Genomic DNA, 48466 nt, shown 5'->3' on the forward strand with positions numbered 1-48466 from the left:
CGTTTCAACACCATCACTTTGAGGGACAGCCACCCCGCTCCGCTAGCTCGTGAGCGGCAGGCCCATTACGGCATCTAGAATGAAAGCTGCGATCAACCCCATGAGCATGAATGATACTTTGGTGAAGGTGGAAAAACTTGGGTCGGGTTGCTGACTGCCGGACTCCGCCTTCCCCTGATCTATCATGTCTGTCACTGAGTGCCCCCTGTCGGCTTAGACGCCGAGTAAGGAGGGTAAGATGGGCGCCGGTGTGATGCTGGCAAGTTGACGACTTAGACCTACTACGTACGGATATTCGCTTAGAAAGCTCTAGAGCATCGTGCGGAAAAGTGGACCCGGTTTTCCGTCTCGACGATGCTCTCAATCAAGGAAGAAGCATCGGATGGATCCCAAAAGTGCTAATCCACTTTTGGGCCGATGCCTTAGAGCAACGCAGAGAGCACGACACCGAACTCAGAGCAGAGGTCTTGCAGAGTTCGACGCTTGAACTCGTTAGCGGTTATAAAGCTTCGTTCCCTATTTGTTCTTGACAGTTCTCCCAAGCTGAGCCATACCGTCGATGTCCTGCCTCGCGAGGGACGCGCCCGAGGCGTCGGTTGTGGAGGCGGGATGCGGTTCTGGCCGCTGCGGAGCAAGACGCTGGTTCCGCATGCCAGGGCTCTGAGCGGAGGATGAGGTTCATGGCTGCTGTTCGGGCAGGGCCATGGGCCGGCCTTCCAAGCCTCGCCAGCCCGAGGATCGTGGCATTAAGGGCTGCGCTCCAGAAGCACCGTGAAGCGGGTCTGAGGGTTCGTCCCTGATCCCGCCGGAGCGCGAGGCTCAGGGTCGAAAAGCCGTGCGCGGGAGGCCAAGGTGCTTCCCGTCCGGGCGGAACCCCCGTCCCAACCCGATCCTTCGCCCGCTCCACCGGAGTGCAGCGAAGCCGCCTTGCCTCCCGCGCTTCCCTTGAGTGCCCGAGACAAGCCACGACAAAGCCCACAGCCGCCACCCCGTCAGGGGAGGGAGCGCCCCCGCGCAGGCTCGATTTCAGCCTTCCGCCTTGACTTCCCCGGCCTCCCATGGATGTTGCGCCTCAAACCGAACCAGCAGGCTTTTGTCCATGTCCGCCTCCATGCACCGTTACCGTTCCCACACCTGCGGCGCGCTCCGCGAATCCGATGTCGGCGGGGTCGCCCGCCTGTCCGGCTGGTGCCACCGCATCCGCGACCATGGCGGCGTGCTGTTCATCGACCTGCGCGACCATTACGGCATGACCCAGTGCGTGATCGATCCCGATTCCCCGGCCTTCAAGATGGCCGAGTCGGCCCGGTCCGAATGGGTGATCCGGGTGGACGGCAAGGTGCGTAAGCGCCCGGCCGGCACCGAGAACCCGGAGCTGCCCACCGGCATGATCGAGGTCTACATCACCGACATGGAAGTCTTAGGCCCGGCGGCCGAGCTGCCGATGCCGGTCTTCGGCGACCAGGAATACCCGGAGGAGACCCGTCTCACCTACCGGTATCTCGATCTTCGCCGCGAGAAGCTCCACAACAACATCATGAAGCGCGGCGCGATCATCAACTCGCTCCGCACCCGCATGCAGCAGAGCGGCTTCTTCGAGTTCACCACGCCGATCCTCACGGCCTCAAGCCCTGAGGGCGCGCGCGACTTCCTGGTGCCGTCGCGCATCCATCCCGGCAAGTTCTACGCCCTGCCGCAGGCGCCGCAGCAGTTCAAGCAGCTGATCATGATCTCCGGCTTCGACCGGTACTTTCAGCTCGCCCCCTGCTTCCGCGACGAGGACCCGCGCGCCGACCGCCTGCCGGGCGAGTTCTACCAGCTCGACGTGGAGATGAGCTTCGTCACCCAGGAAGACATCTTCCAGACCATGGAGCCGGTGATCCGCGACACTTTCAAGGAGTTCGCGGACGGCAAGCCGGTGACGGAGACGTTCCCGCGCATTCCGTATTTCGAGTCCATGCTGAAATACGGCAACGACAAGCCGGACCTGCGCAACCCGCTGATCATCGCCGACGTGTCGGAGGTCTTCACCCGCGAGGACGTGACCTTCAACGCGTTCAAGAACGTGATCAAGTCCGGCGGCGTGGTGCGGGCGATTCCCGCCACGGGTGCAGCCTCGCAGCCGCGCTCCTTCTTCGACAAACTCAACGACTGGGCTCGCACGGAAGGCGCGCCGGGCCTCGGCTACATCGTGTTCGAGGAAGAGGGCGGCCAGATCACGGGCAAAGGCCCCATCGCCAAGTTCATTCCTGAAGCCGCGCAAGCGGTGATCCGCGAGAAGGCCGGCATCAAGGCGGGCGACGCGGTGTTCTTCTCGGCCGGCGCCGAGGACAAGGCGGCGTCCCTTGCCGGCAAGGCGCGCACCCGCATCGGCGACGAGCTCGGCCTCATCGACAAGGACCGCTACGAGTTCTGCTGGATCGTCGACTTCCCGCAATACGAGTGGAACGAGGACGAGAAGAAGATCGACTTCTCCCACAACCCGTTCTCCATGGGCAACATGGACCATGACGAGTTCATGGCGCTCGATCCGTCGGACAAGGACAAGATCCTCAAGATGACGGCCTTCCAGTACGACATGGTGTGCAACGGCTACGAGATGGCCTCGGGCTCCATCCGCAACCACCGTCCCGACCGCATGGTGAAGGCCTTCGAGATCGCCGGCTACGGCGAGCAGGAGGTCATGGAGCGGTTCGGCGGCATGTACCGCGCGTTCCAGTACGGCGCGCCGCCCCACGGCGGCATGGCGGCCGGCGTCGACCGCATCGTGATGCTGCTCTGCGGCGCGCAGAACCTGCGCGAGATCACGCTCTTCCCCATGAACCAGAAGGCGGAAGACCTGCTGCTCGGCGCCCCCTCCGACGTGACGCCCAAGCAGCTGCGCGAGCTGCACATCCGGCTGAACCTGCCGGAGAAGTAAGGGTTCTCTTCGGAGCGTGTGGTTGACACTTTCTCCGTCATGGCCGGGCTCGTCCCGGCCATCCACGTCTTAAGGCGCTTTCGTTTCTCTCAACCCTCATCCTGAGGAGGCGCGTCAGCGCCGTCTCGAAGGAGCCTTCAGTGCTCTCTGGAACCTCCTTCGAGACGCAGCTTCGCTGCTCCTCAGGATGAGGCTGGAGAGGCGGAAAGGGAAAACGTGGATCCCCGGAACAAGTCCGGGGATGACGTGGGACAGGTGGTCCCAACGATCCGATCGAGCGAGGCGCGCCGGTTGAGAAGAACATTGACGCCGGAGGGCAGGGCGCTCACAAGGTCCTTGGATATTCAATAGTTGCTGGGAGCGTGGCGGATGGGAGACAACATCTCGCAGGATCTGAAATCGGGGGCGATGTTCTACCATCAGCATCCGCGCCCCGGTAAGCTCGAGATCCAGCCGACGAAGCCCCTCGGCAACCAGCGCGACCTGGCGCTCGCCTATTCGCCTGGCGTCGCCGCCCCCTGCGAGGCCATCGCGGCCGATCCGGCCCAGGCCGCCAACCTGACCTCCCGCCAGAACCTCGTGGCCGTGATCTCCAACGGCACGGCCGTGCTCGGCCTCGGCGATATCGGCCCGCTTGCCTCCAAGCCCGTGATGGAGGGCAAAGCGGTCCTGTTCAAGAAGTTCTCCGGCATCGACGTGTTCGACATCGAGGTGGCCGAGAACAACGTGGACAAGCTCGTCGAGGTGATCGCCGCGTTGGAGCCCACCTTCGGCGGCATCAATCTCGAGGACATCAAGGCGCCGGAATGCTTCGAGGTCGAGGAGCGGTTGAAGGCTCGCATGGGCATCCCGGTCTTCCACGACGACCAGCACGGCACCGCCATCATCGTGGGCGCCGCGGTGATGAACGCCCTGGAACTCGCCGGCAAGCGCATCGAGGAGGTGAAGATCGTCACTTCCGGGGCGGGCGCCGCCGCGCTCGCCTGCCTCAACCTTCTCGTATCGCTCGGCGCCAGGCGCGAGAACATCTGGGTCACGGACATCAAGGGCGTGGTCCATGAAGGCCGCAACGAGCTCATGGACCGCTGGAAGCAGGTCTATGCGCAAGTCACCGATGCCCGCACGCTGGCCGACGTGATCCCTGATGCGGACGTGTTCCTCGGGCTGTCGGCCGGCGGCGTGCTCAAGCCCGAACTGCTCGCTCAGATGGCCCCGCGCCCGCTCATCATGGCGCTGGCCAACCCATACCCTGAGATCATGCCGGAGGAGGCGGAGGCCGCGCGTCCCGATGCGATGATCTGCACCGGGCGCTCGGATTATCCGAACCAGGTCAACAACGTCCTGTGCTTTCCTTACATCTTCCGCGGCGCGCTGGACGTGGGCGCAACCACGATCAACGAGGAGATGAAGGCGGCTGCCGTGAAGGCCATCGCGGGCCTCGCCCGCGAGGCGCCGTCCGAGGTGGTGGCGCGGGCCTATGGCGGCGAGGCCCATCCCTTCGGGCGCAAGTCCCTGATCCCGAGCCCGTTCGATCCGCGTCTGATCCTGCGCATCGCGCCGGCCGTGGCGCAGGCCGCCATGGATTCGGGCGTCGCCACGCGGCCGCTCGAGGATATGGAGGCCTACACGGAGTCACTCGGCCGCTTTGTGTTCCGTTCCGGCTTCATCATGAAGCCGTTGTTCTCGCAGGCGAAGGCCAACCCGAAGCGGGTGATCTACGCCGAGGGCGAGGACGAGCGCGTGCTGCGCGCCGTGCAGGTCATCGTCGAGGAGGGCATCGCCAAGCCGATCCTGATCGGACGCCCCAGCGTGATCGAGACGCGCATGAAGCGCTTCGGCCTCTCCATGGAGATCGGCCGGCATTTCGAGCTGGTGAACCCGGAGGACGATCCGCGCTACCGCGATTATGTCGCCACCTACGTAGAGGCCGCGGGCCGCAAGGGCATTACGCCGGATGCCGCCCGAACCCTGGTGCGCACCAACTCCACGGTCATCGGTGCGCTCGCCGTAAGAAGAGGGGATGCGGATGCGCTGATCTGCGGTCTCGAAGGCCGCTTCCAGTCCCGCGTCAAGCACATCAAGGACATCATCGGTCTGGCTCCCGGCGTCAACGAGATGGCGGCCCTGTCGCTCGTCATCACGTCGAAGGGCGCCTACTTCCTGGCCGACACCCATGTGCAGTTCGACCCGAGTGCCGAGCAGATCGCCGACATGACGATCGCCTGCGCGAGCCACGTGCGCCGCTTCGGCATGGAGCCGAAGATCGCGCTCCTGTCGCATTCCGATTTCGGCGCCGCCGACAGCCGCTCTGCGCTCAAGATGCGCGAGGCGCTCGCCTGCATCACCGAGCGTGCGCCGGATCTCGAGGTCGATGGCGAGATGCAGGCGGATTCGGCCCTGTCCGAGATGCTCCGCGAGCGGGTGAATCCCCATTCGCGCCTGACAGGCGAGGCGAACGTGCTGATCATGCCGAACCTCGATGCGGCCAACATCGCGTTCCAGTTCACCAAGATCCTGGCGGATTCGCTCCCCGTCGGCCCGATCCTGATCGGCCCGGCCAAGCCCGCCCACATCCTGACGCCGTCCGTGACGGCCCGCGGCATCGTCAACCTCACGGCCATCGCGGTCGTCGAGGCGCAGGCCGCGGAGCAGGATCAGCCGATGCTGATTTGATATCGTTTGAGGTTATCTAAAGCCCTCATCCTGAGGAGCGGCCGCTAGGCTGCGTCTCGAAGGAGGATCCAGTGCTCTCTGGAACCTCCTTCGAGACGGTCGCTGCGCGACCTCCTCAGGATGACGTTGGTGTCAGGGCTGCGATGGACTACTCCACCGTCGCCGAGATGTTCAGCTTCGCCAGCGCTTCCTTCGGGTCGGAGGCCAGCATCGCGTCCATTACGCCGAAGCCGGACGGGTTCTTGGGCTGGGCATTGATCGTGAGCTTGCCGGGCTTGCCGATGAAGCGGCCGACCGCCTGACCTAGGGTTTTTGCCTGTTCCGAATTGCCCATGATGGATGACACGACGAACGGTGCGGCGCTGGCATAAATCGTCCGCAGCGCCTCGGGCGTGGTCTTCTGCTCCTTGGCCGCCTGGGCCAGGTAGCGTCCGAGCAGGCCCTTGTCCTCGACCACGATGTCGGCCGCTTTCGCCTTGGCGCCGATCAGCGCAGCCGCAGCCGTCGCCTCATCCGGGCTAAAGAGGTCCTTGGTGACGTTGCCGATGGTGCCGGTCAGCGAGAGGGCGCCCATGTCCTGCCCCTGCACGGACACTTCCTTGAGGGCGATCTCATTGGCGGCCTCATTCCAGGTGGCGGCGACAAGGAACGACGAGTCGAGGGTCTTGTAGCCCAGGGCTGCGAGCTGCTTGACGAGATCGTCCGTGCTGGTCGCGGGCAGCGCGATGACGAGGTTGCGCTGTTCGATCCGGATGTTCGTCGGGAGGCCGTTCACGGGCTTGTCCGCCGTCACCTCGAAGTCCTTGAGCGTGAAGTTCACCCGCTCGGTCGTCTTGTCGCCGGCCTTGTTCGGGACATCCACGTCGATGCCCGACAGGCGCAGGGTGCCGAGCGTCGGGATGAGTGAGCGAAGCGCCTCCTGGTCGAGGTCTTCGATCGGCTTGCCCTGGAGCGCCTTGAGGCCGTTCAGGCTCGGCGTCAGGGAGAAGCCGGTCAGGCTGATGGTGCCCACCTTCACGCGGCCCTCCTGATCGCCGATTTCCAGCCCCTCCAGGCGGGTGTCCGCCGGTTGCGAGCCCGTGCTGCCCGTATAGGCGAACCGGTCGATGCGGCCGATCACGGACGGCTTCCGGTCCTTGGCCTCGGCACCTTTTTTGGGCGTGGCTTTGATCCGGATGTCAGCGGCCTCCATGAAGCCGATATCGAAGGCGCCTGCGATGTCGACCATCGCGGTTCTGAGGCGGCTCTCTTCCTCGGTCGACAGGTTGTTCTTGCCGCCCATCTCCGTGAGGAACGCCAGGGTGCTGCCCCAGGAATCCTGGGTGGGCCGGGCCATGACGTCCCGAGCACTCACCCGGGCGATCTGCACCGACATGTTCTCGCCGCTGTCGACCATGTCGAGATTCTCCATGGTGACGGCGCCGTAGATCCGGGTCATCGGCGCGGAGGCGGAAGCGTCCTTCGTCTCGTAGAGCCGCACGAAAGCCGGGGTGTTCAGGTCGCTGAGGGTGGTCTGGCCGTAGCTGAACAGGACATTGCCTTTCGCGCCGGTCCTTTCGATCGCCATGGCTCCGATGACGGCCTTCGCGACCTGCCCCTGGACAACGTCGTTCAGGGAGACGTTCCTGTAGAAGATCGTCTGGGTTTGCTGGCCCAGCTTCTGCGTCACCTTGATTTCGGGAGCCGTGACCTGCCGGGCGCTGATCCGCATCAGGCGGTCGGCCAGGGGCTCGGACGCGGATGAGAAGAGCGATTCGACCTCGCTGCGGGAGACGGTCACGCCGGAAAAGTCGATCCGCTTCACCTCATAGGTGAGATCGCCCCAGGTGAAGCGCACATTGTCCAGGCTGAAGCTGTCGGCGGATTGCGCGAAAGCCGCGCTCCAGAGCGGAACCCGGATCGCCTCGACGGAGACGTGCCGATCGCCTTGGCCGGAAGCCAGGTTGCGAACCACGGCCGGCTCGAACTGCATGGCGGCCGAGCCTGCCATCAAGGCGAGCGCGCAGACGCCTGCGCGGTAACGAAGTCGCATGAGATCCCCCAAACCAGGCCCAATCCGGGCCGGCATCCTTTAGCCTATAAATGTCCGGCGGGGGAGAATACGCAGTTACGTTACGATTTTACAACGAGAACGAGGTGCCGCAGCCGCAGGCGGCCGTGGCATGGGGGTTCTCGATCTTGAAAGACTGGCCGATCAGGTCGTCCACGAAGTCGATCACCGAACCGTCCATGTACTGGATCGACACCTCGTCGACCACCACGGTGGCGCCGTCCTTCTCGATCACGAGATCGTCGTCCTGCCGGGTCCGGTCCACATCGAAGGCATATTGGAAGCCCGAGCAGCCGCCGCCATTGACGCTGATTCTCAGGTGCGAGCCGTCCGGCTCGGAGGCCATGATCTCGTTGATGCGGCGGGCGGCGCGCTCTGTCAGGGTGATACCGGTCATGGTTACTTCCAGTCCATCGAAGGACGCAATTCTTGCACTAGGTGTTAAGAGCAAGGTAAGTGCGCCCTGACAAGGCTTCAACCCGGGGATATGTGTGCGGCCCTTTGGCGAAAGATGGCGAGCCCCTTACGCCTGCGATCCGTGGGGAAGCCGCGGGCGGCTCTTCCCCGAGGCGGTTTCCCCGACCCGCAGCGATTTCCAGCGCGACCGGGACCGGATCATCCACTCCTCGGCCTTCCGCCGGCTCAAGCACAAGACGCAGGTGTTCGTCTATCATGAGGGCGACCATTTCCGGACGCGGCTGACCCACACCATCGAGGTGAGCCAGATCGCCCGCGCCTTGGCTCGCTCCCTCGGGCTCGATGAGGATCTGGCCGAGGCCCTGGCGCTCTCCCACGACCTCGGCCACACGCCCTTCGGGCATACGGGCGAGGATACGCTGGACGAGTGCATGGCGGGTTTCGGGGGCTTTGACCACAATGCCCAGGCCCTGCGTGTGGTGACCCGCCTGGAGCGCCGCTATGCGGAGTACGACGGGCTGAACCTCACCTGGGAGACCCTGGAGGGGCTGGTCAAGCACAACGGCCCGCTGCTCGACTCAGACGGCAAGCCGACCCTGCGCTATGCTGCCCGGGGCGTGCCGCTGGCGATCCTCGAATACAACACCCAGCAGGACCTGGAACTCGCCACCCATGCCGGCGGCGAAGCCCAGGCGGCGGCCATTGCCGACGACATTGCCTACGATGCCCATGACATCGACGATGGCTTAAGGGCAGGGCTGTTCCGGATCGAGGATTTGCGCGAGGTGCCGTTCCTCGCCGAACTCCTGGCCGAGATCGAGAGCCGCTATCCGGGGCTCGACCTCTCCCGCCGGATCCATGAGTTGACCCGGCGCGTGATCACACGCTTCGTCGAGGACGTGGTGGCGGAAGGGGAGCGCAGGATCACGGCCCTGGCGCCGCAGAGCGCAGGCGACATCCGGCAGGCGGGGAGCACGATGGTCTGCTTCTCGAAGGCCATGACCGAGGCCGACGCCTCTATCAAGCGGTTCCTCTATGCCCGCATGTATCGTCACCCGGACGTGATGCGGGTTCGGGCCCAGGCCGACGACGTGCTGCGGGACCTGTTCCGCCGCTTCAAGGCCGAGCCGGAGCTGATGCCGGAGGAGTGGCAGGCGGATCTCCCGAGAGACGACGAGCCGCGTCTTGCCCGCCGGGTGGCGGACTACATCGCCGGCATGACCGACCGATACGCAATCCTTGAGCACCGGCGCCTGTTTGACGTGACGCCGGACTTGCGTTAGGCGCGGCTCAGTCTTTTTAGAGTCTTGAAACGCAACCCTCATCCTGAGGAGCAGCTGCAAGCTGCGTCCCGAAGGATGGTCCAGAGAGCACTGGAGGCGCCCTCGTCCTTCGAGACGGCCTGACGGCCTCCTCAGGATGAGGGCTCAGGTAGCGTTTTCCGGCTGCGGTCGGGGCCTTGTCGCCCAATTGAGATGAGTACCATGAACATTTTCGGGCTGTTCGAGAAGCGGGTTGCGGATGCGCTTGGCCGGTTGGCCGAGGCGGGCAAAATTCCATCGGGGCTGGACGTCAGCCGCGTGGTGGTCGAGCCGCCGCGCGATCCCTCCCACGGCGATCTCGCCACGAATGCCGCCATGGTGCTGGCCAAGGAAGCGCGCATGAACCCGCGCGCCCTGGCCGAGCTGCTCGTCGCCGACCTCGGGGATGATCCGCGCGTCACCAAGGTCGAGATCGCCGGCCCCGGCTTCATCAACATCCGGCTGAACGCAGCAGTGCTGCACGAGGTGCTGCGCGCCGCCGTCGTCGACGCCAACGGCTTCGGCCGCAGCGACCAGGGGGCGGGCGCTCCGGTCAACGTGGAATACGTCTCGGCCAATCCCACCGGCCCGATGCATGTGGGCCATTGCCGTGGCGCGGTGTTCGGCGATGCGTTGGCGGGCTTGCTGGATTTCGCCGGCTACAAGGTCACCCGCGAATACTACATCAACGATGCCGGCGCACAGGTCGATGTCCTCGCCCGCTCAGCCTACCTCCGCTATAAGGAGGCCCTGGGCCAGGAGATCGGCGAGATCCCGGAGGGGCTCTATCCGGGCGATTACCTCAAGCCCGTCGGCGAATTGCTCGCCAAGGAGCATGGCCAGAGCCTGCTCGACAAGCCGGAGGCCGAGTGGCTGCCGCTGGTGCGCGAGGTATCCATCAACGCCATGATGGACATGATCCGCAACGACCTCGCGGTATTGAACATCCACCACGACGTGTTCTTCTCCGAGCGCTCTCTGCAGCTTGGCGCCAAGGACCAGGTGAAGGCGCTGATCGAGGACCTGCGCTCGCGCGACCTCGTCTATATGGGCCGCCTGCCGCCGCCCAAGGGGCAGAAGGATGAGGATTGGGAGGATCGCGAGCAGCTCCTGTTCCGCGCCACTGCCTTCGGCGACGAGGTCGACCGCCCGCTGCTGAAGTCGGACGGCTCCTACACCTATTTCGCCTCCGATATCGCTTATCACCGCTCCAAGTTCGAGCGCGGCTTTGCCTCCATGATCGACGTTTGGGGCGCCGACCACGGCGGCTACGTCAAGCGCATGCAGGCGGCCGTGAAGGCGGTCTCCGACAACAAGGCCGATCTCGACGTGAAGCTCTGCCAGCTGGTGAAGCTGCTCCGCGGCGGCGAGCCGGTGAAGATGTCGAAGCGCTCCGGCGACTTCGTCACCTTACGCGAGGTGGTCGACGAGGTGGGCCGCGATGCCACCCGCTTCATGATGATCTTCCGTAAGAACGACGCGACCCTGGATTTCGACCTCGCCAAGGTGGTCGAGCAGTCCAAGGACAACCCGGTCTTCTACGTGCAGTACGCCCATGCCCGTTGCGCCTCCGTGTTCCGACAGGCGGGGGAGGCGTTCCCGGGCGCTGACTTCTCGGCGGCTCAGCTTGAAAAGGCGGATCTCTCGATCCTGAGTGACGAAGCGGAAATGGATATCATCCATCGCATCGCCCAGTTCCCCAGGGTTATCGAGGCGGCGGCGGAAGCACATGAGCCCCACCGGGTCGCATTTTACCTCTACGATCTGGCGAGCGCCTTCCATAGTTTATGGAATAAGGGCAAAGACTTGCCGCAATTACGCTTTGTTAATCTAACTGATAAAGAGTCAACACAAGCGAGGCTCGCTCTCGTGCATGCCCTGAAAGGCGTGCTCGCATCTGGTCTCGCAATCCTGGGCGTCACGGCACCCGACGAAATGCGATAGTGTTTCCCAAGGCGGATCAACCGCTTAGGAGTTTTCGCGTCGGGTCCTGTCACGTCGTGCCGGCGGAGCAACAGGTGCTCCTGTCGCGTAACTGGAGATCCGGCGCATGAGCGAATCACCGAAGCCCCGTTTTGCCATCGACCTCAACGAGATCGAGCGGCAACTCGCCCAGGCGGGCGCCCCGCAGAACCATCAGGCTTCCGCCTCGCGGAACGATCCGCTGGCGGAATTGGCCCGGATCGTGGGGCAAGACGATCCATTTCAATCGATTCTGGCCAATGACGGCTCGTCCCGCCAGCGCCCACAGGGTGCGTCAGTGGACGATCTTTTCGCCGTCCGCGACACTATGACGCCCGCAGCCCGCGAGGTGCCGGTCCGTGCGTCTCACGCCGGTCAGGCCCAGCCCGTCTACGATCAGGACGGCTACCCTCATGCCCGCGCGGCCGAGCCGGCCTACGGCCATCAGGATCAGGCGTCCTACCAGCAGGATTCGTACGGCAACGAGGCCTATGCCCAGGACTATTACTCGGATCAGGCCGCCCAGTACCCCAACCAGGGTTATGACGCTGCTGACCGCCTCGACTACCCGCCGGTGGAGAAAACTCGCTCCCGCAAGGGGCCGGTTGCCATCGCGGCCGTTCTCGGCGCTCTCGTTCTCGGCGGCGGTGGGGCCTACATGGCGTCGGATTCGTCCTCGATCACGGGCGGCGAGCCGCCGTTGATCAAGGCGAACAACGAGCCGACCAAGGTGCAGCCGCAGAACCCGGGCGGGGTCGAGATCCCGAACCAGAACAAGCAGATCTACGAGCGCGCCAACCAGGACGGCGCCACCAAGGTGGTCAACCGCGAGGAGCAGCCCGTCGACGTACAGCAGGCCGTGCGCATGAACGGCAACGCCGTAGCGGACGCCACCGGCGGCACCCTCGGCGCGGCGGGCAAGCCCCAGCAGACCGCCAGCTTGAACCTCGGCGAGCCGAAGAAGGTCCGCACGGTCACGATCCGTCCGGATGGCACCATGGCCGGCGAGGCACCGGCGCCCCAGCCGGCAGCTCCCGCCGCCATGACCCTTCCGCCGCAGGCTCAACCCGCTCCGGTCCAGGTTGCGTCCGTCCAAGTCCCGGCGGCGCAGCCTAAGCCGGTCGCGAGCACGCCCGTAGCAGCTCCGGCCACGCCTGCTCCGACCCCGAAGCCCACCCCGGCCGCAGCAACACCCTCCAGCACCCCGGCGCCGCAGCAGGTGGCCTCGGTTCAGCCGGCGGCTCCCGCGGCCGCGGAGACGACCCCGACCGGCGGCTTTGCCGTGCAGTTGGGCGTTGCCACTTCCGAAGCATCGGCCCAGTCGGTCTTCGCTTCGTTCCAGCGCAAGTATTCCGATCTCGAAGGCCAGTCCTCGATGATCCGCAAGGCCGAGGTGAACGGCAATACCGTCTACCGCGTCCGCGTCGGACCGATGTCGAAGGAGGAGGCCTCCTCCCTCTGCTCCAAGCTCCAGGGGCAGGGCGGGCAGTGCTTCGTGGCCAAGAACTGACCTAACTTGGAACTGAGCAAGCTTAGCAGCCGAGAATTCTTGACCCTGCCGAGCAGGGGACGTAAGGCGCGGGTATGACCACCCGCGCCTTTATTGCTGGATGCTCCGGCTTTGAACTCACCCCCGACGAGGTTGCCTTCTTCCGGGAAGCGCAGCCTTGGGGCTTCATCCTGTTCCGCCGCAACGTGGATACGCCTGAGCGGGTGAGGGCGCTCTGCGCCTCCCTGAGGGACACGGTCGGACGAACCGACGCCCCGATCCTCATCGATCAGGAGGGTGGCCGGGTTCAGCGCATGGGGCCGCCGCACTGGCCGAAATACCCGCCCGGGCGCACCTACGGGCTCGTCCACGCCAACGATCCTCTCGTCCAGCGGGAGATCGCCCGCCTCGGGGCGCGGCTGATCGCCCACGACCTGCGGTCCGTCGGGATCACCGTGGATTGCCTGCCGGTCCTCGACGTGCCGTCGCCCGGAGCCCACGACATCATCGGCGACCGGGCCTACGGCAAGACCCCCGCCCAAGTGGCCGTGCTCGGACGGGCCGCCGCCGAGGGGCTGCTGGCCGGCGGTGTCCTGCCGGTGGTCAAGCACATGCCGGGCCACGGCCGGGCCGGGGCCGACAGCCACCTGGCGTTGCCTGTGGTCGAGGCCTCCCGCGAGGAGTTGGAGCGGCACGATTTTGCGACGTTCCGTATGCTCACCGACATGCCGCTCGCGATGACGGCTCACGTGGTCTACACGGCCCTCGACCCGGAGAATCCCGCCACCACCTCCCGCATCGTCATGGAGGAGATCATCCGCGGCCATATCGGCTATGACGGGCTGGTGATGACCGACGACCTGTCCATGCATGCCCTGTCGGGATCCTTCCGGAGCCGGTCCGAAGCGGCTTTTGCGGCCGGCTGCGACATGGCCCTCCACTGCAACGGCAGCATGGAGGAGATGAGCGCGGTGGCCGAGGCTGCCCCCATCCTGACTGGCGATGCCCTGCGCCGCGCTAACGCTGCGTTAGCGCGCATCACCCACGAGCCTGAGCCTCTGGATCCTGTGGATGCCCGGGCGCGGCTCGATTCCGCGCTTGCGATGATCGCCTAAAGCCCGTGAAGCTTCGCGCGGAGTGAGTTGAGTATCATCCATGGCAAAGCCCTTACCCTTTGACGAAGTCGAGCTGAACGAGCGTGCCGAGAGCGAGCCCGCTCTGCTCGTCGACGTGGACGGGTTCGAAGGACCGCTCGACCTGCTGCTTGAACTCGCCCGCCGCCAGAAGGTCGACCTCCACCGCATCTCGATCCTGGCGCTTGCCGAGCAGTACATCGCCTTCATCGAGGCGGCACGGCGCATGCGCCTGGAGCTGGCGGCCGACTACCTCGTGATGGCGGCTTGGCTCGCCTATCTCAAGTCCCGCCTCCTGCTGCCCGAGCCGCCGAAAGGCGAGGAGCCGAGCGCCGAGGATCTCGCCTCCGCCTTGGCCCTGCGCCTGCGTCGCCTGGAGGCGATCCGCGAGGCCGCCAAGCGGATGGGCGAGCGCGCCTGGCTCGGCCGCGACGTGTTCGCCCGCGGCGCTCCGGAGCCGGTGATCATCAACCGGGATTCCCATTACGAGGCCAGCCTCTACGACCTGCTCAAAGCCTATGCCCAGCAGCGACAGATGCGGTTCAACGCCAGGGTTTCGCTGCACAAGCGGAATGTCTGGTCCCTGGTCGAGGCCCGGGAGGCCCTGGAGCGCCTTGTCGGTCACCTGAGTGATTGGGTGACCCTCGACACCTATCTTGTGGAATACATGGTCGAGCCCGCCATGCGCCCGACCGTTCTGGCCTCGGCCCTCTCCGCCACCCTGGAGATGGTGCGTGAGGGCAAGCTCACGGTCCGGCAGGACGAGGCTTTCGCGCCGGTCTGGGTCAAGCCCGTGGCCGACCCGGCCGAGGCAGGAGTTTAGGATGCTGCCCGACATGCAGGACGAAGCCCCCGAAGCCATGGAAGACGAGACCCCTGAGGTCAGCCATGTGCCCGATCACAGCGAGGCCATGCGCATCGCCGAGGCGCTGCTATTCGCCTCCGCGGCGCCGTTGAGCGCCGAGGAACTGGCCGGCCGCCTGCCGGAAGGCGCGGACGTGGAGAAGATCCTGCAGGACTTGGCCGAGCTTTATGCGCTTCGGGGCGTCAACCTCGTACGTGTTGCCGGGAAATGGACCTTCCGCACGGCGAGCGACCTGTCCTTCGTGCTGGCCCGCGACGTGGTCGAGCAGCGCAAGCTCTCCCGCGCCGCCATGGAGACGCTCGCCATCATCGCCTATCACCAGCCGGTGACCCGGGCCGAGATCGAGGAGATCCGTGGCGTGGCCACCTCGAAGGGCACCATCGACACGCTCCTGGAGACGGGCTGGATCCGCCTGCGGGGACGCCGGAAGGCGCCCGGACGCCCCGTCACCTACGGCACGACGCCGGCCTTCCTGGAGCATTTCGGCCTCGATGCCATCGAGGACCTGCCGGGCCTTGAGGAGCTGAAGGGCGCGGGCTTCATCGAGGGCCGCGTTCCCTCCGACTTCTCGGTGCCGGTTCCGTCCGATGCCGATATCCTGCGCGAGGACGAGGATCCCCTCGAGGACGATCTCCTGCAGCCTCTGGACATGCACCAGACCGAGGCCGGCGAGGAATGACGGACAGGCCAGCGGGCTCCGCCCTGGACCGGTTCCGTCTGCCCCGATGGGGCCAGCGCGGCACGGCGGGCGCCTCAATTCCCGCGCAGCTGACCTTCGAGAGCATCGTCCAGGCCTATGGCAGCCAGCGCGCCCTCGACGGCGTCTCGCTCACCATCGAGCCGGGCGAGATCGTCTGCCTGCTCGGCCATTCCGGTTGCGGAAAGACGACCCTCCTGCGCATCGCAGCCGGCGTGGAGGCTCCCACCTCCGGCCGGGTGCTCATGGACGGCATGGAGGTGAGCGGGCCAAGGACTTTCCTGGAGCCGGAGAAGCGCGGCATCGGCCTGATGTTTCAAGATTATGCCCTGTTCCCGCATATGACGATCCTGCAGAACATCATGTTCGGCCTCAAAGACCTCTCGGCCTCCGAGGCCGGGGTCGCGGCTCGCCGGGCCCTGTCCCGCGTCGGCCTGGAGCATTACGCCAACGAGTACCCTCACACCCTGTCCGGCGGCGAGCAGCAGCGGGTGGCGCTGGCCCGCTCCATCGCGCCTCGTCCCGGCGTGCTGCTCATGGACGAGCCGTTCTCCAACCTCGACCGGCGCATGCGCGATGCGATTCGGGACGAGACTGTCGCAATTTTGAGAGAAACCGGCGCTACGACCATCGTGGTGACCCACGACCCGGAAGAGGCCATGCGGATCGCAGACCGGATCGTTCTGATGCGGGCCGGTGCGATCATCCAGCACGGGGAGGCCGAGGAGATCTACCGGAGGCCGGCGAACCTCTTCGCCGCCCGGTTCTTCTGCGACTTCAACGAACTCGAAGGCGCGGTCCGGAACGGCCAGGTCAGCTGCCCGGTCGGCGTCTTTCCGGCGCCGCATCTGCCGGACGGGCCCGCAATCGTCTGCGTGCGCCCGCAGGGCGTGAGGCTGAAGCCCGCCGGCTTCTGCCTGCCGGGCCGGGTGGTCTCGCGCCGCTTCCTCGGGGAGGTCGACCTTGTCCAGATCGACGTGCAGGGCGTCGACCGTCCGCTCCAGGCCCGCGTTCACGATCCCGTTGGCGTGAAGGAGGGACAGGATGTGGGCATCGAGGTCGATACGAAGGATGTCCTTGTTTTCGCCGCGTCCGACGCATAGGTTGGCGGCGAGTTCCTTATCTGAAATGCCGCGCCCCTCGAGGGCGCAGGAGGATTGCCATGGGTGGCACGAGTATTTGGCACTGGATCGTCGTGGGTCTGATCGTCGTCCTGCTGTTCGGACGCGGCAAGATCTCCGACATGATGGGCGACGTCGCGAAGGGCATCAAGGCCTTCAAGAAGGGCATGTCCGAGGACGACACCCCGGCCAAGCCGGTGCAGCCGTCCGAACCGGTCCGGACCATCGATCACCAGAACGGCACGACGACCACCACGACCACCGTCTCGACGGACCACAAGGTCGGCTAAGCGATGTACGCGCGCCGCAGGATGTGGCGCGTCGGTACGTGTGAGTATCTAAAGGGCAGGTTCGAGGCCACGTCATGTTGGACATGAGCTGGGGTGAGATCATGACGATCGGCGCCGTCGCGCTGATCGTGATCGGCCCGAAGGATCTGCCCAAAGCCCTGCGCACCGTGGGACAGATGACCAGCAAGCTCCGCCGCATGGCGTCGGAGTTCCAGGGCCAGTTCAACGAGGCCATGCGGGAAGCCGAACTCGACGAGGTCAAGAAGCAGCTCCAGAGCGTGAACGAGGCCGTTCCATCGCTCAACACGAGCTTCAACCCGATCCAGACGATCCGGGACGAGCTGAAGACCTCCATCGAGGCGCCCGTTGCAACCGCCGAAAAGGCGCCGGAGCCGGAGAGCAGCCCAGAGCCTGCCCAGGTGGAAGTTCAGGTGCCTTCCGATGCCTCGGTACAGGCGGCGGTGGAGGGACGGGCGCCGGCGCCCGCCGATCCGCTCGTCGACCTGCCGCTCCCACAGAGCGTGGATCCGGCAACGGAAATCGCCGAATCCCTGCGGCGGGAAGCCGAGTATGAAGCCCAGCAGGCTGCTCTTGCCCAGCAGTTCGCAGAGAAACCGGACGCGAAAGTCGGATGACCACTGCCGTCGAACAGGATGAGGTCGAGTCCTCGCGCGCGCCTCTGATCGAGCACCTGACCGAGCTGCGCTCGCGCCTCATCAAGGCGCTGGTCGCGTTCGTGGCGATGTTCTTCATCTGCTTTGCCGTCGCGAAGTACATCTACAACGCGCTGGTGTGGCCCTACGTCCTGGCGGTCGGCTCCCCCGAGGCGGCGCGTCTCGTCTACACCCATGGCCTGGAATACCTGTTCACCCAGATTCAGGTTGCGGCCTTCGGCGCGGGCTTCCTGGCCTTCCCGGTCATCGCCATGCAGGTCTACAAGTTCGTGGCGCCGGGCCTCTACAAGAACGAGCGCCGGGCCTTCGTGCCCTATCTCGTCGCCACGCCCGTTCTTTTCGCCGTCGGCGCGGCCTGCGTCTACTTCATCGCCATGCCGCTCCTCATGCGCTTCTCCGTGGGCATGCAGCAGCTGGCCGTGGAAGCCGGGCCGACCATCGAGTTCCTGCCCAAGGTCAGCGAGTACCTGTCGCTGATCATGACCCTGATCTTCGCCTTCGGCATCTGCTTCCAGCTGCCGGTGATCCTGACCCTGCTGGCGCGAGCCGGAATCATCGATTCGCAGTTCCTGAAGGACAAGCGGCGCTACGCCATCGTGATCGTGTTCGTGATCGCCGCGGTCCTGACCCCGCCGGATGTGATCAGCCAGTTCGCCCTTGCGATCCCCACCCTGCTTCTTTACGAGGCATCCATCTTCTCCGTCATCATGGTCGAGAAGAAGCGTGCGGAAGCCGAGGCCGCGCGCGCGGCAGAGGAATAGGGCCGACAGGCTCGACACACCGGCCGCCACCCTCGGCAGAAGATTGAAGGGGCGGCCGTGTCGAAGGGGCGGGGCCGTTCGACGAAGCAGGTCCTCATCCCATGCACGACATTCGTTCCATCCGCGAGAATCCCGCGGCTTTCGACCAAGGCCTCCGGAACCGGGGCATGGGGCCCTTGTCCGCGCAGCTGATCGCCCTCGACGACCGGCGCAAGAGCGCCATCTCGGCCCTGCAGGCCGCCACTGAGCGCCGCAATGCCATGTCCAAGGAGATCGGACAGGCCAAGGCCAAGAAGGACGAGGCGCGGGCGCAGGAGCTGATGGCCGAGGTGGCCCGGATCAAGGAGACGATGCCGGAGCTGGAGGAGGCCGAGCGCGTGGCCGAGAAGGCCTTGTTCGAGGCTCTTGCCGCGATCCCGAACATTCCCAAGGAGGGCGTGCCGGTCGGTGCCGACGAGCACGGCAACGTGGAGCGTCACCGCGTTGGTACGCCCCGCATGTCGAACAGCGCCAAGCAGCATTTCGAGATCGGCGAGGCCCTTGGCCTCATGGATTTCGAGACGGCCGCGAAGCTCTCCGGCTCGCGCTTCGTGGTGCTCAAAGCAGGACTCGCGCGTCTGGAGCGGGCGCTCGGCCAGTTCATGATTGACCTGCACACCAATGAGCACGGCTACACGGAAGTGAACCCGCCGCTGCTCGTTCGCGACGACGCCATGTTCGGCACCGCGCAGCTGCCGAAATTCGAGGACGATCAGTTCTGGGCCTTCCCGGGCAACTCCCTCGAGCAGGTTGTTGCCGCAGCCCTTGAGGGCCAGCCGCGCGATGCCGTCGCCAAGATGATCAAGGACACCCGCTACGGGATGATTCCGACGGCGGAGGTGACGCTCACCAATCTGGTGCGCGAGCAGATCCTGTCCGAGGAAGAACTGCCGCTGCGTTTCACCGCGCTGACCCCGAGCTTCCGCGCCGAGGCGGGCTCTGCCGGGCGCGACACGCGCGGCATGATCCGCCAGCACCAGTTCGTCAAATGCGAGCTCGTCTCGATCACCACGCCCGAGACTTCGGCCGACGAGCACGAGCGCATGCTCACCAGCGCCGAGAACGTGCTGAAGAAATTGGAGCTGCCGTTCCGCACCGTGACGCTCTGCACCGGCGACATGGGCTTCTCCTCGACCAAGACCTACGACATCGAAGTCTGGCTGCCGGGGCAGGGGGCCTATCGCGAGATTTCGAGCTGCTCGGTGTGCTCCGACTTTCAAGCGCGCCGCATGAATGCCCGCTACCGCGCCGCCGGCGAGAAGCAGCCGCGCTTCGTGCACACCCTCAACGGCTCAGGACTGGCTGTCGGCCGCACGCTGGTGGCGGTGCTGGAGAACTACCAGAACGAGGACGGCAGCGTCACGATCCCCTCAGTTCTGCAGCCCTATATGGGCGGTCTCACCCGCATCGAGCGTCAGGGCTGAACATGCGTATTCTCTGCACCAACGACGACGGCATCCACGCTCCGGGATTGAAGACCCTGGAGGCCATCGCCCGCGAGCTGTCGGACGATGTCTGGGTCGTCGCGCCCGAGACGGATCAGAGCGGCGTCGCCCATTCGCTCTCGCTCAACGATCCCCTGCGCCTGCGCGAGATCTCCAGCCGTCACTTTGCCGTCAGGGGCACGCCGACGGATTGCGTGATCATGGGCGTGCGCCACCTCATGCGGGATGCCAAGCCCGACCTCGTGCTCTCCGGCGTCAATCGCGGGCAGAACGTGGCCGAGGATGTGACCTATTCCGGCACGGTGGCGGGCGCCATCGAGGGCACGATTCTGGGCGTTCCTTCCATCGCGCTCTCCCAGGCCTACGGCCCGACCACGCGCGATGCGCCGCGCTGGCAATGCGCCGAGCATCACGGCCCAAAAGTGGTGCGCAGAATTCTCGAGGCCGGCATCGACAAGGGCATCCTCGTCAACGTGAACTTCCCGGATTGCGAGCCGGAGGAAGTTGAGGGGACGGCGCTCGTCAACCAGGGCCAGCGCACGCAGGAACTTCTGCGGCTTGATGAGCGTCGCGACGGGCGCGGTAACCCTTATTTCTGGATCGCTTTCGAGCGACGCCCCTTCACGCCCGGCAACGGCACGGATCTCTGGGCCATCGCCAACCGGCGCATCGCCGTCACGCCGTTGCGCATCGACATGACCGACGAGCCAACCCTGACCCGATACGCACAGGCCTTCGGCTGATGAGGATGCGGGCGCGATGAACCAGGATCTGCCATACCTGCCCGAGGCGGACGATGCCCGCGACGAGCAGGCGGCGATCGGGGCGGCGTCCTTCATCCTGTCGTTGCGGGCCAAAGGCATTCGCGACACGGCGCTCCTGCGGGCCATGGAGCTTGTGCCGCGCGAGGTCTTTGCCCCGCGCCGCTTCACCGATCTCGCCCGCACCGACGTCGCCCTGCCGTTGCCCTGCGGCCAGACGATGACCGGCCCCGCAACGGTGGCCGCCATGCTGCTGGCGCTTGGCGTTCAACCCGGCCAGCGTGTGTTGGAGGTCGGGACGGGGAGCGGATACGTGACGGCGCTCCTGGCGCGGCTCGGCGCGGAGGTGACGAGCGTCGAGCGCTTCAACACCCTGGCGGCGGCGGCAGCCCAGCATCTCAAGATCGTCGAAGCAGGCAAGGTCCGCCTGGAGGTGGGCGACGGGCTCGCCACGCGGGTGCGGGACCGGTTCGATCGCATTCTCCTGAACGGCGCACGCCCGGAGTTGCCGGAAGCGCTGATGCCACTGCTCGGACCCGGAGGGCGCCTCGTGGGTGCGCTGACCGTCGAGGGCATGCCCCGCCTCGTGAAGATCGAGCGCGACGCCGATGGAGAGCTCATGCAGAGCCTCGGCGTCCCTCTCCGGATTTCTCCGCTCGTCACCGGGATTGCGGCAACTCTCTGACGAAAACGAAATTTTTTCGACAAGGTTACGAGAAAGTGCGCACCATCAACCGTTGCTTAACCTGAACAGGCTTTTAATCGCTCCATCGAGTTGCGTTCGGTTGGGGTTGAGTGATGCGTTTGCGTGTGAGTTCTGGACATTGGGCTGCGGTGTCTCGGATCGCCCTGGTGGCTTTGATCGGCAGTGCCGCTGCGGCGTGCAGTACCGACAGCGCGCGGTTCGCGGAGAACCCCTTCTCCAATCCCTTCGCGGCCAGCGAGCGGATGGACACCGGCGCCTCGGCTCCGTCGCAATCCCAGGCTTCCCCGTCCTACGCGGCCGCCCCGATGCCGACCCCCTCGGTCCAGGCTCAGGCCCTGCCGCCGGTTCAGGCCCAGCCCCTGTCGCAGCCCGCCCGCATCGCCTCGGCTCCCGCTTCCGTCCAGCCGCGCCCGGCGCCGGCCGTTCAGACCGCTTCGGCCCAGCCCAAGTTCCGCCTCGTCGACACGTCCAAGGTGCCGGCCGCCACGACCCCCGTCGCCGCCGCCGAGCCCGCCCGGCGCGTTCGCCCCGGCATGACCGCGACGGCGCAGGCTCCCGCCCCTGCTGCTCCGGCTCCCGCCAAGTCGGCTCCGATGCAGGTCGCCTCGGCTGTCGATGAGCCCTTGGTTTCCGCTCCTAAGCCGCTCGTGTCCGCACCGAAGCCGGTCGTCGAGCAGCCCAAGGTCGCGGCCCTCACCCAGCCCGAGCCGGTGAAGACCGTCGCGCCGGCAGCACCTGCCCCGCAGTCGGAAGCCGCGAAGGCGCCCGCACCGGAGCCCGAGGCCACTGCCAGCGTTCCGGCAGGCGACTTCCGCTGGCCCGCTCGCGGCCGCGTCATCGCCGGGTTCGGCGCCAATGGCGGCAATGAGGGCATCAACATCGCCGTTCCTGAAGGCACGCCGGTCAAGGCGACCGAGGCCGGCACGGTGACCTACGCCGGCAGCGAGGTGAAGGGCTACGGCAACCTCGTCCTCATCAAGCACGAGAACGGCTACGTCTCCGCCTATGCCCATAACGGCTCGCTCAGCGTGAAACGCGGCGACCAGGTGAAGCGCGGCCAAGTGATCGCCACCTCCGGCCAGACCGGCAACGTGACCTCGCCGCAGCTCCACTTCGAGATCCGCAAGGGCGCGCAGCCCGTCGATCCGATGAAGTATCTCGGCGGCTGATCGTGAGAGAAGTTTAGGTCGGATTCGTAGTTCGAAGCCGATCAAATGAAGGGACGGTGGGCTCAGCCACCGTCCCTTTGTCGTTTGTGATGGCTGCGGTGTCATCCCCGGCGGCTCATCGGGCCGGGAAGGGGATCCATAGCGCTGAGCAGCTGAGTGGATTCCCTTCCCCTACGCTACGCTTCGGTCGGGAATGACACTAAAGGCGATGGTTCAGATAGATCTTCTCAGATCGCCTTGCCCAAGCGCCCAGCCAGATCCTGAATGAACTGCCAAGCGGTGCGGCCGGAGCGGGCCCCGCGGGTCGTCGCCCATTCGAGCGCCTCCGCACGGATCGCATCGCGGTCCCCCTCCAACCCGAGATGGTCCACATAGCCGAAGACCATGTCGAGATATTCGTCCTGGCTGCACTTGTGAAAGCCGAGCCAGAGGCCGAAACGGTCGGAGAGCGAGACCTTCTCCTCGATGGCCTCTCCCGGATTGATGGCCGTGGAGCGCTCGTTCTCCATCATGTCGCGGGGCAGGAGGTGGCGGCGGTTGGACGTGGCGTAGAAGATCACGTTGTCCGGCCGTCCCTCGATCCCGCCCTCCAGAACCGCCTTGAGCGACTTGTAGGAGGTGTCGTCCCCGTCGAAGGACAGGTCGTCGCAGAACACGATGAAGCGGTGCGGTTCGGCCCGCAGCAGGCCCATCAGGTCGGGCAGAGTCTCGATGTCCTCCCGATGGATCTCGATGAGCTTCAAGGGGCGTGCATCGGCAGGCCGCGTATGGTTGATCTCTGCATGGACTGCCTTGACCAGGGACGACTTGCCCATGCCCCGGGCGCCCCAGAGCAGGGCGTTGTTGGCCGGCAGGCCCCTGGCAAAGCGCCCAGTATTCTCCGCCAGCTGGTCCCGCACCCGGTCGATCCCCCTCAGGAGGCTCATCTCGACCCGGTTCACCTTCGGCACGGGGGAGAGCCTGCGCCCTGCTGCCTGCCAGACGAAGGCGTCGGCTGCCGTCACATCGGCGTGAGCCGTGCTGACGGGAGCAAGGCGCTCAAGGGCATCGGCGATGCGCGTCAAAAGCGCCAATGTTTGGGGAGAATTGAGGTCTGCGGACATCTCGGGCTCAAGCTTCAACGAGGCGGAAAGGCACTGCTTAGCGCAGAAAGCGTCAAAGGGTCCATGCAAGGAGCTCTGGAAATCCCAGCGACTTCATTGATTTCGCGGAGTCGATGGGTATAGTCCGCCACGCTTTGAATCCCGTCCGGCGCGGGTAGGCCCCAAAAGTGCCTGCCACGCGCCTTTATCCATGGAGAGCCGCTTGTTCATTTCACCTGCCTACGCACAAGGGGCCCCCGCGGCCGGCGGAATGGAGATGATCCTTCAATTCGTCCCGTTCATCCTCATATTCGTCATCATGTGGTTCCTGATCATCCGGCCCCAGCAGCGCCGGGTGAAGGCTCACCAGGAGATGATCAAGAACGTGCGCCGCGGCGACACCGTCGTCACCTCCGGCGGCATTATCGGCAAGGTGACCAAGGTGACCGAGGACGCGGCCGACATCGAGGTCGAGATCGCCGACGGCGTGAAGGTGAAGGTGGCCCGCGCCATGATCTCCGACGTCCGCTCCAAGAGCGAGCCGGTCAAGGCCTGAGTGAGACAAGGCCGGCCCGTCCCCTGCGCGGATGGGCCGGTTCGCCGCAGCCTGCTGCGGCAGAGAGTGTGAAAGGTTGAGCTGACGATGCTGCGCTTCTCAAAATCGAAGATCATCGCCACGGCGGCGGTTATCGTGATCGGCCTCCTCCTGGCGGTTCCGAGCATGATGTCCCGCGAGCAGCGTCAGGCCTATCTGAATGCGATTCCGGGCTGGGTGCCGTCCTGGCTCGTGCCGTCCCGCGCCATCGTGCTGGGCCTCGACCTGCAGGGCGGGTCTCACGTGCTCCTCGAGGTCGACAACCAGGACCTGCTGCGGGGCCAGATTACCCTTCTGCGCGACGACGTCCGCCGCATCCTGCGCGATACCCGTGTCTCGTCCCAGAACGGCATCCAGACCATCCAGCGCGGCGTGCAGATCCGCGTGCCGGACGCGGCCGACCGCGACCGGCTGCTGCCGCGCCTGCGGGAGCTGTCGCAGCCGACGGGCAACGCCATGCTGGGCCAGACCGGCGCCAACACCATCGACATCAACACCACGCCCGATGGCGCGATCACGCTGACCTACACGGAAGCCGGCATCAATGAGCGCGTGCGCCGCGCCGTCGACCAGTCCATCGAGGTCATCCGCCGCCGCGTCGACTCGACCGGCACGACGGAGCCGAGCATCCAGCGCCAGGGTGCCGACCGCGTCCTCGTCCAGGTGCCGGGTCTCCAGGATCCGCAGCAGCTGAAGGCGCTCCTCGGCGAGACCGGCAATCTCGAGTTCCGCCTGCTCGCCCAACAGGGCGCGACCGATGTCGACCTGCTGCCCATGGACGACCAAGGCGGCCAGCGGGTCCCGGTCGAGCGCCGGGTCATCGCCGAGGGCGGCGACCTGACCGACGCGCAGCCCGCCTTCGACACGCAGACCAACCAGCCCATCGTCAATTTCCGGTTCAACATCCGCGGCGCGCAGCGCTTCGGGCAGGCGACGACGGAGAATCTCGGGCGTCAGCTCGCCATCGTTCTCGACAATCGAGTGATCTCCGCGCCGACGATCCAATCGCCCATCACCGGCGGCTCCGGCCAGATCTCCGGCAGCTTCACGGTCGAGCAGGTGAACAACCTCGCCGTGCTGCTCCGCTCCGGCGCCTTGCCGGCCAAGCTCACCATCGTCGAAGAACGCACCGTCGGCCCGGGCCTCGGACGCGACTCCATCGAGGCCGGTAAGATGGCCACCTATGTGGCGGCGATCTTCGTGATCATCTTCATGTTCGCCACCTACGGCCTCTTCGGTCTGTTCGCGAACATCGCGCTTCTCGTTCACGTCGGCCTCATCTTCGGACTCATGTCGGTGCTGGAAGCTACCCTGACCCTGCCGGGCATCGCCGGCATCGTGCTCACCATCGGCACGGCGGTGGATTCCAACGTGCTGATCTACGAGCGCATCCGCGAGGAGGTTCGTGCCGGCCGCTCCATCGTGTCGGGCATTCAGGCCGGTTTCGATCGCGCGTTCGCGACCATCGTGGACTCGAACAGCACCATGGCCATCGCGGCCGTGATCCTGTTCTTCCTCGGCTCCGGCCCCGTGCGCGGCTTCGCGGTCGTGTTCATCCTCGGCATCCTGACGACGGTTCTCACCGCCGTGACCCTGACGCGCATGATGATCGCGCTCTGGTATCACTGGATGCGTCCCAAAGCTCTTCCGTTTTAAGGAGTGCGTATCGTGCGCCTCGTTCGCCTCTGGCCCGAAAACTCCCATTTCGACTTCATGCGCTTCCGGCGCGTCTCGTTCCCGCTGTCGGCCGTGATCTCGATTCTGACGGCGGTGATGCTCCTGACCGGCGGCCTCAACTTCGGCATCGACTTCCGGGGCGGCACGCTCATGGAAATCCAGTCTAAGTCCGGCCAGGCCGATGTCGCCGAGATCCGGCGCACCGCTGAAGGCTTCGGCTTCGGCGAGGTGGAGGTGCAGGAATTCGGCACCGCCGGAGAAGTCTCGCTCCGCTTTGCGATCCAGCCGGGTGGCGAGGCCGCGCAGGCGGGTGTCGTGCAGAAGGCACGTGATACGTTCAGCCCCAATTACGAGTTCCGCCGCGTCGAGACCGTGGGCCCGCGCGTCTCGGGCGAGCTTGTCCAGTCAGGCACCATCGGCGTGGTGCTCTCGGTCATCGCGGTGCTGTTCTACCTCTGGTTCCGCTTCGAGCGGGAGCTGGCGGTCGCCTCCATCATCGGCACGCTCCACGACATCGTGCTGACCATCGGCTTCTTCGTGATCACGCGTCACGAGTTCAACATGACATCCATCGCGGCGATCCTCACCATCGTCGGCTACTCGCTCAACGAGACGGTAGTGGTGTTCGACCGAACCCGCGAGCTGATGCGCCGCTACAAGACGATGCCGGCCGAAGAGCTGTTGAACCTGTCGATCAACCACACCATGTCCCGTACGATCATGACGGGCACCACGACCGCCCTGTCACTTCTGGCGCTGGTGCTGTTCGGTGGCCCGGCGATCCAGGGCTTCGCGCAGGTCATGCTCTACGGCGTGGTGATCTGCACCTATTCGGCCATCTGCATTTCGACCCCCATGCTGATCTATATCGGCCTGCGCGGTTCGGAGGCCGTGAAGGTTCCGGAGAGCAGGGCCGCCGCCGCGGAGTAAGCTCATGAATGCCGGTCGCCTCTACGACGGGTTCCTGCCGGGCCGCTACCAGTTCGATGCCTATGGCAACGGCGGGTTCCGCTTCGCCGACATGTCCCATCGAGGCTCTCTGCTCGCGCTGCCCTCGGGTGTCAGGGCATGGCCGGTCGCGTCCATGGCAGAGCTCACGGACGAGGTGCTCGATCCGATCTTCGCCGAGGGCGATGCGCTCGAGCTCCTGCTGTTCGGTACGGGCGCTGATATAGCGGCTCTTCCAGCCGCGTTCCGGACACGGTTCCGCGAAGCGGGGATTGGGCTCGACGTGATGCAGACCGGAGCGGCTGCACGGACTTACAACATCCTGCTCGCCGAGAACCGCAAGGTTGGCGCCGCCCTGATCGCCGTTCCTTGAGATGTCGGAAGCGATTTCCAACTTTGCTCATTGCGAGGCGCTCGTGCGCGAAGCCGATCCGGACCGCTACTGGGCAGGCCTCTTCGCGCCTGCCGATAAGCGCCCGCATCTCTACGCGCTCTACGCTTTCAACTTCGAGATCGCCCGCGTGCGCGAGGGGGTGCGCGAGGCGCTCGTCGGCGAGATCCGCCTGCAATGGTGGCGCGATGCCCTGCAGGGCGAGGCACGGGGCGATGTGCGCGCCAATCCGGTGGCCGCGGCGCTCGACGACACGATCGTTCAGTTCCGCCTGCCGCGCCAGTCGCTGGTCGACCTGATCGATGCCAGGATCTTCGATCTTTACGAGGATCCGATGCCGAGCCTCAACGACCTGGAGGGCTATTGCGGCGAGACGTCGTCGAGCCTGATCCAGCTTTCCAGCCTCATCCTCTCCGAGGGCTCAAATCCGGGCACCGCGGATGCAGCAGGACATGCCGGCGTCGCCTATGCCATCGCGGGCCTGCTTAGGGCCTTCCCGATCCATGCGCGGCAGGGGCAGGTCTATGTGCCGGCGGATATTCTCAACAAACAGGGCGTGGTGCGCGAGGACATCGTCACCGGTCGCGGCGGGCCCGGGCTGAAAGGCGCACTCGCCGATCTGCGCGCCGTCGCCCGTCGGCATCTCGAACAGGCGCATGCGCTGCGCACCACGATCCCGAATGCCGCCAAGCCTGCCTTCCAGTCGATCGCCCTGGTGGAGCCCTACCTCAGGGCCATGGAGCGTCCGGACTACGACCCGTTTCAAACCGTGGTGGACATACCGCAATGGCGGCGCATCTGGGCGCTCTGGCGTGGGCCGTTTTAGGACACGTGTGCCCTCTAAGGTCATCTTGGACTAAGCAAAGCGCAGATCCGGGATTGTAAGACTAGTAAAGCACCGTGATTCCGGGGCCGCACAGCGGAGCCCGGAACCTATAACCGCTAACGATGCAGGATGATGCACGTCGCGGCCCGCATCTCCTGAAGCGTTGTGGTTATGGATCCCCGCCTTCGCGGGGATGACAGTGCTGAGGTTCTGGAGCACGCTCTGAAAGCAGATCCCGTATCGGCTCCGCCGTCCGGGATAACGGAAAGTGCTTACTCCGCAGCCTGAGGCAGCGCACCGCCCGACATCCACGCCGCCAGATCCGCCCGTGCCCGATCCGTCAGCGCCTTCTTCCGGGCAACTGCCTTGGCCGGCCCGCGCAGGCGCTTGCCGTCCTCAGATTTCGGCGTGAAATCCAGCGGCGGGAAGAGGCCGAAATTGACATTCATGGGCTGGAAGGAGCGCGGCCCCTCGTCGATGGTCTCAATATGTCCGCCCGTGATGTGGTTGATGAGGGCACCCAGCGCCGTGGTGTGGGGCAGGGGCTGGACCGGACGGCCCAGCCGCTCGGCAGCGGCGAAGCGGCCGGTCATCAGGCCCACCGCCGCGCTCTCCACATAGCCCTCGCATCCGGTGATCTGGCCGGCAAAGCGCAGGCGCGGCATCGCCCTCAGGCGCAGCGTCGGGTCGAGGAGCTTGGGCGAGTTGAGATAGGTGTTGCGGTGAATGCCGCCGAGGCGCGCGAACTCTGCGTTCTCCAGGCCCGGGATCATGCGCAGGATCGCGCTCTGGGCGCCGTATTTCAGCTTGGTCTGGAAGCCCACCATGTTGAACAGGGTGCCGAGCGCATTGTCTTGGCGCAGCTGCACGATGGCGTAGGGCTTCCTGTCGGGATTGCGCGGATCGGTCAGGCCGACCGGCTTCATGGGGCCATGGCGCAGGGTTTCGCGGCCGCGCTCGGCCATCACCTCGATGGGCAGGCAGCCGTCGAAATAGGGGGTGTTGGCCTCCCATTCCTTGAACTCGGTCTTGTCGCCGGCGATCAGCGCGTCGATGAAGGCCTCGTACTGCTCCCTGGTCATGGGGCAGTTGATGTAGTCCTTGCCCGTGCCGCCCGGCCCCACCTTGTCGTAGCGCGACTGGAACCAGGCGATGTCCATGTTGATGGACTCGCGATAGACGATGGGCGCGATGGCGTCGAAGAAGGCCAGTGACGTCTCGCCCGTGAGATCGAGGATTGCCTGCGCCAGAGCCGGAGAGGTGAGGGGGCCGGTGGCGACGATGACCGAGGACCAATCCTCCGGCGGCAGGCCGGTGATCTCGCCGCGCTCGATGGTGACAAGGGGATGAGCCTCGAGCGCCGCCGTCACGGCGGCGGAGAAGCCGTCGCGGTCGACGGCCAGCGCGCCACCGGCGGGCACCTGGTTGGCGTCGCCCTTGGCCATGATCAGCGAGCCGAGCGAGCGCATCTCCTGATGCAGCAGGCCGACCGCATTGGTCTTAGGGTCGTCCGAGCGGAAGGAGTTGGAGCAGACGAGTTCGGCTAGGCCGTCGGTCTTGTGCGCATCGGTGCCGCGGACGGGGCGCATCTCGTGCAGCACGACGGGCACACCCGCCTGGGCGATCTGCCAGGCGGCTTCCGAACCGGCGAGGCCGCCGCCGACGACATGAATGGGTTCAAGCTTGCTCATGGGCTTGAAGTAGCGAGCGCCGGTTGGGCAATCAACCATAAACTCAAACCGAGAAAGCCGGTCTCGTGAGGCCGAATGCCACGAGAGGGCACAGCCGCTCTGCGGCCATGCCCTCCCTTCGTTCCTCTTGAGCGAGGATGGGACTGTCCTTCTTAGAAGAGAACGAAGCAGTCGGCCGACAGAGCCGTGCCGGCCTTGAACTGCGCGAACTGGATCGCTTCACCGACGCCGTTGCCGTCGGCATCGTAGTACAGGGCGCCTTTCGCCTTGTCGTAGACGAGGCGGTCGTCGGCATCCTTGGCGCTCTGGCCGATGCAGAAGTTCGACGCGTCAAGGGACCCCCGGTCCCTGGCGCCTGGATCCACGGGGAGCTTCGAACCGACATCGAGAGCCTCAAAGACATAGGCGTTGAGCATGATCTTCTCGCCGGCCTTGCTGTTGAAGTCGGTGATGCGATCCACTCCTGCATCGTTGAGATCCCGGCTGAACACGAAGGTATCGACGCCGGCGCCGCCCTTGAGGGCGTCATCGCCAGCTCCTCCGCTAAGGATATCCATGCCGGCCCCGCCGTTCAGGATGTCGTTCCCGCCGCCGCCGGAGAGATTATCATCGTTCTTGGTGCCGGTGATCCGGTCATCGGCAGAATCGGCTTTGAAGTAGAAGCCTTCGCCATCGAGTTCGATCCCGAACGGCTTGTACCCTTTGGTGCTGAATTTCTTGTAGGACATGGTCCTCTCCTTGAAGATTTAGGTTCTCAATTTCTGCAACATAGTATCGGTCGCGAAAGCGCCGGCGAAATAAAGTTGCACAATGGTTGGTCAAGGAGGATCATCTCGAAAGAACAGGGGCAGGCATGGTCAAGCTGTTCTGTCTGTGCGAAATGTCACCAAGGCGGGGTGTCAATCATGCATCCTGTCCGCCTCACACTGCCTTGAACGTAAGGGGTCTTGGGTATGCCTGCTCGTCGTGTGGTGCTCATTACCGGCGGAAGCCGCGGCATAGGGGCTGCGGTGGCGCAGCTCGCAGCCGGGCGCGGCTACGATGTCGCCATTACCTATCGCTCGGAGCATGAGGCCGCCGAGCAGGTTCTTGCCGCCTGCCGCTCTGCCGGAGCGAGAGCAGTGGCCTGCCGGGGCGACGTAGCCGTCGAGGCCGACGTGGTCCGCCTGTTCGACGAGGCCGAGGCAGCCCTGGGGCCGATCTCACATGTGGTCAACAATGCAGGGATCACCGGCAAATCCGGCAAGCTGGCGCAGACCTCCGCCGAGACGATCCGGGCCTGCATCGACATCAATGTCCTGGGTGCCCTTTGGGTGGCGCGCGAGGCTTCACGCCGGCTGCCGCAGAGCCCCGGCGACGGCGCCCGGACCATCGTCCACATCTCGTCGGTGGCGGCATCTCTCGGCAGCCCCAACGAATATGTCTGGTACGCGGCCTCGAAAGGCGCCATCGACTCCCTGACGATCGGGATGGCCAAGGAGCTGGCGCCTGAGGGCATCCGGGTCAATGCGGTGTCGCCCGGCATGACCAAGACGGAGATCCATGAACGAAGCACCCAGGACGCCGGACGCCTGGAGCGGCTGAGGCCGCACATTCCGCTGGGCCGTATCGGGGAGCCGGGAGAGGTCGCTGAAGCGGTGCTGTTCCTGATGTCGGAGGCAGCTTCCTACATCACGGGCGCCAATATCCCAGTTTCGGGCGGCCGCTGACGACCTCCAGACAAGCAAACGCCCGCCTAAAGGGGCGGGCGAGGGCCTTATGCTGCAGTGCAGCAGATATTTACGCGACAGCGTGCTCGCGAGCGATGTTCTCGATCTGGAAGCGGGAGATGCCAAGATCGTCGAGTTCGCGGTCGGAGAGCAGGGAAAGCTCACGGACGGTTTCGCGATAACGCATATAGGCGCGAACTTTAGAGAGAACGTAAGACACGAACATGGGAAACTCCTCATCAGTGGCCGACCCCTGTGGTCGGTGACCTTTGTTCTTGCGTGTGCAGTGCGGATATAAGTGTGTGCGGTGCCGAAGAGGAGTGGTAATAATGTAGGGCAGTTATGCTTTAGTAGCATAACGGGCTAATGCCGCGTTAACGGGAGTGCTCATTTGGCATGCCTCCCCTCCGGAACGACGTGTTGTCACGATCCGCAGGCAGCAAGCCCGATCAACAACTCTTCTGTGTGCCGGCCAAGGTTAAGGCCGGAGAAAGGCCCCCCTGCGTTGGACAGAGTGAAGTAAATTTTAGAGGCACGATCCGGTGCTTCGATAAGCATAGATGCGCCTCTGTAGCATTTTGAACAAATGTTCATATTGCTGCATGACTTAACGAATGTCCGAAGTTGCTTGGAGATCGTTGGAACAGTCTCCAAAGGTCTGCGTTCATCTCGCACCTTTACAGTAATGGAGATGGTTCCGTGAAGAAAATCGCACTCGGAGCCGCCCTTCTCTTGTTGAGCAGCGCGGCCTATGCCCAGACATCGACCCAGACCAACACGAACACCAGCACGACCTCCCAGTCGCAGTCGTCAGATTCGAACAATCTGCTGCGCAACCAGTCCGGCACCAGCAGCCGCACCGAGACCACCGGCGCGACCCGCAGCGAATCCTCGGGCACGCAGACCAATGTCCGCACCCGCGAAGAGGGCACCACCCGTGTTGGCGTCGGCATCGAGACCCGTGAGCGGTCCGGTGTAGCCGTTCGCTCCCGCACGGTGCGCGAAGTTGAGGAGCCGAGCGTATCCGTCACCCGCCGCCGCACCGTGACCTCCATCGAGGAGCCGGATACGGAAGTGCGCCGCACGGTGGTCAAGAAGAAGCCCACCAAGAAGGTTGCGGTGAAGAAGGCAAAGACCAAGAAGGTCGCGGTGAAGAAGCGCCGCTACCAGGTCGTCGATGAGCCGGTGGAGGTCCGTCGCCGGACGGTGCGCCGCTACGAGGAGGTCAACGAGCCGAGCGTCTCCGTCAACCGCCGCACGACGATCCGCCGGACGCAGGATACCTCACCGAGCGTTGGCGTGTCCGTGGAGCAGCGTCGTTCCAATGACGTGAATGTCTCCACCAGCCGGACACGTTCGAGCGCTCCGGAGACGACCGGCACCGTCTCGACCCGCAGCCGCACTGACGTGAACAGCAATACCGGTAGCAATACGTCCGGTTCGAGCAACTCCTCCACGACCATCCGTCCGCAGCAGGGCGGTTCCTCGTCGGGGAGCAGCACGAGCACCAGCGAATAAGCTGGTCGTCAAGACTGGAGAGAGAGGGTCAGGTTTCTGGCCCTCTTTCGCTTTTCTTAGCATCGAATGAGATATGTGTGCTCATTCGTGAGCCTTGCTGGCGGGTTCGAAAGAATAACCTTAGAGTAGATGGGGAGATTAGGAAGATAAGAGTCACATGAATAGGGAACCGAGTCTTGCTATCAGGTTTGTTGGCGATCCTGATTTTTGGAACCGTTCTCCCAGGAAAATTTTATATACCAAAGTGTCCTGGAGTAGATCTATGAAGAAAACTCTCGTTGTCATCAGCGCAGCCCTTTTGGCTGCAACCTCCTTCGCCGGTGCCGCCGAGGCCCGACCCGGAAAGGGCAAGGGCCATGCCTACGGGCACCAGAAGAACCATAAAGCTCAGCGCTATGTCGTGCAGCGCCGCAACAACAACGCTGCCATTGCCGCCGGCGTGACAGGCGCCATTCTCGGCGGCGCACTTGCTGCAACGGCCCGCCCGGCCTACCGCACCTATGAGCGGCCTGCCTACAGAACTTATGAAGCTCCGAGGCGCACCTACTATCGTGAAGAATACTACGACAGCTACGACTACTGATCAGCTGGCGAGAGGGCGCCTCCGGGCGCCCTTTTCATGTTCAGCGCCGTAGATTCCCAACGGCGATAACAGCCCGCAAGGGGCCGTATTCGGTCTGCTTTCTCACATCGATCTGCACGCGCGCCCCTGGCTCCATCCGATACGAGCCGGACCCGGCCTGCCGCCCCGAAGCGGCAACGGCATCGGCCCGGACAGTGCCGCTGATCCGCACGCAGGTATCCGAAGCTTGGAGCATGGCAAAGCCAGGAGGGCAGCGCGAAGCGGCCTGTGCCTGGCCAGCCATGGCCAGGCCGATCAGAGCAAGAGCTATCGAGAAGCACCTCATAATGAAGCGGAGCTTATCGGCTCCGCTTCAAGAGGCAAGGCAAGAATGCAGGGCCTTCAGAGCCCGCCCGATCCGCTCCTGCGGCCGTACTGCTCCGCCACGTCCGGACGGTCGACCTCTACATGGAACTGCTCGGCTTTGGGGCTGTAGTCCTGAATGGCGCCAATGCCATACCGGTAGGCCAGTTCACCACCGAGCCAGCCGCTGAACAGCAGCAGGGCGGTCTGGGTGCCGGACAGCCACACGCCCCAGCCCTGGACGCCTGCGGCCGGATCGTCCAGGCGCACGCCCACGTTGATCAGGGCAAGAGCGACGACGACCAGATTGGCCACCATGTGAGCCCATGAGACCCACACATTGCGAACCCGGTCGATGGTGACGAAGTCGATCATGCCGGGAACCGCAGCCACGAGCGCAGTGACGATGCCGGCGATCAGAAGCCAGTACGACGCCTGAGCCCAGAAGGGATCCTGACTTGCCAGGAAGACGATGTCGGTTCCCAGGGCTCCGATCAGGAAGGCGACCGGGAAGACGATGAGCATGTGGTGAAGCGGATGTCCGGCAATGGCCACCGTGCTCTGCACCCCATGACGATGATACCGACCCATGACACTGCTCCTCATGCTTGGCTTGAGGAAAAATGCTCCGGCCAAGCCTTCGTTCCGATCTCATGCCGATCCGCCGCACGAGATGGCGCTGGACATCCAGGTGGCGATGGGAGATAGCGTCTCCGCATTCCGCAGGGGAATGGCCTGCGGAGGTCATCCCTGCGGCGGTCTGATCGGACGGATGACGACACTTCCGATGGTTCTTGATCCTGCCACCCTCACCGTCGCGTTCGTTCTGCTGGCGGCCGTGCTCGGTACGCTGCTGATATTCTCGTGGACCTTGAACCGCCGGCTCAAGGCAATGGCGTGGTGGGGAAGCGCCTTCTGGCTGATCGGGATCGGGATCGGAGCGGCCAACCTTGGGAAGGCTCCCCCAAGCTATATGGTTCTTCTGCTGGCGAACGCTGCCGGGATACTGTCCTACGGGGCCCTTTACGTCGGCTGCCGCATCTTCAACGACCGCCCCGGCATCATCCTTCCGGGTGGAGCTGGGGTTGCCATCTGGGTGGCAGCCTTCTCTTTCATCTACGATTCTCAGGGGTACAGGCTCATCCTGGCCTCCCTCCTGACGGGAGGCTACGCGGCATTGTCGGCCTGGGAGCTGTGGCGCCACGCCGTGCAGGCGCTTGCCTCTCAGCGCGTGGCGGTAGTGCTCCTGTTGGGCCTTGCCGTCTTCAACCTCCTGCGCGGGCTGCTCGGCATCTCGCTGACCTCTGTACCCTGGATCGACAGCTTCGGCCGGCGCTGGTCGCCGGAGATGGCCCTGTTCCTGGTGGTGATCGGTCCGACGCTTGCCTTCATGTTCCTGTCCATGGCGAAGGAGCGCCTGAAGTTCGAATACAAGCAGGCAGCTCTCGTCGACGACCTGACCGGCATTCCCAACCGCCGCGCCTTTCTGCAGGCGGCCGCCAGGCTGCTCGACCGGCTACACGACAGGCCGGCGGGCTGCCTGCTGTTCGATCTCGACAACTTCAAGGCCATTAACGACTGCCACGGCCACTCCGCCGGCGATCACATCCTCAGAGTCTTCGCCCGCACGCTCACGGATAACCTGCCGAAGGGGACCTTCGGCAGGCTGGGTGGTGAGGAATTCGCCGCGATCCTTCCCATCGGGGCGAAGGACGCTGCGGGCATCGCCGAGAAAATCCGCCACGCCTTTGCTGAGGCCGGAAAGGCGGCCCTCGCGACGAGCGGGGAGGTGACCGTCAGCATCGGCTGCGCGACGGTGTCCCGAACCATGGCCGAGGATCTGCTCCGGCGTGCGGATCGCGCGCTCTACCGCGCCAAGGAGAGCGGCCGGAACATAGTCGTCGTGGTCTAGATAAGCCCGTTCGCCTGGCCTTAGACCACGAAGAACTCGTTGTGGCTCAGAGCGAGCCCCTTCTTGAACTGGGCGAATTCCACAGGCTTGCGGGATCCGGAGCCGTCGGAGTCGTACGACAGGATGCCGGTTTTCCTGTTGTAGTTGATGTAATCGTCCGAGTCTTTTGGCCTGTTGCCTGCATTGAAGAAGTCGGCGTCCAGCTTGCGCGGATTGCCGGCGCTGCCGGGGCCGAGCTTCCGGAAGATCGCATTGTCGAGCCAGACTGAATCGTCTTTAGCCCGGTAGTGGGCGACGAAGTCGAAATTGACCTTTCGATCCGTGACGGAGGTTCCGAGCCGCGTATTGAAGACGAAGATGTCGCGTCCGAGGTCGCCAAACAAGGTGTCGTTCCCGCGCCCGCCATAGAGACGGTCGTTGCCGTTGCCGCCGAACAGCCAATCCTGGCCGTTGTCGCCATAGAGCCGATCGTGACCTCCATCGCCAAAGACGTAATCGTTGCCGCCCATGCCTCTGATGGTGTCGTTGCCGGATCGTCCGGCCAGGTCTTCATCGAAGCCGGTGCCGCGGAACACGTTGGATCCGGCTGTGCCGATCCACTTCTGGACCGAAGTTGAGGTGACACAGGGGAAGTGGTCCAGCTCTTATGTTAGTTTTCTCGGCAGATTTCCTTTTTCGGTGAAGGAGGTTTGTCATGAGGAAGAAGCGCTTCTCGGTTGAGCAGATCGTGGCGGTCCTGAAGCAGGCGGAACTGGGACTGCCGGTGGCGGACTTGATCCGGCAGGTCGGCATCTCGGAGCAGACGTTTTATCGCTGGAAGAAGCAGTACGCCGGTCTTGAGTCGGATCAGGTGCGCGAGCTCAAGCAGGTGATCGAGGAGAATGCCCGCCTCAAGCGGCTGGTGGCCGAACTCAGCCTAGACAAAGCCGTGCTGCAGGATGTGCTGTCAAAAAAGTTTCCCGGCCCGCGCTCCTGAAGCAGGTGGTGCGCTACGTGCAAGCGTCTCATGGCTACAGTGAGCGGCGGGCCTGTTCGGTCACAGGCCAGCATCGCTCCACCCAGCGCAAGCCGCTGACGAGGGATCAGTGCCACGAGCTGCGCCAGCGCACGCACGAGATCGTGCGCACGCGGGTGCGCTATGGCTATCGGCGGGTGCACATCCTGCTCAAGCGTGAAGGCTGGACCGTCGGTCGCAATGTCGTCTACCGGCTCTACCGCGAGGAAGGATTGGCTTTGCGCAGCAAGCAGCCGCGGCGCCGCAAGATGGTGGTGCAACGGGAGGGGCGATGCCAGCCCGAGCGGCCCAACCAGGCCTGGAGCCTCGACTTCGTCCATGATGCCCTCAGCACCGGCCAGACGTTCCGGGCCCTGACGGTGATGGACGTGTTCACCCGTGAGGGGCTGGCGATCGAGGTCGGGCAGCGGTTGCGAGGCGAGCACGTGGTGGAGGTGCTCAACCGTCTGGTGCGCCAGCGCGGAGCACCGCAGTACCTGTTTGCGGATAATGGTGCCGAGTTCACCGGTCATCTGGTCGATTTGTGGGCGTATCATCATGGCACCCGGATCAACTTCTCCCGACCCGGCAAGCCGACCGACAACGCGCATATCGAGACGTTCAACGGCAGCTTACGCGACGAGTGTCTGAACCTGCACTGGTTCGAGACCATCGCGGAGGCCAAGCGGCTGATCGAAGCTTGGCGGAAGGAGTACAATGAGAGCCGTCCTCACATGGCTCTTGGAAACAGCACGCCGCAGGAATATGCTTTGCGGATAGGCCCTTCGCCGGTAGCGAAGGGTTCAGTGGCCGACGGAAGCTAACCCTGGCCCTGGACCACCAAACCCAAGCGCTTCAGCTATCATCGATGCTGTCGTTGGCGATGGCACCGAAACTTGAGGCGTTGATGACCGGAGCCATGCTGAACATCCTTCATCAGGAAAAGGAGCCCGCATGCTTAAATGTGTTTGCGAGTGTTGGGAGAGGCTATTTTAGATCAGGGGATAAATTTAGGGGTAATCATCAGGTGCATGAACCAGGACAGAAACTTGCCTGCAATAGTATTGTCCGGATCGGTCTGCCTGAATTGTACTGGAACTCCTGCGTGCTCTTTGCCGCGTCCTCACAGATCGCCTGACGCTGCCGATTGGCAGGCAAAATGTGCAGATTGATCCTGCCGCCCACGGCTCCTTTCTTCCGAAATATGGTGGCGTCGATCTGGCCGAAGGCCAGTATGCTGCCGAGGTAATCGGAGGCGGCGTTTCTTCAAGAGAGAAGATGTGATTGAAGAAAACCTTAGATGGGAAAATAGAGCTTGTTTATGACTTTGCGTTAGGATCTCTTCGATTACACTATGAGACGGTGTGTTGGGCTAACCATCGCGGGGGAACGTGTGACAGACGAGGAAATTGAAGCCGTTGCGGAGGAACTGGCCAAAGCAGGCGGGGTCTCCTGGTATCCTGGACGGACACGCGGGGCGCTCCTGAGGCCGGTCAGCGAACGGTATCGGGACCGGGCCAAGCTGGCGATTGCAGCCCTTGACCGGGTCAGGGCTGGACATGATCCGGCGGAGGCGCCGCTACCCCAAGCAGCGGCTTCTTCAAACCAGCCCGACAGGATCGAAGTGGGAGCCACCGTGGTTTACCGTCCCCCTGGCGACCAGAGGGCTGTGACCTGCCGGGTCGAGCGCATTGAGGCCGACCGCGCCTACCTGGTGCCTGTGCCCCGACCGGACATTGGGTGGGTATCGCTGGATAGCCTCCAGCCCGTCGGAGGAGAGACTGCGGCGAAAGGAGATTAGGGAAAGGAGCCGCAAGGTCTCTTCACTTCGCCGGCAAAACCGGCTAGCAGTTTGCATCCTTACCAAGCGGGTGGATGGTCTGACATGCGTTGCTTCTTCCACCTTGTGAGCAATCATGACGAGATTGTCGACAATGCGGGCATCGAGGTCCAGGATCTCGAGAGCGCCAAGACGCAGGCTCTCATCGCCATCGAAGAGCTGAGAGCAGAGATCGGCACCGAGGCCGATGATTGGTCGGGATGGCGGCTGGAAATCGTCTGCCCTGTCGGGACCCTTCTCCACTCCCTGCAACTCGTCGAAACGGTGCGTTGACCTCCGCCGGTCTCTTGAATTCCGTAACCCTCCCTATGCACTCACTTTGAGCGGAACGAATCCAAGAAGTCGGTCGATGCAGGCGCTCAGCTCCGCCAAGTTGTACGGTTTGCGAAGAATGGTGAACCCGTCGTCCATGGCTGCTTGAGCGACATTGCTGTAGCCGGTGGCGAGCAGGACCGGCAGGGACGGCTGCTCGCTGCGGACGATGCGGGCCAGATCGACTCCATTGAGGTCGCCCGGCATCACGATATCGCTGAACACGAGGTCAATCCGCGTGCCGGACCGGAGGATTGTAAGCGCCGTCTGAGCATCGGCCGCGTGCGTGACCTGAAATCCGATCTCCTCGAGGCTGGCGCGGGTGACCTCAGCGATGTCCAGGTTGTCCTCCACCAGGAGAACATGGCCATGAGCGCTTCGGACCGGAGGTTCCCCGGCCGGTGCGCTGCCACCGGCAGCAGCCTCGATGGTCCGCGGCAGGTAGAGCGTGATCGTGGTGCCGCGCCCGGCTTCGGACAGCGCGGTTGCCGCGCCGCCCGACTGCCTGGCGAAGCCATAGACCTGACTCAAACCGAGGCCTGTTCCCTTGCCGACGGCCTTGGTCGTGTAGAACGGCTCGAAGACGTGGGGCAGAACCTCCTCGGGGATGCCGCTGCCGGAATCCGTGATGCTGAGCGCCACGAAGTCTCCCCGAAGGCCGATAACATCCGGATCGCGCAAGTTCAGGTTCCAAGCTTCGATCAGCAGCCGACCGCCATCGGGCATGGCATCGCGGGCATTGACGGCGATGTTGAGGATGGCGAGTTCGAGCTCGTTGAGATCGACCTTCGTGTTCCACAATCCGGGCGGCAGCCGCATGTCGATGGCAATGTCGCCGCGCAGGGACGAGCGGAGCATGTCATGCAGGTCGAGCAGGTAGCGCGACACATCGACGATTTCGGGCTCATGCGTCTGCTGGCGGGAGAAGGACAGGAGCTGACGCACGAGACTTGCCCCGCGTCCGGCTGCCGTATCGATGGCATCGAGGGATCGCTTCTGCCGCTCCTCCATGGGATAGCGCCGCAGCCGGTCCACATTGCCTTTGACCACCATCAGCAGGTTGTTGAAGTCATGGGCGACGCCTCCGGTGAGATGGCCCACGGCCTCCAGTCTCTGCGCCTGCTTGAGAGCCGCCTCGGCTACCTCGCGCCGCTCGATCTCGGCATGAAAGCTGCGGGTGCGCTGAAGGGCCAGGAGGCTGATGGCGAACAGGCCTAAGGTCGCAGGAAGGCCGAAGGCCAGGAGCCACCGCATCTGCGACCAGAGCTCCCACCATACGGCAGCCGTCTCGACACCAACCTGCACGTAGACCGGGTAGCCGGGGACCTTGCGATAGCCAATCCAACGTTCGATCCCGTCGATCTGGGAGGTGGCTATGAAGCGTCCGACCTGCTGGTTCTGCTGGATGCTTCTGATGAAGCCGCTCTGAGGGTTGAGGCGCATCGGCTCGGTGCCGCGGGACGGGTAGCGCGCCAGGAATTCGCCGTCGGCGCGGATCAGGCCGAAGGAATCGGCGATGCCCCTGGCAATCCGGCCGTAGAACTCGCGGAAATGCTCGGGCCGCACGGAAACTGCCACGATCCCGTCGAAGCTCCCATCCTGCGTCGGGCGGCGCTGGCTCACCACAAAAAACCGGATGTTGCCAACCTTGGAGGTGATCGTCTCGCCGATGAAGGTGCCCGCATCCTGTTCGGCCTGCATCTTGAAGTAGTCCCGGTCCGAGTTGTCGAGATCGCGCGGCACCGGCAGGATGGTGCTCGACACGAGCGGCCGTCCGGCCTTGTCGAACACCCATATGGCCTCGATCTGCGGGAGAGCGTCCTGGGTGCGCCGCAGGCGGCTCTGGAGGCGGGCCTCCTCGGCCAGGATCTGCTCAGGCGTGAGGCCGCGCAGCACCTCGTTCGTCTCGGCCATCGTGCGCTCGATGGTCTGGAGCGCCTTGAGGCTGTGCTCCTGAACCACGTCCAGAGCACGCTCAATCCGCTCTTCTGCATGTTCGCGGATGCGGCGGTAATCGTCCCAGGCCGTATAGGCGAAGAACAGGGCAGGGCCGAGCAGGATCGCGACCAGCAGCAGTTGCAAGGGCCAGAGGACGGTGCGGCTCTTCGGTGTTACGCGACCCACAAACGAAGACCTTCCTGGCATGGCTTGCAAGAGTCTCTCGAACTTGAGCGTCCGTCTGGCTCGGGTAATCAGGTCTGGCGCTTCCCTGCCGCTGCACGGGAAGCCTGACGGGCCAGATATAGCCTTGCAGGGGAGTGTCAAGGGCATCCGACCGGGGTTGGTCGCGACGGCAGGCCGCCGCCCGTCTATCGCCAGGCCGTCACGACCAGGGCGCTCATGCGATTCTCAAAGGGCGATGCGCCGAACTGACCGGAGAGCGCCTCGGAAGCCCTGGCCGTGATCTCCTCAAGCCGCTCGGGGGCGCGGGCCTCGATCTCGGCCCGCAGGGGCGTGCCCTGGCACAGGCCGATGGCCGGCTCCCGCGGGGAGGCGGCTCGGCTGGCCTTCTCCGCCAGGTCGATGTCGACAGTCTCGAACCCCGCCTGCTGGACCTCGCCGCGCACCCGGTCGGGATCGAAATAGCCGAAGGGCACCCGCTCGATGAACCGGGGCGGGTCATCGGGGAAAGCCTTCGCGACGGTGTCGGACACGATGCGGCTGACTGGATTGAGGTCGAGCGAGTTCCAGACATTGAACACGAAGCGTCCGCCGGGTTTCAGCACCCGCAGGGCCTCGCGGTAGGCGGCCAGATTGTCGGGGAAGAACATGACGCCGAACTGGCACACGACCGCGTCGAAGGTGCCCGTCTCGAAGGGGAGTGACTGGGCGTCGGCCTGCTGCCATCCGACATTCGGCGCCTGCAGCTTGGCTTGCGCCAGATCGAGCATCGCCTGGTTGAGATCGGTCGCTGCGATCTCGACCTGCGGCGGCAGGACCTTCGCCATGGCACGGGTCACGATGCCCGTTCCTGCCGCCGTCTCCAGAACGCGACCCTCGGCGATGTCAGTCAGGCGTCCCGCCAAGTCCTCGGCGAAGGTTTCGAAAAGCAGCGGGCCGAGATATTGTTCGTAGACCGTCGGAATGGAGCCCTTGAAGGCTGCATCGGTGGCGCTCATCGCCTCCTCCCCTGTCGAGCCGGAATGATCGTCCCTTGGATGCAGAGGGGCAATGGCGCAGAAGAGGCAGAGCGCTATTCCAGCAGCCAGGCGAAGGCCCGTTCCAGGCTTGCCGCTCCGTCGCGGTCGAACCAGCGGCCGTGGCTGAAGATGACCCGCTCCGGGTTCCACGCGACGAGCCGCGAGACCGCCTCCTGGGCTTCCTTGCGGCGAAGGCGAACGACGAAGCGCAGATAGGCCGGGGCCTTGCCGTTGGGCGCGTCGACACCGGTGAGCCTGGCGAAGAGGCGCGTTCCCAGCGGGAGCTTCTCCGGCTCCAGGTTCTGGATCAGATCCGTCAGGATGAGGGTTCGCGTGGGCCGGTGCAGGAACGCGACCTCGCGAAAGCCCGCGCCGCCCGAGATGACGGCCTGCTCGATCTCCCCACCCCAGTCCTCCGGCGGCGAATCCGTCAGGTCGCGGTCGAACCGGATGCCGGCTTGGCGCACCTGCGGCCGCTGCCGAAGGTTGGGAGCGGCGGAGGTCTTGGCCGCCGGGCAGCCGCCCTGCCAACCCTTGAGATGCGTCCAGTGCGCGATGTTGGGCGCGACGAGATGGCGGATCGGCCCGAGCGTCTCGATCTCGCGCCGCAGCTCCGGGTTGTAGCGCGTGGGCGAATGGAGCCACACATCGCCATTGCCGAACCGGATCACCGTCATCCGCACCGGCAGGCTCAATCCCATCGCCTCCTGCGGCCCGCTGTCGACGATCCAGAGGTTCTCGGCAACGGGCTTGAGCACGTCGAGGGGAGGGTAGGTGACATCTTCACTGGCCATGGGTGCGCCTTTCTCAAGCGTTTCACCGTTATAATGCGTCGCCCGGGGGAGAAGGTTCGCTTGATCCCGCTTTGACTTCTCTCATTGCTCAGGCATGCCCTATCGGCGCCGACCTTTTGGACCTGTCGTGCGTTTGAGGGAGGGCGGCTCGCACAGGTCAGCAGCGCCCCGATCCGGGAGACAATCGATGACGCAGGCAAAACTCTTCACGCCGTTCCAGATCGGAGACTTCACGCTCGCCAACCGCATCGTGATCGCGCCCATGTGCCAGTACTCGGCCGAGGATGGCTGCATGACCGACTGGCACATGATCCATCTGGGCCAGCTCGCGCTTTCCGGCGCCGGGCTCCTGACCATCGAGGCAACGGGTGTCACGTCGGATGGACGGATCACCTATGCGGATGTCGGCCTCTATTCGGATGAATGCGAAGCCGCCATGCGGCGCGTGCTGGACGGGATCCGCCGCTGGTCGCACATTCCGATTGCCATTCAGCTTGCCCATGCCGGGCGCAAGGCCTCCACCGAGGTGCCCTGGAAGGGCGGTGCGCAGATCCCGCCGGATCATCCCCATGGCTGGCAGACGGAGGCGCCCTCGGCCGTTCCTCATTCCGACGGCGAGGTTCCTCCGACGGCGCTGGACAGAGATGGGCTTGCACGGGTGCGGGAGGCCTTCGCCGATGCGGCCAGGCGCGCAGCGCGGCTCGGCCTCCATGCGGTGCAGGTCCATGCGGCGCACGGCTACCTGCTGCACCAGTTCCTCTCGCCCCTGTCCAACCGGCGCGAGGACGAATATGGCGGCTCGCTCGAGAACCGTATGCGCTTTCCGCTCGAGGTCTTCGATGCGGTCCGCGCCGCCTTTTCCGCCGATCGCCCCGTAACCGTGCGCGTGTCGGGCACGGACTGGGCCGAGGGTGGCTGGACGATCGAGGAGACGGTGGAATTTGCCAGGGTACTGGAAGCGCGCGGGTGCAGCGCCATGCACGTCTCAAGCGGCGGGCTGACGCCGGCGCAGCGGATCGCGGTCGGTCCCAACTATCAGGTGCCGCTCGCCCGCGCGGTCAAGCAGGCTACGTCCATGCCGGTGATCGCCGTCGGTCTCATCACCGATTTCGTGCAGGCGGAGGCCATTCTCAGCACCGGCGATGCCGATCTCGTCGCCATCGCCCGGGCCATCATCTACGATCCCCGCTGGCCCTGGCACGCCGCCGCCCATTTCGGCGCCGCCGTGAAGGCGCCCAACCAGTACCTGCGCTCGCAGCCGCGGCAGTTCCCGCACCTGTTTGATGCGCGGGCGGATGATTAATGAAGAGCAGAGATGGGCTGGCTTACTGCGGACGCGAGCCCTGCGGCAATCGTAAGATAAGCGAGCGTCAGGCGATCAGCTTTCACTCCGCCGCCTGCCGCGTCACCTTCTTGTCCTTCTTGGCCGGTGCCTTCTTGGCGGCTTCCTTCGGAGCAGCCTCCTTCTTCAACGGCCTGCGCTCCAGCACTTCCTTGAGGAAGCGGCCGGTGTGGCTTTCCTTGGACTCGGCAATGTCCTCGGGGGTGCCCTGAGCGACGATGCGGCCGCCGCCGTTGCCTCCTTCGGGGCCCATGTCGATCACCCAGTCGGCGGTTTTGATGACCTCGAGGTTGTGCTCGATCACCACCACGCTGTTGCCCTGGTCGACCAACTCGTGGAGCACTTCCAAAAGTTTCGCGACATCGTGGAAGTGCAGGCCGGTGGTAGGCTCGTCGAGGATGTAGAGGGTGCGGCCGGTGGCGCGCTTGGACAGTTCCTTGGAGAGCTTCACGCGCTGCGCCTCGCCGCCCGACAGCGTGGTCGCCTGCTGGCCCACATGCACGTAGTCGAGGCCAACGCGGGCGAGCGTCTGCATCTTCTCGCGGATCGACGGCACGGCCTTGAACAGCTCGCGGGCTTCTTCCACCGTCATGTCGAGCACATCGGCGATGGACTTCTCGCGGTACTTCACCTCCAGGGTCTCACGGTCGTAGCGCTTGCCCTTGCACACGTCGCAGGTGACGTAGACGTCGGGCAGGAAGTGCATCTCGATCTTGATCACGCCGTCGCCCGAGCAGGCCTCGCAGCGGCCGCCCTTCACGTTGAAGGAGAAGCGTCCGGCCTGATAGCCGCGCGCCTTCGCCTCGGGCAGCCCCGCGAACCACTCGCGGATCGGTGTGAAGGCACCGACATATGTCGCCGGGTTCGAGCGCGGTGTGCGGCCGATGGGCGACTGGTCGATGTCGATGACCTTGTCGAGATGCTCCAGCCCGTCGATGCGCTCGTGCGGTGCCGGGTGCTCCAGCGCGTTGTTGAGCTTGCGCGCCACGGCCTTGTAGAGCGTGTCGATCACAAGCGTGGACTTGCCGCCGCCGGACACGCCGGTGATGCAGGTGAAGGTGCCGAGCGGGATCTCCGCCGTCACGTTCTTCAGGTTGTTGCCCTTGGCGCCCACCACCTTCAGCATGCGCTTGGGATCGCGCTTGCGGCGCTTGCCCGGCACCTTCACGGCCAGCTCGCCCGTGAGATACTTGCCTGTGAGCGACTTCGGGTTGTTCATCACCTCGTCGGGCGTGCCTTCGGCGACGATCTGGCCGCCATGGATGCCCGCGCCGGGGCCGATGTCGAACACGTAATCGGCCTGGAGGATCGCGTCCTCGTCGTGCTCCACCACGATCACGGTATTGCCGAGATCGCGCAGGCGCTTCAGCGTGCCGAGCAGGCGCTCGTTGTCGCGCTGGTGCAGGCCGATGGACGGCTCGTCGAGCACGTAGAGAACGCCCGTGAGGCCGGAGCCGATTTGCGACGCGAGACGGATGCGCTGGCTCTCGCCGCCCGACAGCGTGCCGGAGGCGCGGGCGAGCGTCAGGTATTCCAGGCCCACATCCACCAGGAAGGTGAGGCGCTCGCGGATCTCCTTGAGAATGCGGCCGGCGATCTCGTTCTGCTTCTTCGTGAGCTTCTTCGACAGGTCGCTGAACCACACCTGCGCGTCCTTCACGGACAGCGCCGTGGCATCGCCGATGTCGGAGCCGGCGATCTTTACCGCCAGGGCTTCCGGCTTCAGGCGCTTGCCGCCGCAGGCCTCGCACGGCGTCTCGCTCATGAAGCGGCCGATTTCTTCCCGCGCCCAGTCGCTCTCGGTTTCCTTGTAGCGGCGCTCGAGATTGGGGATCACGCCCTCGAAAGGCTTCTTCACCTCGTAGGCGCGCATGCCGTCGTCATAGGCCATGCGGATGTTCTCGCCATCCGAGCCGTAGAGGATGACCTCGCGCACCTTCTCGGGCAGCTCCTCCCAGGGCTTCGTCATGGACGCCTTGAAGTGCTTGGTGATCGCTTCCAGCGTCTGGCCGTAATAAGGCGAGGTGGACTTCGCCCAGGGCATGATGGCGCCGCGCTTGAGGGACAGCGTCTCATCCACTACGAGGGCCTCGTCGATGCGCATTTCGTGGCCGATGCCGCCGCAGGTGGGGCAGGCGCCGAACGGGTTGTTGAACGAGAACAGGCGCGGCTCGATCTCAGGGATTGTGAAGCCGGAGACAGGGCAGGCGAACTTCGACGAGAAGACGATGCGCTTCGCCTGTCCCTTCTCGTCCTTCTCGTCGGCGTATTCGATGACCGCGATGCCATCGGTGAGCTCGAGCGCGGTCTCGAAGGAATCCGCCAGGCGGGCTGCGATATCGGCCCGCACCACGATGCGGTCCACCACCACGTCGATGTCGTGCTTGAACTTCTTGTCCAGAGCAGGGGCCTCGTCGATGGCGTAGTACTCGCCGTCGATCTTCAGGCGCTGAAAACCCTTCTTCTGGAATTCGGCGATCTCCCTGCGGTACTCGCCCTTGCGGCCGCGCACCACGGGGGCCAGCAGGAACAGCCGCGTCTTCTCCGGCAGCTCCAGCACCCGGTCGACCATCTGGGACACGGTCTGGCTCTCGATGGGCAGGCCGGTGGCGGGCGAATAGGGAATGCCGACGCGCGCCCAGAGCAGGCGCATGTAGTCGTAGATCTCGGTGACGGTGCCCACCGTCGAGCGCGGGTTCTTCGACGTGGTCTTCTGCTCGATGGAGATGGCGGGGGACAGGCCATCGATCTGGTCCACGTCCGGCTTCTGCATCATCTCCAGGAACTGGCGGGCATAGGCCGACAGCGACTCCACATAGCGGCGCTGCCCCTCGGCGTAGATGGTATCGAAGGCCAGCGACGACTTGCCGGAGCCGGACAGCCCCGTGAACACCACGAGCTGGTCCCGCGGGACCATGAGGTCGACGTTCTTGAGGTTGTGCTCCCGCGCCCCGCGCACGGAGATCACGCGCGCATTCGGATCGCCCGCCTTGGCGCGGTTGAACAGGTCGTCGAGTTTAGCCATTGCCCGCTAGCCTTTTGAGGAAGACCGGCCTCGCCAGGCCGGTTCCCGCATATGTGATGCCCCAGCCGCCGGCGCAATGCGGCGGATGATTCCAGGAGCAGGATCCTAGAACAAAGAGGGTACGGAGGGCAATGGGGTAGAGGGGAGACAGAGAAGTTTGGCGCCGAAAGATAGTCGGAGACTGGAGAGCTTGGCCGTTCTTGTCCCGAAGGATGTCCTTTTCTCTAGCTTCGAGCTTCGCGGGTCCATATAACGATGCGTTATGGTGCCAGTTCCACCCCGGTGATCCATGACCCTGACACTGACTATTCAATCCTTCAGGCGTGTCCACGCCTTTGCCACCAAGGGCATTATCACCGCCATCAACAACGACCCTATCATTGCCGTCGCCGCCCAGCAGCCTGTCCTTGCTCGGGGCAACCGGATTAGCGGGATCCGTGTTGGGGGTGGGGTCGGTGCCGTCGATGAAGTCATCACCGGCTCCGCCGGACAAATTATCGTTGCCGGCTTGGCCGTATAGGTCGTCATCCCCCCTTGCCGCCGTCGAGACGGTCGTTTCCCTCGCCTCCAGTCAGTTGGTCGTCATCGTCGCCGCCATTGAGCTTGTCATTCCCCTCTGCCCCAAAGAGGTTGTCTCTGCCGGCGTCGCCATAAAGGCTATCGTTGCCTTCGTCACCAGTAAGCGAGTCTGTGCCTTCGCCGCCATAAAGCTTGTCGTTGCCGAGGCCACCACGGAGAAGGTCTCTGCCGAGGCCGCCGAGTGCCTTGTCCGATCCAAAGCCACCAAAGACGGTGTCGTCACCAGCGCCTCCGGTCAGGTTGTCTATGCCGTCGGCTCCAAAGATATAATCGTCGCCCGCTCGGCCGTCGAAAATATCCTTGAACTTCGAGCCGAAGAAGAAGTCGTCTGTCGTGGTCCCTTTAAGGGCCTTCCTCTTCGTGGTGATGCGGTAAGTTGTCATTTCTTGCTCCCGTGCAGTAGGAAAAATACCGCACGTTATCGCGTTGCAATCAACCGTTGCTTGCAGCCCCCGAAAGTGTTCACGACACCCAGTGGTCCGTTTTCCTAAACGGAGCGCAGCAGCCGTTAACTGGGGACAGGCCTGTGCAGAACCTCATGCCCGGCTTGCCCCCTGGCCCCTCCGGCCCCAGAACAGCCTCAGGTGAATGAGGAGTGGCTCCGATGGCGGGCAGCGTGAACAAGGTGATATTGGTGGGCAATCTGGGGCGTGACCCTGAGGTTCGTCGCCTGGGAAGCGGGGATCCTGTGGT

At 64.5% G+C, this 48466-nt stretch carries 45 protein-coding genes; 30 read left to right on the top strand and 15 right to left on the bottom strand.

Going from position 1 to position 48466, the window contains the following annotated elements; genetic code table 11:
- The first annotated feature begins 1111 nt into the window (after positions 1–1111).
- Complete coding sequence (aspS, locus tag JQC81_RS19410) at positions 1112–2920, top strand: aspartate--tRNA ligase (protein ID WP_203273467.1); 1809 nt, start codon at positions 1112–1114, stop codon at positions 2918–2920.
- Positions 2921–3289: 369 nt separating this feature from the next.
- Positions 3290–5593 (top strand): NADP-dependent malic enzyme, encoded by a 2304-nt coding sequence (locus JQC81_RS19415; protein WP_203273428.1) that lies wholly within the window; start codon positions 3290–3292, stop codon positions 5591–5593.
- Positions 5594–5741: 148 nt separating this feature from the next.
- Here the strand turns inward: JQC81_RS19415 and JQC81_RS19420 are convergent, their stop codons facing one another.
- Complete coding sequence (locus JQC81_RS19420) at positions 5742–7625, bottom strand: aq_1923 C-terminal domain (RefSeq protein WP_203273429.1); 1884 nt, start codon at positions 7623–7625, stop codon at positions 5742–5744.
- An 88-nt stretch (positions 7626–7713) separates the two neighbouring features.
- Positions 7714–8040: an iron-sulfur cluster insertion protein ErpA gene (gene erpA, locus JQC81_RS19425; RefSeq protein ID WP_203273430.1), complete on the bottom strand. Its 327-nt coding sequence runs from the start codon at positions 8038–8040 to the stop codon at positions 7714–7716.
- An 88-nt stretch (positions 8041–8128) separates the two neighbouring features.
- Between erpA and JQC81_RS19430 the strand changes: the two genes are divergently transcribed.
- From JQC81_RS19430 to JQC81_RS19495, 14 genes are all read left to right on the top strand, one after another.
- The gene (locus tag JQC81_RS19430; protein WP_203273468.1) at positions 8129–9343 is read left to right on the top strand and encodes a deoxyguanosinetriphosphate triphosphohydrolase; all 1215 of its coding nucleotides are present in this window, start codon (positions 8129–8131) and stop codon (positions 9341–9343) included.
- 201 nt (positions 9344–9544) lie between these two features.
- Positions 9545–11305, top strand: coding sequence for an arginine--tRNA ligase (gene argS, locus JQC81_RS19435; RefSeq protein WP_203273431.1), 1761 nt, complete (start codon positions 9545–9547; stop codon positions 11303–11305).
- Between the two features lie 106 nt (positions 11306–11411).
- Positions 11412–12833, top strand: a complete 1422-nt coding sequence (locus JQC81_RS19440; RefSeq protein ID WP_203273432.1) for an SPOR domain-containing protein — start codon at positions 11412–11414, stop codon at positions 12831–12833.
- 74 nt (positions 12834–12907) lie between these two features.
- Positions 12908–13927, top strand: coding sequence for a beta-N-acetylhexosaminidase (gene nagZ / locus JQC81_RS19445; protein ID WP_203273433.1), 1020 nt, complete (start codon positions 12908–12910; stop codon positions 13925–13927).
- Positions 13928–13967: 40 nt separating this feature from the next.
- Positions 13968–14768 carry a segregation and condensation protein A gene (locus JQC81_RS19450; RefSeq protein WP_203273434.1) on the top strand — a complete coding sequence of 267 codons (801 nt, stop codon included), beginning with the start codon at positions 13968–13970 and terminating at the stop codon, positions 14766–14768.
- A 1-nt stretch (position 14769) separates the two neighbouring features.
- Positions 14770–15489, top strand: a complete 720-nt coding sequence (scpB, locus tag JQC81_RS19455) for an SMC-Scp complex subunit ScpB (protein ID WP_203273435.1) — start codon at positions 14770–14772, stop codon at positions 15487–15489.
- On the top strand, positions 15486–16610 hold the full coding sequence (locus JQC81_RS19460; RefSeq protein WP_203273436.1) for an ABC transporter ATP-binding protein: 1125 nt from the start codon (positions 15486–15488) through the stop codon (positions 16608–16610). Before scpB ends, JQC81_RS19460 begins: the two co-directional genes overlap by 4 nt.
- A gap of 59 nt (positions 16611–16669) precedes the next feature.
- Positions 16670–16918 (top strand): twin-arginine translocase TatA/TatE family subunit, encoded by a 249-nt coding sequence (locus JQC81_RS19465; RefSeq protein WP_203273437.1) that lies wholly within the window; start codon positions 16670–16672, stop codon positions 16916–16918.
- Positions 16919–16992: 74 nt separating this feature from the next.
- Entirely contained in the window at positions 16993–17553 is a 561-nt protein-coding gene (gene tatB / locus JQC81_RS19470) for a Sec-independent protein translocase protein TatB (RefSeq protein ID WP_203273438.1), read from the top strand.
- The gene (tatC, locus tag JQC81_RS19475) at positions 17550–18353 is read left to right on the top strand and encodes a twin-arginine translocase subunit TatC (RefSeq protein ID WP_203273439.1); all 804 of its coding nucleotides are present in this window, start codon (positions 17550–17552) and stop codon (positions 18351–18353) included. The genes tatB and tatC overlap by 4 nt, the downstream gene beginning before the upstream one ends.
- Before the next feature lie 101 nt (positions 18354–18454).
- Positions 18455–19816 (top strand): serine--tRNA ligase, encoded by a 1362-nt coding sequence (gene serS, locus JQC81_RS19480; RefSeq protein WP_203273440.1) that lies wholly within the window; start codon positions 18455–18457, stop codon positions 19814–19816.
- Positions 19817–19818: 2 nt separating this feature from the next.
- On the top strand, positions 19819–20580 hold the full coding sequence (surE, locus tag JQC81_RS19485; RefSeq protein ID WP_203273441.1) for a 5'/3'-nucleotidase SurE: 762 nt from the start codon (positions 19819–19821) through the stop codon (positions 20578–20580).
- 16 nt (positions 20581–20596) lie between these two features.
- On the top strand, positions 20597–21283 hold the full coding sequence (locus JQC81_RS19490; protein WP_203273442.1) for a protein-L-isoaspartate O-methyltransferase family protein: 687 nt from the start codon (positions 20597–20599) through the stop codon (positions 21281–21283).
- Positions 21284–21450: 167 nt separating this feature from the next.
- Positions 21451–22473 carry a peptidoglycan DD-metalloendopeptidase family protein gene (locus JQC81_RS19495; protein ID WP_312887558.1) on the top strand — a complete coding sequence of 341 codons (1023 nt, stop codon included), beginning with the start codon at positions 21451–21453 and terminating at the stop codon, positions 22471–22473.
- A 227-nt stretch (positions 22474–22700) separates the two neighbouring features.
- Here the strand turns inward: JQC81_RS19495 and JQC81_RS19500 are convergent, their stop codons facing one another.
- Positions 22701–23576: an ATP-binding protein gene (locus tag JQC81_RS19500; RefSeq protein ID WP_203273444.1), complete on the bottom strand. Its 876-nt coding sequence runs from the start codon at positions 23574–23576 to the stop codon at positions 22701–22703.
- 202 nt (positions 23577–23778) lie between these two features.
- Between JQC81_RS19500 and yajC the strand changes: the two genes are divergently transcribed.
- The 5 genes from yajC to JQC81_RS19525 all read left to right on the top strand — a co-directional run bounded on the left by yajC (position 23779) and on the right by JQC81_RS19525 (position 27992).
- Positions 23779–24111 (top strand): preprotein translocase subunit YajC, encoded by a 333-nt coding sequence (gene yajC, locus JQC81_RS19505; protein ID WP_246520536.1) that lies wholly within the window; start codon positions 23779–23781, stop codon positions 24109–24111.
- A gap of 87 nt (positions 24112–24198) precedes the next feature.
- Positions 24199–25806 (top strand): protein translocase subunit SecD, encoded by a 1608-nt coding sequence (secD, locus tag JQC81_RS19510; RefSeq protein WP_203273445.1) that lies wholly within the window; start codon positions 24199–24201, stop codon positions 25804–25806.
- A 12-nt stretch (positions 25807–25818) separates the two neighbouring features.
- Positions 25819–26757: a protein translocase subunit SecF gene (gene secF / locus JQC81_RS19515; RefSeq protein WP_203273446.1), complete on the top strand. Its 939-nt coding sequence runs from the start codon at positions 25819–25821 to the stop codon at positions 26755–26757.
- 4 nt (positions 26758–26761) lie between these two features.
- Entirely contained in the window at positions 26762–27148 is a 387-nt protein-coding gene (locus JQC81_RS19520) for an Mth938-like domain-containing protein (protein WP_203273447.1), read from the top strand.
- A gap of 1 nt (position 27149) precedes the next feature.
- The gene (locus JQC81_RS19525) at positions 27150–27992 is read left to right on the top strand and encodes a phytoene/squalene synthase family protein (RefSeq protein ID WP_203273448.1); all 843 of its coding nucleotides are present in this window, start codon (positions 27150–27152) and stop codon (positions 27990–27992) included.
- Between the two features lie 272 nt (positions 27993–28264).
- Here JQC81_RS19525 and trmFO read toward each other — a convergent pair whose 3' ends face one another.
- Together trmFO and JQC81_RS33925 are read right to left on the bottom strand one after the other, a co-directional pair.
- The gene (gene trmFO / locus JQC81_RS19530) at positions 28265–29683 is read right to left on the bottom strand and encodes a methylenetetrahydrofolate--tRNA-(uracil(54)-C(5))-methyltransferase (FADH(2)-oxidizing) TrmFO (protein WP_203273449.1); all 1419 of its coding nucleotides are present in this window, start codon (positions 29681–29683) and stop codon (positions 28265–28267) included.
- A 152-nt stretch (positions 29684–29835) separates the two neighbouring features.
- On the bottom strand, positions 29836–30411 hold the full coding sequence (locus tag JQC81_RS33925) for a calcium-binding protein (protein ID WP_203273450.1): 576 nt from the start codon (positions 30409–30411) through the stop codon (positions 29836–29838).
- Positions 30412–30636: 225 nt separating this feature from the next.
- Between JQC81_RS33925 and JQC81_RS19540 the strand changes: the two genes are divergently transcribed.
- Positions 30637–31392 carry a glucose 1-dehydrogenase gene (locus tag JQC81_RS19540; protein ID WP_203273451.1) on the top strand — a complete coding sequence of 252 codons (756 nt, stop codon included), beginning with the start codon at positions 30637–30639 and terminating at the stop codon, positions 31390–31392.
- Positions 31393–31462: 70 nt separating this feature from the next.
- On the opposite strand, the gene JQC81_RS19545 is transcribed toward JQC81_RS19540, so the two are convergent.
- Positions 31463–31618: a DUF1127 domain-containing protein gene (locus tag JQC81_RS19545; RefSeq protein WP_203273452.1), complete on the bottom strand. Its 156-nt coding sequence runs from the start codon at positions 31616–31618 to the stop codon at positions 31463–31465.
- 473 nt (positions 31619–32091) lie between these two features.
- Here JQC81_RS19545 and JQC81_RS19550 point away from each other — a divergent pair, with 473 nt between their 5' ends.
- Both JQC81_RS19550 and JQC81_RS19555 read left to right on the top strand, forming a co-directional pair.
- Positions 32092–32910, top strand: coding sequence for a hypothetical protein (locus JQC81_RS19550; RefSeq protein WP_203273453.1), 819 nt, complete (start codon positions 32092–32094; stop codon positions 32908–32910).
- 262 nt (positions 32911–33172) lie between these two features.
- Positions 33173–33493 carry a hypothetical protein gene (locus JQC81_RS19555; protein ID WP_203273454.1) on the top strand — a complete coding sequence of 107 codons (321 nt, stop codon included), beginning with the start codon at positions 33173–33175 and terminating at the stop codon, positions 33491–33493.
- A gap of 40 nt (positions 33494–33533) precedes the next feature.
- Here JQC81_RS19555 and JQC81_RS19560 read toward each other — a convergent pair whose 3' ends face one another.
- Together JQC81_RS19560 and JQC81_RS19565 are read right to left on the bottom strand one after the other, a co-directional pair.
- Positions 33534–33728: a porin gene (locus JQC81_RS19560; RefSeq protein WP_203273455.1), complete on the bottom strand. Its 195-nt coding sequence runs from the start codon at positions 33726–33728 to the stop codon at positions 33534–33536.
- A 146-nt stretch (positions 33729–33874) separates the two neighbouring features.
- Positions 33875–34426, bottom strand: a complete 552-nt coding sequence (locus JQC81_RS19565; RefSeq protein WP_203273456.1) for a DUF2231 domain-containing protein — start codon at positions 34424–34426, stop codon at positions 33875–33877.
- Between JQC81_RS19565 and JQC81_RS19570 the strand changes: the two genes are divergently transcribed.
- Complete coding sequence (locus JQC81_RS19570; RefSeq protein ID WP_203273457.1) at positions 34425–35747, top strand: GGDEF domain-containing protein; 1323 nt, start codon at positions 34425–34427, stop codon at positions 35745–35747. The two genes, JQC81_RS19565 and JQC81_RS19570, sit on opposite strands and share 2 nt — an antisense overlap.
- A gap of 20 nt (positions 35748–35767) precedes the next feature.
- On the opposite strand, the gene JQC81_RS33930 is transcribed toward JQC81_RS19570, so the two are convergent.
- Complete coding sequence (locus tag JQC81_RS33930) at positions 35768–36322, bottom strand: calcium-binding protein (RefSeq protein WP_312887559.1); 555 nt, start codon at positions 36320–36322, stop codon at positions 35768–35770.
- Positions 36323–36441: 119 nt separating this feature from the next.
- Here JQC81_RS33930 and JQC81_RS19580 point away from each other — a divergent pair.
- The 3 genes from JQC81_RS19580 to JQC81_RS19590 all read left to right on the top strand — a co-directional run bounded on the left by JQC81_RS19580 (position 36442) and on the right by JQC81_RS19590 (position 38854).
- Positions 36442–37565 (top strand): IS3 family transposase gene (locus JQC81_RS19580; protein WP_376772424.1). Its coding sequence is split into 2 segments (ribosomal slippage): positions 36442–36694 and positions 36694–37565, totalling 1125 coding nucleotides; the frame shifts between segments, so codons are not numbered across the junction.
- 569 nt (positions 37566–38134) lie between these two features.
- On the top strand, positions 38135–38542 hold the full coding sequence (locus JQC81_RS19585) for a hypothetical protein (RefSeq protein ID WP_312887560.1): 408 nt from the start codon (positions 38135–38137) through the stop codon (positions 38540–38542).
- 84 nt (positions 38543–38626) lie between these two features.
- Positions 38627–38854 carry a DUF6894 family protein gene (locus JQC81_RS19590; RefSeq protein WP_203273460.1) on the top strand — a complete coding sequence of 76 codons (228 nt, stop codon included), beginning with the start codon at positions 38627–38629 and terminating at the stop codon, positions 38852–38854.
- Positions 38855–38887: 33 nt separating this feature from the next.
- Here JQC81_RS19590 and JQC81_RS34150 read toward each other — a convergent pair whose 3' ends face one another.
- From JQC81_RS34150 to JQC81_RS19605, 3 genes are all read right to left on the bottom strand, one after another.
- A complete protein-coding gene (locus tag JQC81_RS34150; protein ID WP_203273461.1) occupies positions 38888–41017 on the bottom strand; it encodes a hybrid sensor histidine kinase/response regulator family protein in 2130 nt (709 codons plus the stop codon).
- A gap of 185 nt (positions 41018–41202) precedes the next feature.
- Positions 41203–42012: a class I SAM-dependent methyltransferase gene (locus JQC81_RS19600; RefSeq protein WP_203273462.1), complete on the bottom strand. Its 810-nt coding sequence runs from the start codon at positions 42010–42012 to the stop codon at positions 41203–41205.
- A 74-nt stretch (positions 42013–42086) separates the two neighbouring features.
- Positions 42087–42827: a DUF4336 domain-containing protein gene (locus tag JQC81_RS19605; protein WP_203273463.1), complete on the bottom strand. Its 741-nt coding sequence runs from the start codon at positions 42825–42827 to the stop codon at positions 42087–42089.
- A gap of 187 nt (positions 42828–43014) precedes the next feature.
- Here JQC81_RS19605 and JQC81_RS19610 point away from each other — a divergent pair, with 187 nt between their 5' ends.
- Entirely contained in the window at positions 43015–44130 is a 1116-nt protein-coding gene (locus JQC81_RS19610; protein WP_203273464.1) for an NADH:flavin oxidoreductase/NADH oxidase, read from the top strand.
- Between the two features lie 82 nt (positions 44131–44212).
- Here JQC81_RS19610 and uvrA read toward each other — a convergent pair whose 3' ends face one another.
- From uvrA to JQC81_RS19625, 3 genes are read right to left on the bottom strand one after another with little or no spacing between them, the layout of a single operon-like run.
- The gene (gene uvrA / locus JQC81_RS19615) at positions 44213–47194 is read right to left on the bottom strand and encodes an excinuclease ABC subunit UvrA (RefSeq protein ID WP_203273465.1); all 2982 of its coding nucleotides are present in this window, start codon (positions 47192–47194) and stop codon (positions 44213–44215) included.
- A complete protein-coding gene (locus JQC81_RS34405) occupies positions 47187–47765 on the bottom strand; it encodes a hypothetical protein (RefSeq protein ID WP_203273470.1) in 579 nt (192 codons plus the stop codon). The genes uvrA and JQC81_RS34405 overlap by 8 nt, the downstream gene beginning before the upstream one ends.
- A complete protein-coding gene (locus JQC81_RS19625; RefSeq protein ID WP_203273466.1) occupies positions 47719–48156 on the bottom strand; it encodes a calcium-binding protein in 438 nt (145 codons plus the stop codon). The genes JQC81_RS34405 and JQC81_RS19625 overlap by 47 nt, the downstream gene beginning before the upstream one ends.
- 221 nt (positions 48157–48377) lie before the next feature.
- On the opposite strand from JQC81_RS19625, the gene JQC81_RS19630 reads away from it, so the two are divergent.
- Positions 48378–48466, top strand: an 89-nt coding sequence (locus JQC81_RS19630) for a single-stranded DNA-binding protein (protein ID WP_203273471.1), incomplete at its 3' end; no start/stop codon positions are given.

It is taken from the genome of Microvirga arabica, from assembly GCF_016811235.1.
In the GTDB taxonomy this organism is placed as follows: Bacteria; Pseudomonadota; Alphaproteobacteria; order Rhizobiales; family Beijerinckiaceae; genus Microvirga; species Microvirga arabica.

Bases quoted from the DNA above. Each gene is read 5' to 3' on its own strand.
- JQC81_RS19415 (WP_203273428.1), top strand. From the start codon at position 3,290: ATGGGAGACAACATCTCGCAGGATCTGAAATCGGGGGCGATGTTCTAC.
- JQC81_RS19570 (WP_203273457.1), top strand. From the start codon at position 34,425: ATGACACTGCTCCTCATGCTTGGCTTGAGGAAAAATGCTCCGGCCAAG.
- trmFO (WP_203273449.1), bottom strand. From the start codon at position 29,683: ATGAGCAAGCTTGAACCCATTCATGTCGTCGGCGGCGGCCTCGCCGGT.
- JQC81_RS19490 (WP_203273442.1), top strand. From the start codon at position 20,597: ATGAACCAGGATCTGCCATACCTGCCCGAGGCGGACGATGCCCGCGAC.
- scpB (WP_203273435.1), top strand. From the start codon at position 14,770: ATGCTGCCCGACATGCAGGACGAAGCCCCCGAAGCCATGGAAGACGAG.
- JQC81_RS33925 (WP_203273450.1), bottom strand. From the start codon at position 30,411: ATGTCCTACAAGAAATTCAGCACCAAAGGGTACAAGCCGTTCGGGATC.
- tatC (WP_203273439.1), top strand. From the start codon at position 17,550: ATGACCACTGCCGTCGAACAGGATGAGGTCGAGTCCTCGCGCGCGCCT.
- serS (WP_203273440.1), top strand. From the start codon at position 18,455: ATGCACGACATTCGTTCCATCCGCGAGAATCCCGCGGCTTTCGACCAA.
- surE (WP_203273441.1), top strand. From the start codon at position 19,819: ATGCGTATTCTCTGCACCAACGACGACGGCATCCACGCTCCGGGATTG.
- JQC81_RS19525 (WP_203273448.1), top strand. From the start codon at position 27,150: ATGTCGGAAGCGATTTCCAACTTTGCTCATTGCGAGGCGCTCGTGCGC.
- erpA (WP_203273430.1), bottom strand. From the start codon at position 8,040: ATGACCGGTATCACCCTGACAGAGCGCGCCGCCCGCCGCATCAACGAG.
- JQC81_RS19440 (WP_203273432.1), top strand. From the start codon at position 11,412: ATGAGCGAATCACCGAAGCCCCGTTTTGCCATCGACCTCAACGAGATC.
- JQC81_RS19600 (WP_203273462.1), bottom strand. From the start codon at position 42,012: ATGAGCGCCACCGATGCAGCCTTCAAGGGCTCCATTCCGACGGTCTAC.
- argS (WP_203273431.1), top strand. From the start codon at position 9,545: ATGAACATTTTCGGGCTGTTCGAGAAGCGGGTTGCGGATGCGCTTGGC.
- secD (WP_203273445.1), top strand. From the start codon at position 24,199: ATGCTGCGCTTCTCAAAATCGAAGATCATCGCCACGGCGGCGGTTATC.
- JQC81_RS19540 (WP_203273451.1), top strand. From the start codon at position 30,637: ATGCCTGCTCGTCGTGTGGTGCTCATTACCGGCGGAAGCCGCGGCATA.
- JQC81_RS19520 (WP_203273447.1), top strand. From the start codon at position 26,762: ATGAATGCCGGTCGCCTCTACGACGGGTTCCTGCCGGGCCGCTACCAG.
- nagZ (WP_203273433.1), top strand. From the start codon at position 12,908: ATGACCACCCGCGCCTTTATTGCTGGATGCTCCGGCTTTGAACTCACC.
- tatB (WP_203273438.1), top strand. From the start codon at position 16,993: ATGTTGGACATGAGCTGGGGTGAGATCATGACGATCGGCGCCGTCGCG.
- JQC81_RS19610 (WP_203273464.1), top strand. From the start codon at position 43,015: ATGACGCAGGCAAAACTCTTCACGCCGTTCCAGATCGGAGACTTCACG.
- JQC81_RS19625 (WP_203273466.1), bottom strand. From the start codon at position 48,156: ATGACAACTTACCGCATCACCACGAAGAGGAAGGCCCTTAAAGGGACC.
- JQC81_RS19555 (WP_203273454.1), top strand. From the start codon at position 33,173: ATGAAGAAAACTCTCGTTGTCATCAGCGCAGCCCTTTTGGCTGCAACC.
- aspS (WP_203273467.1), top strand. From the start codon at position 1,112: ATGCACCGTTACCGTTCCCACACCTGCGGCGCGCTCCGCGAATCCGAT.
- JQC81_RS19500 (WP_203273444.1), bottom strand. From the start codon at position 23,576: ATGTCCGCAGACCTCAATTCTCCCCAAACATTGGCGCTTTTGACGCGC.
- JQC81_RS19560 (WP_203273455.1), bottom strand. From the start codon at position 33,728: ATGCTCCAAGCTTCGGATACCTGCGTGCGGATCAGCGGCACTGTCCGG.
- JQC81_RS19545 (WP_203273452.1), bottom strand. From the start codon at position 31,618: ATGTTCGTGTCTTACGTTCTCTCTAAAGTTCGCGCCTATATGCGTTAT.
- JQC81_RS19460 (WP_203273436.1), top strand. From the start codon at position 15,486: ATGACGGACAGGCCAGCGGGCTCCGCCCTGGACCGGTTCCGTCTGCCC.
- JQC81_RS19450 (WP_203273434.1), top strand. From the start codon at position 13,968: ATGGCAAAGCCCTTACCCTTTGACGAAGTCGAGCTGAACGAGCGTGCC.
- JQC81_RS19605 (WP_203273463.1), bottom strand. From the start codon at position 42,827: ATGGCCAGTGAAGATGTCACCTACCCTCCCCTCGACGTGCTCAAGCCC.
- JQC81_RS19590 (WP_203273460.1), top strand. From the start codon at position 38,627: ATGCGTTGCTTCTTCCACCTTGTGAGCAATCATGACGAGATTGTCGAC.
- JQC81_RS19465 (WP_203273437.1), top strand. From the start codon at position 16,670: ATGGGTGGCACGAGTATTTGGCACTGGATCGTCGTGGGTCTGATCGTC.
- JQC81_RS19420 (WP_203273429.1), bottom strand. From the start codon at position 7,625: ATGCGACTTCGTTACCGCGCAGGCGTCTGCGCGCTCGCCTTGATGGCA.
- JQC81_RS19565 (WP_203273456.1), bottom strand. From the start codon at position 34,426: ATGGGTCGGTATCATCGTCATGGGGTGCAGAGCACGGTGGCCATTGCC.
- uvrA (WP_203273465.1), bottom strand. From the start codon at position 47,194: ATGGCTAAACTCGACGACCTGTTCAACCGCGCCAAGGCGGGCGATCCG.